The organism is Vibrio fujianensis, from assembly GCF_002749895.1.
Taxonomy (GTDB): domain Bacteria; phylum Pseudomonadota; class Gammaproteobacteria; order Enterobacterales; family Vibrionaceae; genus Vibrio; species Vibrio fujianensis.
Genome location: NZ_NBUS01000035.1, coordinates 1 through 46,885, shown reverse-complemented (window position 1 = coordinate 46,885; position 46,885 = coordinate 1). Strand labels below are relative to the sequence as shown.

Annotated in this window: 42 protein-coding genes and 1 pseudogene; 19 read left to right on the top strand and 24 right to left on the bottom strand. The window is 42.3% G+C overall.

Annotation, left to right across the window (positions count from 1 at the left end; genetic code table 11):
• Positions 1-383: alpha/beta fold hydrolase (locus B7C60_RS17565; RefSeq protein WP_245868425.1), on the bottom strand; the 383-nt coding region annotated here is incomplete at its 3' end.
• A gap of 85 nt (positions 384-468) precedes the next feature.
• Here B7C60_RS17565 and B7C60_RS02230 point away from each other — a divergent pair.
• From B7C60_RS02230 to cysQ, 4 genes are all read left to right on the top strand, one after another.
• On the top strand, positions 469-1,188 hold the full coding sequence (locus tag B7C60_RS02230; protein ID WP_099610238.1) for a ComF family protein: 720 nt from the start codon (positions 469-471) through the stop codon (positions 1,186-1,188).
• A 79-nt stretch (positions 1,189-1,267) separates the two neighbouring features.
• Positions 1,268-1,855 (top strand): Fe-S biogenesis protein NfuA, encoded by a 588-nt coding sequence (gene nfuA, locus B7C60_RS02225; protein WP_099610237.1) that lies wholly within the window; start codon positions 1,268-1,270, stop codon positions 1,853-1,855.
• A 217-nt stretch (positions 1,856-2,072) separates the two neighbouring features.
• Positions 2,073-2,636: an ADP compounds hydrolase NudE gene (gene nudE, locus B7C60_RS02220; RefSeq protein WP_099610236.1), complete on the top strand. Its 564-nt coding sequence runs from the start codon at positions 2,073-2,075 to the stop codon at positions 2,634-2,636.
• 8 nt (positions 2,637-2,644) lie between these two features.
• On the top strand, positions 2,645-3,478 hold the full coding sequence (cysQ, locus tag B7C60_RS02215) for a 3'(2'),5'-bisphosphate nucleotidase CysQ (protein WP_099610235.1): 834 nt from the start codon (positions 2,645-2,647) through the stop codon (positions 3,476-3,478).
• A gap of 24 nt (positions 3,479-3,502) precedes the next feature.
• Here the strand turns inward: cysQ and B7C60_RS02210 are convergent, their stop codons facing one another.
• From B7C60_RS02210 to gspC, 12 genes are all read right to left on the bottom strand, one after another.
• Complete coding sequence (locus tag B7C60_RS02210) at positions 3,503-4,261, bottom strand: type II secretion system protein N (RefSeq protein WP_099610234.1); 759 nt, start codon at positions 4,259-4,261, stop codon at positions 3,503-3,505.
• 1 nt (position 4,262) lies between these two features.
• Complete coding sequence (locus B7C60_RS02205; RefSeq protein ID WP_099610233.1) at positions 4,263-4,757, bottom strand: type II secretion system protein M; 495 nt, start codon at positions 4,755-4,757, stop codon at positions 4,263-4,265.
• Positions 4,754-5,983, bottom strand: a complete 1,230-nt coding sequence (gene gspL, locus B7C60_RS02200) for a type II secretion system protein GspL (RefSeq protein ID WP_172953220.1) — start codon at positions 5,981-5,983, stop codon at positions 4,754-4,756. The genes B7C60_RS02205 and gspL overlap by 4 nt, the downstream gene beginning before the upstream one ends.
• Entirely contained in the window at positions 5,952-6,965 is a 1,014-nt protein-coding gene (gene gspK / locus B7C60_RS02195; protein WP_099610231.1) for a type II secretion system minor pseudopilin GspK, read from the bottom strand. Before gspK ends, gspL begins: the two co-directional genes overlap by 32 nt.
• Positions 6,949-7,611, bottom strand: a complete 663-nt coding sequence (gene gspJ, locus B7C60_RS02190; RefSeq protein WP_099610230.1) for a type II secretion system minor pseudopilin GspJ — start codon at positions 7,609-7,611, stop codon at positions 6,949-6,951. The genes gspK and gspJ overlap by 17 nt, the downstream gene beginning before the upstream one ends.
• Positions 7,598-7,951, bottom strand: coding sequence for a type II secretion system minor pseudopilin GspI (gspI, locus tag B7C60_RS02185; protein WP_170887785.1), 354 nt, complete (start codon positions 7,949-7,951; stop codon positions 7,598-7,600). Before gspI ends, gspJ begins: the two co-directional genes overlap by 14 nt.
• On the bottom strand, positions 7,941-8,522 hold the full coding sequence (gspH, locus tag B7C60_RS02180; RefSeq protein WP_099610228.1) for a type II secretion system minor pseudopilin GspH: 582 nt from the start codon (positions 8,520-8,522) through the stop codon (positions 7,941-7,943). The genes gspI and gspH overlap by 11 nt, the downstream gene beginning before the upstream one ends.
• 84 nt (positions 8,523-8,606) lie before the next feature.
• Positions 8,607-9,050: a type II secretion system major pseudopilin GspG gene (gspG, locus tag B7C60_RS02175; protein ID WP_099610227.1), complete on the bottom strand. Its 444-nt coding sequence runs from the start codon at positions 9,048-9,050 to the stop codon at positions 8,607-8,609.
• Positions 9,051-9,082: 32 nt separating this feature from the next.
• Entirely contained in the window at positions 9,083-10,303 is a 1,221-nt protein-coding gene (gene gspF, locus B7C60_RS02170; RefSeq protein ID WP_099610226.1) for a type II secretion system inner membrane protein GspF, read from the bottom strand.
• Positions 10,303-11,805, bottom strand: coding sequence for a type II secretion system ATPase GspE (gene gspE / locus B7C60_RS02165; RefSeq protein WP_099610225.1), 1,503 nt, complete (start codon positions 11,803-11,805; stop codon positions 10,303-10,305). The genes gspF and gspE overlap by 1 nt, the downstream gene beginning before the upstream one ends.
• Entirely contained in the window at positions 11,805-13,832 is a 2,028-nt protein-coding gene (gspD, locus tag B7C60_RS02160) for a type II secretion system secretin GspD (RefSeq protein WP_099610224.1), read from the bottom strand. The genes gspE and gspD overlap by 1 nt, the downstream gene beginning before the upstream one ends.
• 35 nt (positions 13,833-13,867) lie before the next feature.
• Positions 13,868-14,755, bottom strand: a complete 888-nt coding sequence (gene gspC / locus B7C60_RS02155) for a type II secretion system protein GspC (RefSeq protein WP_099610223.1) — start codon at positions 14,753-14,755, stop codon at positions 13,868-13,870.
• 301 nt (positions 14,756-15,056) lie between these two features.
• On the opposite strand from gspC, the gene hslR reads away from it, so the two are divergent.
• From hslR to B7C60_RS02135, 4 genes are all read left to right on the top strand, one after another.
• Complete coding sequence (gene hslR / locus B7C60_RS02150; protein ID WP_099610222.1) at positions 15,057-15,443, top strand: ribosome-associated heat shock protein Hsp15; 387 nt, start codon at positions 15,057-15,059, stop codon at positions 15,441-15,443.
• 35 nt (positions 15,444-15,478) lie between these two features.
• A complete protein-coding gene (gene hslO, locus B7C60_RS02145; RefSeq protein WP_161427903.1) occupies positions 15,479-16,354 on the top strand; it encodes an Hsp33 family molecular chaperone HslO in 876 nt (291 codons plus the stop codon).
• Positions 16,355-16,691: 337 nt separating this feature from the next.
• Complete coding sequence (gene pckA, locus B7C60_RS02140) at positions 16,692-18,320, top strand: phosphoenolpyruvate carboxykinase (ATP) (protein ID WP_099610220.1); 1,629 nt, start codon at positions 16,692-16,694, stop codon at positions 18,318-18,320.
• 111 nt (positions 18,321-18,431) lie between these two features.
• Positions 18,432-20,339 carry an AsmA family protein gene (locus B7C60_RS02135; protein WP_099610219.1) on the top strand — a complete coding sequence of 636 codons (1,908 nt, stop codon included), beginning with the start codon at positions 18,432-18,434 and terminating at the stop codon, positions 20,337-20,339.
• Here B7C60_RS02135 and B7C60_RS02130 read toward each other — a convergent pair.
• From B7C60_RS02130 to typA, 4 genes are all read right to left on the bottom strand, one after another.
• A complete protein-coding gene (locus B7C60_RS02130) occupies positions 20,311-21,243 on the bottom strand; it encodes a bifunctional GNAT family N-acetyltransferase/hotdog fold thioesterase (protein WP_099610218.1) in 933 nt (310 codons plus the stop codon). The two genes, B7C60_RS02135 and B7C60_RS02130, sit on opposite strands and share 29 nt — an antisense overlap.
• Positions 21,244-21,279: 36 nt before the next feature.
• Positions 21,280-21,714, bottom strand: a complete 435-nt coding sequence (gene dtd / locus B7C60_RS02125) for a D-aminoacyl-tRNA deacylase (RefSeq protein ID WP_099610217.1) — start codon at positions 21,712-21,714, stop codon at positions 21,280-21,282.
• Entirely contained in the window at positions 21,686-22,600 is a 915-nt protein-coding gene (locus tag B7C60_RS02120; RefSeq protein ID WP_099610281.1) for a virulence factor BrkB family protein, read from the bottom strand. Before B7C60_RS02120 ends, dtd begins: the two co-directional genes overlap by 29 nt.
• Before the next feature lie 269 nt (positions 22,601-22,869).
• Complete coding sequence (typA, locus tag B7C60_RS02115) at positions 22,870-24,699, bottom strand: translational GTPase TypA (protein WP_099610216.1); 1,830 nt, start codon at positions 24,697-24,699, stop codon at positions 22,870-22,872.
• 502 nt (positions 24,700-25,201) lie between these two features.
• Between typA and glnA the strand changes: the two genes are divergently transcribed.
• From glnA to B7C60_RS02065, 9 genes and pseudogenes are all read left to right on the top strand, one after another.
• On the top strand, positions 25,202-26,611 hold the full coding sequence (gene glnA, locus B7C60_RS02110; RefSeq protein ID WP_099610215.1) for a glutamate--ammonia ligase: 1,410 nt from the start codon (positions 25,202-25,204) through the stop codon (positions 26,609-26,611).
• A gap of 173 nt (positions 26,612-26,784) precedes the next feature.
• The gene (locus B7C60_RS02105; RefSeq protein WP_099610214.1) at positions 26,785-27,327 is read left to right on the top strand and encodes a DUF4124 domain-containing protein; all 543 of its coding nucleotides are present in this window, start codon (positions 26,785-26,787) and stop codon (positions 27,325-27,327) included.
• 122 nt (positions 27,328-27,449) lie between these two features.
• The gene (glnL, locus tag B7C60_RS02100) at positions 27,450-28,496 is read left to right on the top strand and encodes a nitrogen regulation protein NR(II) (RefSeq protein WP_099610213.1); all 1,047 of its coding nucleotides are present in this window, start codon (positions 27,450-27,452) and stop codon (positions 28,494-28,496) included.
• A gap of 39 nt (positions 28,497-28,535) precedes the next feature.
• The gene (gene glnG, locus B7C60_RS02095) at positions 28,536-29,939 is read left to right on the top strand and encodes a nitrogen regulation protein NR(I) (protein WP_099610212.1); all 1,404 of its coding nucleotides are present in this window, start codon (positions 28,536-28,538) and stop codon (positions 29,937-29,939) included.
• A gap of 133 nt (positions 29,940-30,072) precedes the next feature.
• Complete coding sequence (gene add / locus B7C60_RS02090; protein ID WP_099610211.1) at positions 30,073-31,077, top strand: adenosine deaminase; 1,005 nt, start codon at positions 30,073-30,075, stop codon at positions 31,075-31,077.
• Positions 31,078-31,354: 277 nt separating this feature from the next.
• Positions 31,355-31,759: pseudogene (locus tag B7C60_RS02080) on the top strand (IS630 family transposase); the annotation flags it as partial.
• Between the two features lie 376 nt (positions 31,760-32,135).
• Positions 32,136-32,390 (top strand): helix-turn-helix domain-containing protein, encoded by a 255-nt coding sequence (locus tag B7C60_RS02075; protein WP_031847495.1) that lies wholly within the window; start codon positions 32,136-32,138, stop codon positions 32,388-32,390.
• Between the two features lie 226 nt (positions 32,391-32,616).
• Positions 32,617-33,654 carry a hypothetical protein gene (locus B7C60_RS02070; protein WP_099610209.1) on the top strand — a complete coding sequence of 346 codons (1,038 nt, stop codon included), beginning with the start codon at positions 32,617-32,619 and terminating at the stop codon, positions 33,652-33,654.
• The gene (locus tag B7C60_RS02065) at positions 33,644-35,254 is read left to right on the top strand and encodes a hypothetical protein (protein ID WP_047731990.1); all 1,611 of its coding nucleotides are present in this window, start codon (positions 33,644-33,646) and stop codon (positions 35,252-35,254) included. The genes B7C60_RS02070 and B7C60_RS02065 overlap by 11 nt, the downstream gene beginning before the upstream one ends.
• 16 nt (positions 35,255-35,270) lie before the next feature.
• Here B7C60_RS02065 and abiEi read toward each other — a convergent pair whose 3' ends face one another.
• The 4 genes from abiEi to B7C60_RS02045 all read right to left on the bottom strand — a co-directional run bounded on the left by abiEi (position 35,271) and on the right by B7C60_RS02045 (position 39,716).
• Positions 35,271-35,792: a type IV toxin-antitoxin system AbiEi family antitoxin gene (gene abiEi / locus B7C60_RS02060; protein WP_172953221.1), complete on the bottom strand. Its 522-nt coding sequence runs from the start codon at positions 35,790-35,792 to the stop codon at positions 35,271-35,273.
• Between the two features lie 46 nt (positions 35,793-35,838).
• Positions 35,839-36,846 carry a DNA-binding protein gene (locus tag B7C60_RS02055; RefSeq protein ID WP_069489843.1) on the bottom strand — a complete coding sequence of 336 codons (1,008 nt, stop codon included), beginning with the start codon at positions 36,844-36,846 and terminating at the stop codon, positions 35,839-35,841.
• A 76-nt stretch (positions 36,847-36,922) separates the two neighbouring features.
• Positions 36,923-38,437, bottom strand: coding sequence for a hypothetical protein (locus B7C60_RS02050; protein ID WP_099610206.1), 1,515 nt, complete (start codon positions 38,435-38,437; stop codon positions 36,923-36,925).
• Positions 38,438-38,603: 166 nt separating this feature from the next.
• Positions 38,604-39,716 carry a tyrosine-type recombinase/integrase gene (locus B7C60_RS02045; RefSeq protein ID WP_099610205.1) on the bottom strand — a complete coding sequence of 371 codons (1,113 nt, stop codon included), beginning with the start codon at positions 39,714-39,716 and terminating at the stop codon, positions 38,604-38,606.
• 622 nt (positions 39,717-40,338) lie between these two features.
• On the opposite strand from B7C60_RS02045, the gene B7C60_RS17025 reads away from it, so the two are divergent.
• Positions 40,339-42,492 (top strand): AAA family ATPase, encoded by a 2,154-nt coding sequence (locus tag B7C60_RS17025; protein ID WP_157928672.1) that lies wholly within the window; start codon positions 40,339-40,341, stop codon positions 42,490-42,492.
• 175 nt (positions 42,493-42,667) lie between these two features.
• The gene (locus tag B7C60_RS02035; RefSeq protein ID WP_099610204.1) at positions 42,668-44,959 is read left to right on the top strand and encodes an nSTAND3 domain-containing NTPase; all 2,292 of its coding nucleotides are present in this window, start codon (positions 42,668-42,670) and stop codon (positions 44,957-44,959) included.
• A gap of 163 nt (positions 44,960-45,122) precedes the next feature.
• Here B7C60_RS02035 and B7C60_RS02030 read toward each other — a convergent pair whose 3' ends face one another.
• Genes B7C60_RS02030 through B7C60_RS02020 form a run of 3 tightly spaced genes read right to left on the bottom strand, consistent with a single transcriptional unit; the run spans position 45,123 to position 46,703 of the window.
• Positions 45,123-45,320, bottom strand: a complete 198-nt coding sequence (locus B7C60_RS02030) for a hypothetical protein (protein WP_080539361.1) — start codon at positions 45,318-45,320, stop codon at positions 45,123-45,125.
• Positions 45,321-45,334: 14 nt separating this feature from the next.
• Positions 45,335-45,718, bottom strand: a complete 384-nt coding sequence (locus tag B7C60_RS02025; RefSeq protein WP_099610203.1) for a hypothetical protein — start codon at positions 45,716-45,718, stop codon at positions 45,335-45,337.
• Positions 45,711-46,703 carry a tyrosine-type recombinase/integrase gene (locus tag B7C60_RS02020; protein ID WP_245868422.1) on the bottom strand — a complete coding sequence of 331 codons (993 nt, stop codon included), beginning with the start codon at positions 46,701-46,703 and terminating at the stop codon, positions 45,711-45,713. The genes B7C60_RS02025 and B7C60_RS02020 overlap by 8 nt, the downstream gene beginning before the upstream one ends.
• Positions 46,704-46,885 lie beyond the last annotated feature (182 nt).

Genomic DNA, 46,885 nt, shown 5'->3' with positions numbered 1-46,885 from the left:
ACATCAGGTTTAATCCCCCGCCATGCCGGCTCGTTCGGTTTTGCCGCGGCAAATTTGGGCGAAGAGGCAACGGTAATCAACTGTACAACATAATCTGGATAATTAATTGCCATATAGGTGGCGACTAATCCCCCTAATGACCACCCTAACCAAATCGCTTGACGTGGTGCTTGCCTCACTAATGCTTGCGCTATCTGGGCTAAATCTTCTGCATGACACCCAGCACTATGGCCATAACCAGGAAGATCGACAACATGGACGCGAAAGTTGGCCTGTAACTGTTCACACGCTTGCTGCCACACGGCCCCATTCATCCCCCAACCATGCACCAGTACCAGATCAGGGCCTTTCCCTTGAACTTGCCAATACAAATCTGTTGCCATCTTCACTTTTCCTCCTACCAAAATCAGCCTTATTTTCCCGCTCAAGCTGCACAATATAAACGGATACCTTATTCAAGGCTAAAATATGTCACTCGGAGTGATCGACGCTTTCAAAAAAATACCCACTTGGTTAGCACCAGCCTGCGCATTATGCCGTCTGCCACTGGATAATCAGGCACAATATGGTCTCTGTTCTGCTTGTCAGGCTTGGTTTGCTGCCACTGTTCGCTGTCCTCTCTGTGGTTTGCCCTGCTTAACCGTAACCGACGCATGTGGTCAATGTTTACACTCGCCCCCGCCTTGGCAACGGCTATTTTGTATCGGCGATTATCAATTTCCGCTTAGTCACATGATTCACCAGTTCAAATACCAGCGCCAATTCTGGCAAGCCCGTGACTTAGCCGCCCGTCTTGCTGACACGATCAAACAGCCCGCGCCACTGCTCACCGCTGTGCCTCTTCACTGGCGACGCCAATGGTACAGAGGGTTTAATCAAAGTGAGTTACTGGCGCAAGCATTGGCTCAACAGCTCGGCAGTCAGTTTTCACCAACGCTATTTACTCGTCGGCGAGCAACACCAGCACAACAGTCGTTGACCAAACAACAACGAGAACGTAATTTAACTGGCGCATTTGAGCTTAATCAGCGCCCGACTCACTCACATATTGCGATTGTTGATGATGTGGTCACCACGGGCAGTACAATGCGACAATTATGCCATTTACTACTTGAAGTCGGCATCGAAAGGATTGATATTTACTGTCTATGCCGTACTCCTGAGCCGAGTGATCTCTTAACCCCTTGAGTATAAAAAGGGCTGGATCCTCTCTGTCACAGGAGTAGAATGGTCAACAGTAACCTACAAAACTACTCAGGTATTCGTCGTGTCAAATCCTATTATTATTACAGAATCTGCTCAGTCCCACTTCGCTAAACTCTTGGCTCAGCAACCTGAAGGTACCAATATTCGGGTGTTTGTGGTTAATCCCGGAACACAGAATGCTGAATGTGGTGTCTCTTATTGCCCGCCAGAGGCCGTTGAAGCCACGGATACTGAAATCTCATTTACTGGTTTTTCCGCCTACATTGATGAGTTAAGTCTTCCTTTTCTTGATGATGCAGAGATTGACTTTGTGACCGATAAAATGGGCTCACAACTCACACTCAAAGCGCCTAATGCCAAAATGCGTAAAGTAGCGGATGATGCGCCACTCATGGCTCGGGTTGAATACGCCATCCAAACTCAAGTTAACCCACAACTGGCTGGACATGGCGGCCATGTTAGCTTAATCGATATTACTGATGAGGGAGTGGCGTTAGTTCAATTTGGAGGCGGTTGCAACGGTTGTTCAATGGTCGATGTCACATTAAAAGATGGCATTGAGAAAGAACTGCTCGCTCAATTTGAAGGGGAATTGACCGCCGTGCGCGACTCCACCGAACATGATCGTGGTGAACACTCGTACTACTAAGGTCTGCTGACCTTGCGCGGTTAAATTTTGCTCGAGATAAAAGCGTTTTCATCGTAGCGAGAGGTTTGTGGCCTAGTCATACTAAGCAAAAGGCCTCTCAACCAAGAGTAAAATACCGGTTTTGCCGATCAGCTGATGCCAAACATCAGCTTTTTTATTCTCACAGACCCTTTTTTCTCATATATTAAGAAAGCGTTGTCTATGAAGGAGTTCGCCAATGCCCTCTAAAACCTTACCCGAGATTTTGACGCAACATACGGTTGCGCAATCTAAGCTTTTTGCAATCGAGGCACTTGATCTGCGCTTCTCGAACGGGGCAGAACGAACTTATGAACGGATGAGACCCAGTGGGCGTCATGCGGTAATGATGGTTCCGATTACTCAACAGGGCGATATTTTATTAGTTCGCGAATATGCTGTAGGCACAGAGCGGTATGAACTTGGTTTTCCGAAAGGGTTAATCGACCCCGGAGAGTCACCAGAGCAGGCGGCTATTCGTGAGTTAAAAGAAGAAATTGGCATGGGAGCAACGCAACTAACCCCATTAAAGGAGGTGGTGTTGGCCCCCTCCTATTTTTCTAGTCGCATGACCCTTTTCATTGCTCAAGGGCTATACTCAGAACAGCTAGAGGGCGACGAGCCCGAACCCCTTGAAGTGGTACGCTGGCCTTTAGCTCAAGCAGAAGAGTTGATCACGCATCTCGATTTTAGTGAAGCGCGCAGCATTAGTGCTCTGCTGCTTACTCTTCGTTGTTTATCAGCCTCTCCCATTCAGCGATAGGAGCGAGTATGCCAACGGTTAACGATCTTGCCCATTTATTGCCGGAAGTGATCAGCATTGCGCGTTCTGCCGGGCAGCTTATTCTCGATATTTATGAAAATAAATCGTACCAAGCGTTCACTAAGCAGGATGACACACCTGTCACGAGTGCTGATCTTGCCGCACATAAGCTAATTACAGAACGGTTAAGTGCACTGACTCCCGACATTCCAGTGTTATCGGAAGAAGCAGCGGATATCAGTTTAACGACACGAGAAACTTGGCGACGCTACTGGCTGGTTGACCCATTAGATGGTACTCAGGAGTTTATTGCCCGTAGCGGTGATTTTGCGACAGTGATTGCTTTGGTTGAAGATCATCAGCCAGTTATGGGCGTGGTGTATGGGCCGGTTTCTGGGGTCACTTATTACGCCTATAAAGGTAAAGGAGCATGGAAAATCCCCGATATGGCAGAAAGCCTGCGAATTCAGAGCCATAAACATCAGTTACCTGGTCAACCGATTGCTATCGCCATTAGTCGTCGACAAGATATTAATCGCATTACACGGCATTTGAGTGCGCAATGGAATTATGATTTAGTTCCCCTAGGCTCAGCAGCTCTGAAAGCCTGTCTGGTAGCAGAAGGGGCGGTTGACTGTTATCTAAGATTAGGCCCTACCGGAGAGTGGGATACTGCGGCAACACAATGTATTGTTGAAGAAGCAGGTGGACGAATCCTTGATACTGAACTCGACCCTCTATCTTATAATGAGCGGGATACATTAGAAAACCCTAACTTCATTGTATTAGGGGATGCCGACTTACCTTGGCAGGATATATTAATCATCCAACACCAATGCTAAAGCAGGGCGTAATGCCCTGCCCGACTAGAAACGCCCTTGCTGATTAAACGAATAACGGCCTAACCCATCCGGAGTCGGCAAATAGTTTAACTGCTCAGCTAAACGAGTAGGAAAATCTGCCCCAGGTTTGAACCATGCTTGCGCACTAAAACGGCGATCGGCCTGCACTTCCGCTGAAAATTCACTGCTCATTTGCTTGTTTTGCTGGCTACCATGCACCGTCAATACACTTTGCTGGCAAGAAAGATCAGCCATTATTGGGCCAAGCTCCAATTTACCGAGAGGGGTTCCAATTTCACTTTGCGTCCAAGCCAGTACGCCCTCCGCCTGAGCACACCACGGCGCTTGGTAACGATAATGCCGCAGCGTCAATTCAATTTGCCCTTGTAAGCTCACCGGAACTGGCAACCTTAAGTAAGGCTGCACCTGCTCGGCAGGCAAAGAAAGCACCATATGCTCAGCAAATGGGCCAGAAAAATCATAGCCCACGACGCCTTTACCTTGCACCTGCTTATCGCTTCCTCGACCAAAACGAACGTTAAGCTGGGCTTTCGCGGTAAATAAGGCAGACCAGTCCCATTGCCACTGTACCTGTCCCCAGTTTTGCTGCTGCCAACGCACTTGCTTAGCACTGCCATGCCATACGGTGCCATCAACACCTTGGATCACCAAACCGGTAGGTAGTGGAAGATGAGTGAAAACAACCTGAGCGGGTAAATGTGCAATTGCACTCACCACCATGACCAACACAAATAAACAGCTATAACGCACTATCGGTTTCATCTCACCCTACCCGTTTGAACTGCAAACGTTTTACCTCAACCACACCCGAGGTTTTTCCTCGCTCCAAATCCATATACTCAACATCAATGCCTTGCCGTTCTTTTAAATAAGCCAGCCAATCAACTAATTGAGAAAAAGGGACGGGTTGAATCCAAACCTGCATTCTGTCACCACGCGGCTGGACTCTCACCAGCTCAACTTTAAATTGTCCAGTTGAAGAAGCGATCACCTGATTCAATGGCTGAGTTGAGCGAACCACACCGCTCTGCTGACGCAAGCTAACAATTTGATCAGCGCGCTTTTCTACCCACTGAAGTAATTGCTTTTCCGTGTTCAGACGCACATTTACGGCGGCACTCTGCTGCTGCAGAGGGACTAGGATTCCCCAATAAAGTAGCCCGAGTAATGCTGCAGCACCACCAATCAGCAATAATCGCTGCTCACGCTGGCTAATGCTCTGCCACCACAGTCCAAGTGCGGTTAATTTCTGTTTCATTCGTCACGCCCTGCCATTGCTTTCAGTACAAAGGAACCGAATACCCGCTCAGCATTCTTATTTAATTGCCCCTGCTCTACCACAAAATATTGGGCTAATTTTACTCTCGCCTGCTCAAAGCTCTGAAAATCAGGCCCGCTTACGTCAAGACGGAGCTCGGCTCGATTGGCATCAAAACGTAAGCTTTGAATTTCCATCCCTTCCATCTGTCCAATGCTTTCGGGGAGTAAATTCAGCCAGTTGAGTAGCACTTCAGCTTGCGAACCACCAGACAGAGCCGTTAACTCGTCACTCATTTGTCGTTTTAAATAACTCACCGTGGGAATACGTTGCTTATCAGGAAAAATCGTTCTGAAAATGCGTTCACTTTCAGCCCGATAGGCTTGTGCCGTTAAGCGAGCTTGATGAAGGTGTAACCCTTGGCTGACCAAGAGCACCACCAATAAGAACACCGCAGAGATGGCCGTCTTTCGCCAGATAAGCCAATGTTTAAGCCAAGATGATTTGGGTTTGAAGCTTCCGGTCAATAGGTTGATTTTATGGCTAAAAAGCTGCTCAGCGATCAATGGCATCCAAGGCCGTTCAAGAGCGTTCTCCCACACCTGATCTGCCGCTAACGGTAAGTCAGGCAAGGGCGTATAAGCAATAAGAGGCAGCGGTTGATCCGCCCCATTCACCCATTCTGTCGCACAAAACCAAGATAGCCAATCTTGCTCTATGCTAATACCGTGATAGTTTCCTTTACGGATCAACCAGTCAGATCCCAGCTGCAATGCACTCAGCCCGTCGTGGTTGACCGGCAGCGTCAACACATCTGGTACCACACGCTTAACGACAATCCCGAATGATGCCAGCTGATCTAGGATCGACTGCAACCAAGCTCGCTCGATCACGGCGACAAAAGCCTGTTCACCTTGCCTATCCACCACGGAGAAATGCAACTCATCAACATCCTGAGCGAGTTCATCTTCCAATAAATACGGTAAAATAGAGGAGAACTGGCGGCTGGCTCCGGACGGGATCGTCACTTGCGTTAATAACAGATCACTGCTGGCTAACAAGACAATGGTTGAGCGCTGAAGCGCATGTGGGGCTAACTGATCCAGCTGTTGCCACCCCTTCAGCGTTCCATGGTCAAGCACTTCCTGTTGAGTGGAAGACCAGACAAACCAAAGAATGGGCGCATTTTGTTGACTACTCAGCCGAACGATTAAGCTCTCGCTCACCGACTCCTCCATAGCGACGGCGTATCACCGTTGCATCCTTTTTATTACGACTATAAAACAGGCTGCGAATCCGCACTTGAGACGTATCCACTTTCACCTGTGCATCTACTTCAAAATAGTGGCTATCAACGCTTAAATAAGCACGAGCTTCTTCACGACGAGCTTGTTCTATCGCTGCAATCTGTGGTTCAGCTAAAAAACTTGCCACACTGTCCCAACCATCAAAAGGGCGAGACTCTAACACGCTTTTGGCGTTCGATTCACTTAAATATGGGCTGAACATGGCCACCAATAATTTCGCTTGTTCTGGCGCAAGAGTATTGATGTTTAAACGCCAATCTTGATCTGGAAGGGCACACACATAGGGGGTGAGTAAATGCATCACCTTCCCTCCCATTTGATAAACCGCTCGAAGCTCACTGCTATCGGCTAATCGCCCATTAGGGGGTAAATAAGCTGGCGTCATTGATTCATACAGTGCATCTTCCGCACCATTGGCTCGATTTACACGGTCATCATTGTCAATAAAATCCCACGTTGCATCGGCGATCGTTTCTGCTTGATAATTCTCGACCTCTAATTCATCCAGTAACGCTCGCCACACTCGGTAAACATAAGGTGGTGTATTATTACTATTGGCTGCCAACCCTGAGAACACATTGACATTAAAGCAGGCCTGTTTATCGATAATACTTCCAGTGACCTGCCCATAATCAAGTGGGTAGGTACGGTTTCTTTGCGCCCAAGGTTGATTGAGGTTGATGGTGTCGTTGTCTTTATAGCTTTGTTCAATCGCGACTTTCGCTAATGATTCCACGCCAATCGAATACCAATACGCCTGCTGATAACCAACCTGATGATTAGCTCGCTGAAATTGGCTAAACATCCGTTGAGACATGGTCGCAGCAATCGAGACCATGATTGCTAAGAGCAACAATACAATGATCAGTGCCACGCCTCGCTGGTTATGATGACGAGTCATTCGTCTCTCCCACCGAGCCACCGGTTAATAAATAAATACGTTCAATCTCACCATAATCTTTTAATGTCAAACCGATCGCGATAGCTTGTGGTAGCACTTGTTGGGTTTCCCATTGATTAGACCATTGCCCATTAAGATAGAAGCGAACCGACCAAGCTTCGACATCATTCAATAAAGGGGCAATGATCGGCTCTTGCCCGGTCGGTGTATCGGGATAACGCCACCAGACTCTTTCGAGCACTTGCTCTTTGATTCGATAGCCGACTTTCAACACTTCCCCGCGTGGAAATTGTTGTTGAGGATTGTGCCAACCAAGACGAGTGAACAGCAAGCCTTTCGTGTCAGAGTCGAGTAAGTAATCCTGCCATTGTACAAGTTGTGCTGACGCCGATTCACCCTCGTGACGAAAGGGACGCAACGCCATCTGGCGGAAATCTGCATCCATAATGACCATCGCTCGCTGTAACTCACTCAACCTTGCTTCGCGCTGAGCCGAAACTTGATTACTTTGCTGAACTTGATACAACACTTGATAAGCTGCCACACTCAAGCTGGCAAAAATCGCCATCGCAACCAGCACTTCAATGAGTGTAAACCCGTGCGCTGTGCTTCTATTTCCCCGCGCTGTGCTTTTATTTGGCCACATAGCTTCTTACCGTAATAACCGGAGAGGCTTTGGCCTCCGTGGCCACACTCACATCAAAAGCGGCTAAAATAGCGTTCGAAGTTTTCACTGGAGTGATGCGCCAATACCAGGTTCTGCCAGCGAGTTCTTCTCGTCCTTCACGTTCAGCTAATGACTTTGCATTCAAGTGCACTTTTGCCATCTGGTTATCAGCGACCATGGCAGCAAATGCCTTCTCTTCCAAATAACTGATGGTATTGACGTGTTGAGTCACTGTGCGCATCACACTCATGGCGGCGGTGGCAAAAATGGCTAACGCCACCAAGACTTCTAATAAAGTAAACCCTCGTCTATGGTGTATCATCTGACTCTCCGGGAGCAAGTAGACGAATCTGTCCATTCTCTTTCACCACGATCTGCCAACCAGTGTCGATACTTTGCTGAGTGGCATAAATAGTAAGATGAAACGGAGTGATCTCTCCACTGGATAAAATAAACACTTGAGGGGCGGGCTGTACTGGCTGTGTTTCGGATTCGGCAAACATTTGTTCGTCGAATAAGGTGCTGGGAATAAATAATCTATCTTTGTCTTGCCAAGCCCCCCCACCGACCAAAAATTGCACACTGAGTTTATCATCTAACAATAGCTGTGCCGCAAAGCCGGTTTTATCAATCCGCTGCCAACCTTTCTCACTCAATTGCAAAAATGTCATGCGTTGTTTTTGTTCATCAACTCGCAGTCCAAAATCTAAACCACTTAACAAGGCTTCTTCATTCAACAATTGCAAACGCTGAAACAGACTTTGAGCACTTTTTTCAATTTCATCATTGTGTTTGGCAGGTAAGGTCGCAATCACAGCAACAGCGCTGAGTGAAAGTAACACTAACACCAACATTATTTCGAGAAGCGTAAAACCGCGCTGCCATCTCATCCAACATCACCCAATACCATAACCACCAAGATCAACGTGCTCATTCGCCGTGTTTATCGAAACCTTTATTGTTTATCGAAACCTTTATTGGAAATCTTGTAGATTCCAGTTACCAATATCGGCATTGGCCCCTTCGCCCCCTTCCTGACCGTCCGCACCTAAGGTAAAGACATCAACACGACCATGTTCACCGGGGCTTAAGTATTGATAGTCATTGCCCCAAGGGTCTTTCGGTAAGCGACGAATGTAACCATCGTTGCGATAATTTCTTGGTTCTGGATTGGATGGTTTGCTCACCAAAGCGTCTAACCCTTGATCGGTAGTTGGGTAAACACTGTTATCTAATCGATACATGTCTAATGCGTTTTCGAGTGCAACAATATCGGTGATCGCTTTTTGTTGATCGGCCTTATCTTTATTGCCCAACAAATTCGGTACCACCACGCTGGCAAGAATGCCTAGGATCACCACAACCACCATGACTTCCAATAGAGTAAAGCCTGACTGTTTCGTTAGTTTTTTATTCATAATCACTCCATCTTGCGCTTATCATTCGCCCATTAGCGGCTCATTAAATTATTCATCTCTAAAATTGGCATTAAGGTGGCCATTACAATAAACAGGACTAATCCCGCCATCAATGCAATCAGCACTGGGGTAAAGATACCTAATGCAATATTAACCGTAGATTCAAAACTGGTGTCTTGGTTATCTGCCGCTCGTGTCAGCATACTTTCCAGTTCACCACTTTGTTCACCACTCGCTATCATATGTAGCATCATTGGGGGAAATAGCTTGGTTTGAGTCAACGCTTGGCGCAAGCTAGAGCCTTCACGAACGTTATCCACCGCCAATAATACTTGCTGTTTAACGTACTGATTTGTCATCACATCAACGGCAACGCGCATGCCATCAAGAATGGGGATCGCACTTGAGGTACAAATCGATAAAGTTCGCGCAAAACGCGATGTATTTAGCCCCCGGGCAATTTTACCTATCATGGGTAAATACAACAGTTTTTGATGCCAATAGAGCCGAATACTCGGCTTTTTCAGCAACCACTTGGCGAAATAGCTTAGTGTCAACATCAATAACAACAACGGGATACCCCATTGCTGAATAAAATCACTGGCCGACAACAAAAACTGCGTCGAAGTAGGTAAAGCCTGCCCCATTTGTACAAATTGGCCTATGATTTTAGGCACGACCGCCGCAAGCAAAAAGGCGACAATACCAACGGCAAAGATCACCAAAACAATCGGATACAATAAGGCTTGCAGTAATTTTGAGCGCATTTTTTGCCGATTCTCAGCATAATCGGCCAGTCGTTGTAAAATCGCATCGAGATGCCCTGACTTTTCTCCCGCAGCAACCATGGAGCGAAAGAGATCATCAAAAATATGGGGATAATCTGCCAAACTGTCAGCCAAGGTGTACCCTTCCGTCACTTTTGCTCTAACCGCCGCCAGCATGTTACGTATTCTTGGTTTTTCGGATTGCTCAGAGACCGCTTTTAAACACTCTTCAAGTGGCATCCCAGACTGAACTAAGGTCGAAAGCTGACGGGTGAGCAAAGCTAAATCGGGTGTACTGATCCCTCTCGGTTTAGTCCAACTGGTTTGGCGCGCTTTGGCAGCTTTAGCCTGCGTCTCGACCACTTCGATAGGGATCATCCCTTGCTCTTTTAACCGCTGACGCACCTGACGCGCATGATCACCTTCGATGATACCTTTCTTGCGTCGTCCTGCTGCATCCAGTGCTTTGTATTCAAATGCCGCCATTACGACTCCTTGGTCACTCGCATCACCTCTTCTAACGAAGTGATGCCTTGGCGAACTTTATCTAGTCCATCATCCCGTATACTAGGGGTTTTACTGCGGATCGCTTGTTCAATCGCTTGCTCGCCAGCTTCGCGGTGAATTAATGTCTGAACGTCATCATCCACCAACATCAGCTCGTGGATACCGGTTCGCCCGCGATATCCTTTAAAATTACATTTTTCACACCCATGGGCTCGATACAGGGTCAATGACTCTTTTTTGCCCAAGCCAAACCATTTTTTTTGCTCTTTGTTGGCCTCATAAGGCTCTTTGCAATCAGGACATAACGTCCGCACGAGACGTTGAGCCAGAACCCCAAGTAAAGAGGAAGAGATAAGAAAAGGTTCGATTCCCATATCACGTAAACGGGTAATCGCACCAATTGCAGTGTTAGTATGCAAGGTTGACATGACCAAGTGGCCGGTTAATGACGCTTGCACCGCGATTTGAGCCGTTTCTAGATCGCGAATTTCACCGACCATCACAACGTCTGGATCTTGCCGTAGAATGGCTCTCAAGCCGCGGGCAAAAGTCATATCGACTTTCGGATTAACCTGAGTCTGGCCGATACCATCAATATCAAATTCGATAGGGTCTTCTACCGTAAGAATATTACGCTCACTACTATTGAGCTCTTGCAGACCGGCATATAGCGTGGTTGATTTCCCTGATCCTGTTGGACCGGTGACCAATAAAATACCGTGCGGACGTGCAATTAAATGGCAGAAATTATGTTGGTTTTGCTCGGTCATGCCTAAGCTGTGCAGATCAAGCCGAGTGGCATTCTTATCGAGTAAACGCATCACCACTCGTTCACCGTGAGACGCTGGCATGGTAGAGACTCGGACATCTACCGAACGGCCACCAATGCGCAAGGAGATGCGGCCATCTTGTGGCACCCGCTTTTCGGCAATGTCTAACTTAGCCATCACTTTCACCCGAGACACCAATAGGGGAGAGAGCTTACGACTGGGCGATAACACTTCTCGCAGCACGCCATCCACTCGAAAACGAATCGAGAGCGTCTTTTCAAAGGTTTCGATATGAATATCAGAAGCGCCTTCTTTAATCGCTTCACCAAGCATGGCATTGATCAACTTAATGATGGGGGCATCATCTTCCGATTCCAGTAGATCTTCGCTGTGTGGCAACTCTTCAGCGAGTGAAAAGAAATCATCGCTATCTGCCCCAATATCTTCCATAAGCTGACGCGCTTCTGACGAGTCTCGTTGATACACTTCAGTTAATTTGGCTTCAAACACGTCTGCGCTCAATGCGATTAAGGCAAACGGATGCCGTAACACTCGTTTTACCTCAACCAAAGCCAATAAGGCGATAGGCGCAACATAATAAAGAGTGGCATTTTCTTGTTGCTCATCCCATTCCAGCACGAGCTTATGCCGATTCGCAAAACTAAACGGCAAGCGACGAATCCGCGGTTTATCTTGTACTTCAAGCCTCATTACTGAGCATCCATTTGATCAAGAAATGCTTGAATTTCTGCCGCATGACGACGTTCTTCACCAAACTTTGGCAGCACGGGAATATGGTTATTATCCATCAACTTCAGCCCCTGATCGGCTTTAAACAACTGCTCGGCACGGATGTAGTTGTACTTGCGCTGAGTGATACCGTCCGCAGTCATACCATCACGAATGATGGTTGGCTTAATAAACACCATCAGATTTTTCTTTTCTACCGTGGTATTGGTTGAGCGGAACAATTGCCCTAAAAAGGGAATATCGCCCAGTAGCGGTACTTTAGACTCACTTTCTGCTGTACGTTCATCAATTAAGCCACCCAATACTAACATTTGCCCATCTTGTACCATGACAGAGGTATTCAACTGACGCTTGGCAAAACGAACATCAACTGCACCATTGGCACCCAAAACATTCGACACTTCTTGCTCGATGGATAACTGAACTGAATCGCCCTCATTGACTTGGGGAACCACTTTAAGCTTAATCCCCACTTCTTTTCGCTCAACCGTTTGGAAAGGATTGTCATTGTTGGAACCAGCGGTAGACCCTGTTAGCACAGGCACCTCTTCACCGACAATAAATGACGCTTCGCCATTATCCATCACCGTAATACTTGGAGAGGAGAGAATATTGGTGCTGGAGGTACTCGATACCGCGCTGATCAATGCGGTCCAATCGCCCATCATGACCCCAAGTGCAGCACCATTCACCCCTGATAAGGCCGAGGCAAGCGTGGAGTAATCACCCGCTTGGGTACGGCTATATGGTTCATATTTTTGTGTATCTGAGTTCCAACGGCTATCTGTAATAGTTTTATCTTTCGCTTCTTCTAAACCGACCATAACCTGGCCCACTTGAGCGCCAGTATTGCCGTATTGAATCACCGCGCCCTCTTTTAAAGAGCCCCATTGCACACCGAGATTAATCCCATCACCTTCAGCCATTTCAACAATTAAGGCTTCAATTAAGACTTGAGCTCGGCGAATATCCAATTGTGCAATCACATCCAGTAACGCATTCATAATGTCTTGCGGTGCGGTAATCACAATCGAGTTCGTATCCGCATGAGCGGCGATCATCACTTTTCCGCCCTGCAATGCACCTGATTTTTGCCCTATGTGTTTTTCAGCCTGTAGGTTTTCTGATACCCCTTGCAACACGCTGACTAAATTTTCAGCTTTCGCGTACTTTAAATAGACCACTCGGTTGTTACCACGCGTGGCCATTTCAACATCAAGCTGACGAATTAGACGCCTCATTCGATCTCTAACTTTTGGATCGCCAGAGATCAAAATGGCGTTGGTTCTATCATCAGCGACAAATTTAGGTTGTAAAAATTCGGGCGTATTTTTGGTGTCATTCGCTTTGCTAAGTGCTTCAACAATTCTGACCATTTCTGATGCAGAGGCATTTTTTAGCTCAACCAGCTCGATATCTTTATCACCTGCCTGATCGACACGATGAATGATGTCAGCCAAACGGTTAACCACCGCGGCCCGTCCTGTAATTAAAATAATATTGGCTGGATCATAGTGCACCACATTGCCGGCACCAGCATTGTCGATCAATTGACGCAAGAGCGGCGATAATTCTCGCACCGAGACATTTTTAACCGCAACAACTTGGGTGATGACATTATCACCATCGGCTCGGTCATCATCACCGAGAACAGGAATGGCCGACGTTTTTGCATCTTTCGCGCGAATAACTTTTAGTACCCCGTTATCCATTTCAACGACCGCAAACCCGTAAACTTCCAACACATTTAAAAAGAAACTGTAATACTGTTCACTATTCAAGGTATCGTAACTGCGAACATCTATTTTGCCTCGTACCGAGGGATCAACAATGATGGTTTTTTCCAGGTTTCGCCCCACAATATTGATAAACTCTTGAATATCGGTGCCTTTAAAACTGGCACTGAATGCTTCGTTCGCCAATGCTAGGGGTGAAGCAAGTAAACTTCCAGCTAGCAGCCATACACTTTTCTTAAGCCAATGCTTCACACAACGCTCCCTGATTAATTACTGCCACTTGGCTATTAAAATTGAATATAAATATCATGTGGTTGCCCATCACGCTCGACCGTAAGGTTAAGCTCGGTTAAATCCGACATAGATTGAAATACTTGAGTCATCACACTCGGATCGGTTAAATCTAACCCATTTAGTTGTATTGCGATATCGCCCGCTTGTAGCCCCACCGCTTGAAATAATGCAGAATCTTTCCCCGGACTGACTCGATAACCGATGATGTTGTCATCCTGCTTAATTTGAGACAAAGCCACGTATTTAAAGATTTCTTGAGGGTTACGCCTGATCTCATCACGAATTGCAGCCAACTTATCTTCCACGGATGCGTCGATAGAGGCATGAGAGGATGAATGAACGGCTTGTTGAATGACGGCAGTCTGATACTCTCGCCCTTCTAACATTAACGTTTCATCCCGACCGGAATTATCAATGATGACTCGATCAGCAAACACCGCTTTTAATACTGCTTGCGTGCCTTCTATTTCCTCATGTAATCCATAAGTATTCTGTTGGCCTCGATTAGCAATCACCGCAAGACTACGCTGCTGCTCTGTACTTGCCACCACACCCACTAATGTTAAGTTAAGACGAGTCGGTGGGGCATCTACTTTTACTGTGCTTGTGACCGGAGATGCAATTTGCACCAAATAAGGGCCAAATAAATCACTCTTTCTTAACGACTGGATATTGAGACGAGCCGGTGCAGATGCGGCAACAGGAGCGGCTGCCACCCATTGGGCAACAGTCGGCTTAGGCTGAAAAATGAACCAGAAGCTCTGCCCGACCACCCAAGCGGATAACGCAACCGCTAAGATCGTGAATATCTGACTCAATGGTGACTGGCAACGTAAAAATAAGGGCCAACTTCCATTTAAGCGCCATTGGGTTAAGTCCATTCGTTTCACACGGTATCCCTAATGAGGTTTTAATATCGATAAATGACGTCGGAGTATCACGGTTAAGGTAATGGTTCAGTATACATGAGCCAAATAATAGGTGCGACAAGTGCCTTACTTTTCTTGTGATAAGCGTTGGCTTTCACTTGAAAAATGATAATTTGATCACCATTATTTTGAATAAATATCGTGATTCTAACGCTTCACTCATCAACAGCGAATTTGCTAGGCTCATTCTCATTCAAGATAATCAACGTATCCAAAAGAGTCTAAACCATTTACATAGAGGTAATTATTCAATATGAGTTCCCCTGCACCAGCAATTAGGCTGGATAAATGGCTATGGGCCGCAAGATTTTATAAAACTCGCTCGATAGCACGAAATATGGTTGACGGTGGAAAAGTCCACTATAATGGGCAACGAAGTAAGCCCAGCAAACTCGTTGAAATTGGAGCAACCATTACCTTACGTCAAGGTAGTGAAGAAAAAACCATCGTCGTTGAGCAACTGTCTGAGCAAAGACGAGGGGCCCCTGAAGCACAGGCCCTTTATACAGAAACCAGTGAAAGTATCGTGAAACGTGAACGCCAAGCACTGATGCATAAACTGAATGCTCATAATCCGAGTCCTGATCGTCGGCCAGATAAAAAACAACGCCGCGATCTTCTCAAATTCAAACATCAATAAACATTAGCCGGATCACTCTTATGACTACACAAACAATGGCCAATAATCAATTACACCGTTATCTATTTGAAGACTTGTCGGTACGAGGCGAATTGGTCCAACTGGATGACGTATTTCAACACATCATCGCCAGCCAAGAGTATCCACAACCCGTGCAGACACTGCTTGGAGAGCTACTGGTTGCCACCACCTTATTGACCGCAACGTTAAAGTTTGAAGGCTCGATTACCCTACAACTGCATGGCGATGGCCCGGTGTCTCTCGCGGTGATTAATGGTGATAACCAGCAAAACGTACGTGGGGTTGCACGCTGGCAAGGAGATATTCCACCCGAGGCGAACTTACATCAATTGATGGGAAAAGGACATTTAGTGATCACTATAGAACCAAAACAAGGTGAACGTTATCAAGGTGTCGTCGGTTTAGAAGGTGATAATCTATCCGAAGTTCTAGAAGGGTATTTCTTGCGATCGGAACAGTTAAAAACTCGCTTATGGATTCGTACCGGTGAATATGATGGCAAGCCACATGCTGCAGGGATGTTATTGCAAGTGATGCCTGACGGAACAGGAACCGCAGATGATTTTGAGCACCTAGAGCAGCTCACCAATACCATCAAAGCTGAAGAACTCTTTGCTTTACCAGCCAATGAGCTGTTATATCGTCTTTATAATCAAGAAAAGGTTCAGTTATTCACCGCTCAAGCGGTTACCTTCAAATGTGGCTGTTCACGGGAACGTAGTGCAGCCGCGATTATGACGATCGAAAAAGAGCAAATTAACACCATTTTAGCGGAAGAAGGCGCGATTGCTCTGCACTGTGATTACTGTGGAACAACTTACTCCTTTGATCACGCCCAAGTCAGCAAATTATGGCTAGAGCAAACATCAGAAAAGCCCACCCTCCATTAATTTCCTGCGCTTAACAAGCACGTAAAAAACCACCTACAGCCAGCTTATTGCTGGCTGTTTTATGTTTGAAAAACGAGAAAAATCAATAATTACCGCCACCGTACACCATACTTACTTTCTAATGAATATTAATTTTTTGCTCTAGCACAACGCTTTGTGCACAAGATAGAATAACGAAAGCCTATATCTGTGACGGGTTACATAAAACCTCGAGTAAAGCATGGACAATCTTTGAGCTAGCTCCCTGTTTTTTACCTACCCCGTTGCTAGCATGGTGGACAGATAACAATTACATTTTTTTACAAAATCCCTACAAAATCCTAATTAAGGAGCACCTATGACTGTGATGGAACAAAACAAGGCTGCACAATTAGATCTTACCCAGTATGGCATAATCGATGCGGTTGAAGTTATTCGCAACCCGAGCTATGACCAGTTATACAACGAGGAAACTCGCGCAGATTTGGAAGGCTACGAAAAAGGCGTGGTCACCGAACTGGGAGCCGTGGCTGTTGATACGGGCGTCTTTACTGGCCGCTCACCGAAAGACAAGTTCATTGTCAAAGACGACACGACTCGTGACACGCTTTGGTGGACCTCTGAACAAGCCAAAAACGATAACAAACCCATTAATCAAACTGTTTGGAACGAACTAAAATCTTTAGTTTCCAAACAATTATCAAATAAACGCTTATTTGTCCTAGATGGCTATTGTGGTGCTAATGCCGACACTCGTTTGTGTGTGCGCTTCATTACCGAAGTGGCTTGGCAAGCTCACTTTGTCAAAAACATGTTCATCCGTCCATCGGACGATGAATTAGCCAACTTTACCCCAGACTTTGTGGTGATGAACGGTGCCAAGTGCACGAATGATAAATGGCAAGAGCATGGATTAAACTCTGAAAACTTCACAGTTTTTAACCTGACTGAGAAAATGCAGCTGATTGGAGGCACTTGGTACGGTGGCGAAATGAAAAAAGGTATATTCGCCATGATGAACTACTTCCTGCCACTACAAGGGGTTGCTTCAATGCACTGCTCTGCCAATATGGGCAAAGACGGTGATGTGGCGATTTTCTTCGGCCTCTCTGGTACAGGTAAAACAACGCTTTCAACTGACCCTAAACGCGCCTTAATTGGTGATGATGAACATGGTTGGGATGATGATGGGGTCTTTAACTTCGAGGGGGGATGTTACGCAAAAACCATCAAACTCTCTAAAGAAGCCGAGCCTGATATTTATAATGCGATTCGCCGTGATGCACTCTTAGAAAACGTGACGGTACGTGGCGATGGTTCGATTGACTTTGATGACGGTTCGAAAACAGAAAACACCCGTGTTTCTTACCCCATTTACCATATCGAAAACATCGTTAAACCCGTATCAAAAGGTGGCCATGCCAATAAAGTTATCTTCCTTTCAGCAGATGCCTTTGGTGTGTTACCACCGGTCTCTAAATTAACGCCCGAACAAACCAAGTACCATTTCTTATCTGGTTTTACAGCAAAACTAGCGGGTACTGAACGCGGAATTACTGAGCCAACACCAACATTCTCAGCCTGCTTTGGAGCTGCATTTTTAACCTTGCATCCAACCAAATATGCTGAAGTGCTGGTGAAACGAATGGAAGCGGCTGGCGCAGAAGCTTACTTGGTCAATACCGGCTGGAATGGTTCTGGTAAACGCATCTCGATTAAAGATACACGCGGCATTATTGATGCGATCCTTGATGGTTCTATCGAAAAATCAGAAACCAAGCAAATTCCAATCTTTAATTTGGAAGTTCCAACCTCATTACCGGGGGTTGATCCTGCGATTCTGGATCCTCGTGATACTTATGTTGACCCACTACAATGGGAAAGCAAAGCGAAAGATCTTGCCTCTCGTTTCATCAATAACTTTGAGAAATATACCGACAACGCCGAAGGTAAAGCTCTGGTTTCTGCAGGGCCACAATTAGATTAATTGTGATAACTCACTAGCAAAGCCCCTTAATGAGGGGCTTTTTTAGTTGAAGCAAAACAAGATTTGCTCCAAGCTTATCTCGGTTGAAGGTGAAATATAAATTAGGGACAAATGAAAAAAATAGTCGCATTAGGAATCGGATGTTTCACACTAGTGTTGATAGTTATTTCACTTATCTTTGCCCTGTTGTATACCCGCTATTTGACTCCCAGCGTTCAGTGGTTAACCTCCCAGTTATGGCCGGGACGCCTGACCTTTAGCCGTGTTGAATACCACTATCCACTGCACTTTCGTTTATCTCATCCGACAATTACTCTTGAGGAACACAGCCTCTCCCTTGAGCAACTTGATATTTGGCTCAATCCTCAAATTATGGAAAATGGTAAATGGCAGGTGGACAGTCTGCTAATTCAAGGAGGAAACTTTACCTCTGAACGCCCCGTTAACTTCCCTCTCACTCATTGGACAATCGCCCATTTAGCGCTACAAAATATTGAGGTGGCTGGGCATGGGTTCATCGCACAAGGTGTCAACTTACAAATCAAACACCCCCAGTGGCTAGCAAGAGATCAATGGTTTCCCTATGGAGCACTGCAACTCACCGCCGAGCAACTTGATTGGCAAGGCGAAACCATAAAAACACTACTGGTTGATGCTAACTATCGACCGCAGGATAGCACCATTTATGGGGCTTCATTTGAATGGAATGGATCCCAAGTATCTGGCCAAGCAGAACAGTACCCAACGGGGTGGTCACTGATAAACACCACGATCAACCAACTCAACCTAACGGGTAATACGATTAATGCTTTACAATCTTACTGGCCAGCGATCACGCGCTATCTGCACCATATTAATAGCCTAGATATCTTACAGAGCCATCTTGCTTTCCAAGATATCGAGATAGAAAATTTCAACTTATCCCTTGAGAATATCGTTTTACCACATTCAGTTTGGCAGCAAGAAGCGGCTTATCTGTCACTAAATGCCGATAAGATTGAATGGCAACAACTCGAATGGATTGAGCCAGCCTTTCAGCTTACACTTAGCCCGCAACGTATCGATATTAAAGAATTCAGCTCACAGCTATTGCAAGGCTATGTACAATTTACTGGGCAACTCTCTCCGACCCATTTGAACATGGAGCGCTTAACACTCAATGGCATCAAGTGGCTTGATGAAGCGATTGCTATCCCAAAATGGCCGACAGCCTTGGCTCAGATCGAACACATCACCCTAGAGCAACTAAGTGGGAGTAATCTACAGATTATTCAACTAGCAACCCAGCCCATTTGGCAGTTATCAGGGCTTAATATTGAAGGCAACAACCTAGAAGTGATGAAACAACATCAGTGGGGACTATGGAATGGCCAACTGACTCTCAGCGCCAACAGCGCCAGCGTCGCCGACCTTATTGCGACACAAGCAATCATAGAAATGCAAAGCCAGCAGGGCGATTGGCAAATCAAGCGTGCTTTTTTCCCCTTAACACAAGGATACATTGATTTGGTTGGCAGTTGGCATTTTACGCAACCTAGCGCACCGTGGTCTATCGAACTGCATACTGACAGTATTCCCTTAACGCTGCTCAATACTTGGAACATGTTGCCTTTTAAACTGGATGCTTTCGCGGATATTGATTTGCAACTTCATGGATTATCTGGTGATTATGCCATGTTAAGTCACTCTTTAGATGGCGAGATACAAGCCAGCTTACGCTCAGGGCTCCTCTCATTTCAGCAACAGAACACGCTCACGATTCAGCCATTTCAACTCGATAACCTTCACTTACAAGCAGATCGAGGTAGAATTGTCTTAGCTGAATCAACATTGCTTGGCCCAGCCTTATCGGCCAAACTCTCTGGAGAACTGGATTTGCTAGCCCCACAACAAGGGAAATTTGAGCTAACTTTAGAGCAAAAATGTCAGCTTATCCGTTTTGATCTATTACGTCGTCAACAACACAGTCAGTCAGTTCCAAACTGCTCGGCTATCCATTCTGACGAGCCTGTTCAATGATACTAAGGTAATCGGGAATCAACATATAAGTCCCGGTAAATTCAACCGCTTCAGTATTGCCGCTACGAATATACACTTTCACCACAATACGCGCTTTACGGCCAGAAGCTAGACGATCCAAATCACCGCTTATTTCATCAAGAGAGGTTGAAGCCACTGGATTATGCACGATTGGATAATGATAACGAATTCGGCTATCGACAAGCACAATATCACCATGTAAATCCCGCTCTCGCATCAACAACCAAGCCATTCCCCACCCGGTCAACGTGGCTAATGTAAACGCAGACCCTGCAAATAAGGTATTATGCGGATTTAAATTAGGGTTAAGCTGAGCACTACACTGAAATTGATATCCGGTATATTGCTGTACTTTAATCCCCATTTTTTCACTGATCGGGATATGTTCCGCCCAACGTTCTTGTAACTCACTGCACCATTCTGGTGTGCGAATGACATTGGCCATGGGATCGAGCGTTTTTACCATTTGCTGATGACGTACCGGGCCACGTTCATCGGTCAATGCACCTCGCCGCTCAAAACCATTTTTGGTATAAAAGGCAATGGCATCTTCGCGAGCATTACAGACTAGCCGTTTGGCTCCCTCTTGTTGAGCAAGCGACTCAAGCGCAATCAATAGTAATGAGCCCATGCCTTTATTACGACGACTCGACTTAACCGCCATATACCGAATTTGCCCTTCACAATCTGGAGTAATATATAAACGGCCAATCGCCATCGGTCGGCCTCGCCCATCAACAATCATTCGATGGTGGCTCATCACGTCATATTCATCGCGTTCCGATCCTATCGGCATTCGCCAAGGCTCACGCAGCATCTGCCAACGAAAATAGTAATACTTGTTGAGCTGATTCTCTGTTTTTGGCGTAATAAGTTTAAACATAGATTCCCTTCCAAAGCGCGTAAAAATACGCGTCGGCTAAACCTGTAACCAAAAGGTTACGGGGCCATCATTAATCAGTGATACTTTCATATCTTGTGCAAAGCGTCCACGTTGTGTCGGTAGCATCGTGACACATAAATCCGAAAAATAATTATACAGATGCTCCGCTTGCTCGGGGGCAGCACCACGAGAAAAACCAGCGCGTGTCCCTTTTTTGGTATCGGCTGGTAGAGTAAATTGAGAAACGACTAAGAGACTTCCCGCCACATCCTGAACGCTTAAGTTCATTTTCCCGGCCTCATCTTCAAAGACTCGATAGCGAGTTACCCGCTCAACAAGACGTTTAGCTTTCGCCTCACAATCATCCCGTTCAACCCCTAATAGTACCAATAAGCCTTGTCCAATCTGACCAACAATTTCTCCATCGACCTTCACGGACGCCTCACTCACTCGTTGAATCAATGCGATCACTATCCACTTCTCCTGGTTTCTTTTCTAATCGGGCTGAAGAGTCTACCATGTTCGTCGTTTGTCTCCATCGCTCGCTTTCACCAAGAGCAGCCGTGACTTCCGCCCCCACGAGTACGATCAACCAACATAAATACACCCAAACAAATAAAATGGGGATAGCCGCCAATGCGCCATAGATCAACTGATAAGAGGGAAATTGCGTGATATAAACCGCAAAGGCTTTTTTACTTAACTCAAATAAAATGGCCGCAACAAACGCCCCTGATAAAGCATGAGCAAAACGAACCTTTTTATTGGGTACTAATACATAAAGCCCAATAAAAGCAAATAGGGAAAGCAAAAAAGGCAACCGTCGTAAGAAAAAATTAAACGCACCACTAAGCGCTTCACTGTCGAGTAGCTTTAATGACGTAATATAAGAGGTGACAGCAATACTCGTACCAACCAATATTGGGCCTAAGGTTAAAATCATCCAATAGATAGAAAAAGAAAAGATCGGCCGCCGTTTATTACGGACTCGCCAAATATAATTCAAATTTTTATCAATATTGGAGATAAGCATTAGCGCTGCGATAAATAAAAAAGCACCACCCACCGCCGTCATTTTCCCGGTATTACTGACAAATTCGAGCAATGCTTGACTGACGGCATCACCAGCAGCAGGAACAAAGTGAGTGATCACAAAGTCCTGAATGATATCACCCACATTATCAAAAATCGTAAATGAGGAAAGTACGGAGAGAAGAACGGTCAACATCGGCACAATAGATAGCAAAGTAATATAAGCTAAATATCCGGCACTGACGTTGATTCGATCGTGATCCATTCGGTTAAGTACGTAGCGACCAAAGTGCAGGCCATGCTTAACAACGGGCTTTAATTGCATATTTATCCCTTTATCCATCCCTCATTCGTCCGAAGATTCTACTAAAAAACCGTGAAAACACCTCATCTAGATAAGCTAGCTTACCTTAAAAAATAAAAAAGCCCTTAACCATTACAGCCAAGGGCTAAATAATCCCATTTATACCTTTCCTACTTGAAGCTACAGGGGGTGGCTATGTTCGTTCACCCCAATCACATCGCCTGTCTATGCTCACGGGAGTTCACTCACTTACCGCCTACCTGCCACTTCAAGTTGTTTGGGTATAGTGATTATTTATTGTCACGCGCCGCACGTTTACGATCGTTTTCAGTCAGGTGTTTCTTACGAATACGGATACTTTTCGGTGTAACTTCAACCAACTCGTCGTCATCAATAAACTCTAAAGCTTGTTCAAGCGTGTATTTAATCGCTGGAGTCAACACTTGAGCTTCATCAGTTCCTGATGCACGAACGTTAGTCAGTTGCTTACCTTTCAGACAGTTAACGGTTAAATCGTTTGAACGGTTATGAATTCCCACGATCTGACCTTCATACACTTCATCCGCATGCTCAGTAAATAGACGGCCACGCTCTTGTAGATTAAACAAAGCGTAGGTTAACGCTTTACCTGTCGCATTTGAGATCAAAACACCATTCATACGCTGACCAATATCACCACCTTTATGTGGGCCATAGTGATCAAAAGTATGATAAAGCAAACCAGAACCTGAAGTGAGGGTCATAAACTCGGTTTGGAAACCAATCAAACCACGTGAAGGCATGATAAAATCTAGACGAACTCGGCCTTTACCATCTGGAGACATATCTTTTAGCTCACCTTTACGTAAGCCAATTTTCTCCATGATACCGCCTTGATGCTCTTCCATGACATCAATCGTCACCGTTTCAAACGGTTCCATCAGTTGACCATTCTCTTCTTTCAAAATAACTTCCGGACGAGAAACAGCCAATTCAAAGCCTTCACGACGCATATTCTCGATTAAAATCGAAAGATGCAATTCACCACGGCCAGAAACACGGAATTTATCTGGATCATCGGTTTGCTCTACACGCAGTGCTACGTTGTGCACCAATTCTTTTTCCAAACGTTCTAGAATATTACGTGAAGTCACAAATTTGCCTTCTTTACCGGCAAATGGTGAGGTGTTGACTTGGAAGGTCATAGTCACAGTCGGCTCATCAACACTCAATGGTTTTAGCGCTTCCACTGCATTCACATCACAGATCGTATCAGAAATTTTTAGTTCACCCAGCCCCGTAATCGCAACGATATCACCCGCTGTCGCTTGTTCGGTTTCTGAACGTTGCAAACCAAGATAACCCAATACCGTACCAACTTTACCATTCCGTTTTTTACCATCAGCAGAAACAATGGTGACTTGTTGATTGGCTTTAACTGTACCACGCGTAACACGCCCCACACCGATAACGCCAACATATGAGCTGTAATCGAGCTGAGAGATCTGCATTTGTAATGGGCCATCAAGATCAACTTGTGGAGGCTCAACATTATCCACAATCGCTTGGAACAAGGGCTCCATATTTTCGCCAGTTTCGCCTTCTTCCAAGGTCGCCCAGCCATTTAATGCTGAAGCATAAACCACTTGGAAATCCAGTTGCTCATCACTTGCTCCTAGGTTATCAAAGAGATCAAACACTTGATCCATAACCCAATCAGGACGCGCGCCAGGACGGTCAATTTTATTGATAACGACAATCGGCTTTAAGCCATGAGCAAAGGCTTTTTGTGTCACAAAACGAGTTTGTGGCATTGGGCCATCAACGGCATCAACGATTAAGCAAACGCAATCTACCATAGACATAATACGCTCAACTTCACCACCGAAGTCAGCGTGTCCAGGAGTATCAACGATGTTAATCCTATAACCGTTCCAGTTAATTGCGGTATTTTTTGCCAAGATGGTGATACCACGTTCTTTTTCGATATCGTTCGAGTCCATGACTCGCTCTTCGATGTCACCACGAGACTCTAACGTACCCGACTGCTGGAGTAGTTTATCTACCAAGGTCGTTTTGCCGTGGTCAACGTGCGCGATAATCGCGATATTTCTTAGTTTTTCAATCTGTGGAGTAGCCATGGAGTTTTGCTTCACTTATTACACAAAGAGCTCATTTTTACGGGAGTGCAAAAACGTAGCCTAAATTTCGGTTAAAAAAATGGTCAATAATGTACCAGATTCTGGCAAAAAACCTAGAAAAATGTGATCTATCTCAGCCAATTTTATCTTGTTAAAGATTAGTCGCCAATTTCATTTAATACAAACCTTCATCAAACACGACAAATCCAGATTGACAAGACCACAAATAGTCGGCTGAATGAAGTGTCTTTGCGAGAAACTGGTGCATACCAACGACATAAAAGCACCAAATTGGTGCATTGGTGGATCATAGCGGTGCATTGGTATGCACCAAGATAAGACAAAATCACACAATCAATTGATTTTATGGACATTAATAAGTTGGCACGATTATCGCTGTAATTAAATCGCATCGATTAAGTCATAATAAAAGCATTAATCTATGCAGATTTCATTTTGATTCGAGCCCAAACCGCTTTATTAACACTGGAGGTTATCCAAGATGTCAGTAGAAAACGTTCTATCGCTGATCCAAGAAAACGAAGTTAAGTTTGTTGACCTACGCTTCACCGACACGAAAGGTAAAGAGCAACACATCTCAATTCCTGCTCACCAAATCGACGCAGACTTCTTCGAAGAAGGAAAAATGTTCGATGGTTCATCCGTTGCTGGCTGGAAAGGTATCAATGAATCAGACATGGTCATGATGCCAGACGCCTCATCTGCCGTACTTGATCCATTTACAGACGATGCCACCGTCAATATTCGTTGTGACATTCTAGAGCCAGCAACAATGCAAGGCTATGATCGCGATCCTCGCTCAATTGCTAAACGTGCGGAAGATTATATGCGTTCAACAGGAATTGCCGATACGGTTCTTGTTGGGCCTGAACCAGAATTCTTCCTGTTTGATGATGTCAAATTTGCAACCAATATGTCAGGTTCTTTCTTTAAAATTGATGACGTCGAAGCCGCATGGAATACCGGATCTGACTACGAAGACGGTAACAAGGGCCACCGTCCAGGCGTGAAAGGCGGTTATTTTCCAGTCGCTCCAGTTGACTCATCGCAAGACATTCGTAGTGCAATGTGTTTGATCATGGAAGAGATGGGGCTAGTGGTTGAAGCACACCACCACGAAGTCGCCACGGCAGGCCAAAATGAAATCGCTACTCGTTTCAATACATTAACCACAAAAGCAGATGAAATCCAAATCTATAAGTACGTGGTTCATAACGTTGCTCATGCATTCGGTAAAACAGCAACCTTCATGCCTAAACCCTTAGTCGGTGATAACGGCAGCGGTATGCATGTTCACCAATCACTGGCAAAAGACGGTGTCAACCTCTTTGCTGGTGATAAATATGGCGGTCTGTCTGAAACGGCACTGTACTACATTGGTGGTATCATCAAACATGCTCGTGCACTGAATGCGTTCACCAACCCATCCACCAACTCTTATAAGCGTTTAGTTCCTGGCTTTGAAGCTCCAGTCATGCTGGCCTACTCTGCGCGTAACCGTAGTGCTTCTATCCGTATTCCTATTGTACCAAGCGCAAAAGCTCGTCGCGTAGAAGTCCGTTTCCCCGATCCTGCAGCAAACCCATACCTTGCTTTTGCTGCATTACTTATGGCGGGTCTTGATGGCATCAAAAATAAGATCCACCCAGGCGATGCCATGGATAAAGACTTATACGACCTTCCTGCAGAAGAAGCAGCAGAAATTCCAACGGTTGCAGAATCATTACAGCAGGCATTACAGAATCTAGATGAAGATCGAGAATTTCTTACTGCTGGGGGTGTTTTCTCCGATGATTTCATCAACTCTTATATCCATCTGAAATCAAAAGATGTTGAACGTATTAACATGGCCGTTCATCCACTCGAGTTTGAACTTTACTATTCGGTATAAATCTCATTTTGTGGAAAACCATTCTTTTTGCACAATAAATTTAGGCTCGCCTCGCAGGCGGGCCTTTTCTCTATTGGGGTTTAACTCGCTTCGATTTAACATGATGGTTACATACTAGGACACTCTTACGTCTTACGCTTCCCTTACTTAACGCGCTCATATTGAGGTGAGTTATGAAATGGTCTTCCAGAGTTTATTTACTGTTTATCCTTTTATTTACTCTAAATGTTTATGCCGGAAACGCATATGTTTGGGAGGATGAACATGGCGTAGTGCACTTCAGCGATTTTCCACAAGATTCAACGGCTCAAACGATCTCTCTTCCAGATTATGACGCTGCAGCTCCCGATCCAAAATTTGAAGAGCCGGTTCCCATCAATCCGCCAACAGAAGAATCTGTCATAGAAAAAAAACCAATCCCGCTACCTGAATTAACGATCGACATCATCCATCCAACTCAAGAACAAACCATTCGCAGCAATAAGGGAGAAATAAATATCGAGATAAAATTAAATAGAATGTTAAAAGTAAGCGAGCACTTACAATTACTGATGAACAATAAGCCTTACGGTGCACCAACCACGCAACCTCGATGGGAACTAAAAAACATCGATCGAGGAACTCATCTTTTTATGATCCAAGCACTAACAAACGGCAAGATTATTGCATCATCAAAAGTTGTAACGGTACATTTACATCGCGCCTCAGTTAATTAGTGAGTTAAAGAAGAAATTTCTTCCAGCGTTGAGCATCACACTTTGTTTTTATGTTTCGTTGCGCCATACTGGTTAAGCTAATGCACCAAATCGGTGCAAAGACAGATAAAACAGGGTGACTTGTGAGTGCAGAATTAAGTGCAACAATATTAAATCACATTGTAACCGCCACATTGATGCTGGATGAAACCTTGTGCGTCCGTTGCGCCAACCCTGCCGCAGAACAACTGTTTGCCCAAAGTGCGAAGCGCATCATCAACCAACCCTTATCCAAGCTTGTTCAACATGCCTCGATGGACTTGGCATTATTATCGCAACCACTGCAAAGTGGGCAGAGCATTACCGACAGTGATGTCACTTTTGTGGTGGATGGAAAACCGTTGATGCTAGAAGTAACGGTGAGTCCATTAACTTGGAAAAAAGAGCTAATGTTATTGGTTGAAATGAGGAAAATCGGCCAGCAACGACGACTGACCCAAGAACTTAACCAACACGCCCAGCAACAGGCCGCCAAGCTGTTGGTTCGAAGCCTCGCCCATGAAATAAAAAACCCACTAGGAGGATTACGCGGAGCGGCTCAACTACTGGAGCGAATGCTACCAGACCCAAGTTTAGTAGAATACACACACATTATTATTGAGCAAGCTGACCGTTTAAGAACATTAGTCGATCGCTTACTTGGCCCACAAAAACCGGGGAAGAAAAAACTCGAAAATTTACACCTCATCCTAGAAAAAGTTCGCCAGCTGGTAACGCTCGATACTAAAAACACATTAACGATTGAACGTGACTACGATCCAAGTCTACCTGAATTATTAATGGATACCGACCAAATTGAACAAGCACTACTCAATATCGTCAGTAATGCCGCACAAATTTTATCCCAACAACCCAATGGTCATATTACGCTACGTACCCGAACGGTTCACCAAGCGAATATTCATGGCCAACGACATAAACTGGTTGCCAGAATTGAGATTATTGATAATGGGCCAGGTATTCCATTAGAACTACAAGATACGCTTTTTTATCCCATGGTGAGTGGCCGAGAAGGAGGAACCGGGCTTGGGTTATCCATTTCACAAAACCTTATCGATCAACACAATGGGAAAATTGAAGTCGAAAGTTGGCCTGGAAGAACCACATTCACTATTTATTTGCCTATTTAAATTATCACTAATAATAAGCGGCTGTTCGGGGAGAAAGTCATGAGTAAAGGATATGTCTGGGTTGTCGATGATGACAGCGCTATACGCTGGGTGATGGAAAAAACCCTATCATCGGCCAATATAAAATGTGAGACGTTTACTGATGCAGAAAGTGTTCTCATGGCATTAGAACGGGAAACTCCCGATGTATTGATTTCAGATATTCGCATGCCTGGTATTGATGGTATTGAACTGCTCAATCAAATTCACTCTCGTACACCTGAACTTCCTGTCATCATCATGACCGCTCATTCAGACCTTGATGCAGCCGTAAATGCCTATCAAAAAGGTGCTTTTGAATACTTGGCGAAGCCCTTTGATGTTGACGAAGCTGTTACTTTAGCTGAGCGTGCAATTGCTCATAGTTATGAACAACGTAAAGAACACTCAAAACAGCAAAACATCCCCTACCATGCCCCTGAAATCATCGGTGAAGCTCCTGCAATGCAAGAAGTTTTTCGTGCTATCGGACGTCTTTCCCGCTCTTCAATATCAGTATTAATTAATGGAGAATCAGGAACAGGCAAAGAGTTAGTCGCCCATGCGTTACACCGACATAGTCCTAGAGCCCAAAAACCATTCATCGCTTTAAATATGGCCGCCATTCCAAAAGATTTAATTGAATCTGAATTATTTGGGCATGAAAAGGGGGCTTTTACAGGTGCTAACCATGTACGACAAGGTCGATTTGAACAAGCTAATGGCGGTACACTTTTCTTAGATGAAATCGGTGATATGCCTCTTGATATACAAACTCGTCTCTTGCGTGTTTTAGCCGATGGTCAGTTTTATCGCGTTGGCGGCCATTCAGCGATCAAAGTCGATGTACGAATTGTTGCCGCTACACACCAACATCTTGAAAAACTCGTACACCAAGGCAAGTTTCGTGAAGATCTCTTTCATCGACTGAATGTCATACGTATTCAGATTCCAGCACTGAGAGAACGTCGTCAAGATATTGAAAAGTTAACAAAACACTTCCTTGCACTTGCGGCAACAGAACTAGGTGTAGAGATGAAAACGCTACATCCTAAAAGTATTGAGATACTTAACCGTCTAGAATGGCCTGGAAATGTAAGACAATTAGAAAATATGTGTCGCTGGTTGACAGTGATGGCCAGCGGAACAGAAGTACTACCGAATGATTTTCCTCCTGAATTACTAGCGGAAAAGCCCTCCTTCGAACAAGAAGGTACGGATAGCTGGCAAAAGCAATTAGAAAATTGGGCCAAAGCAGCACTCTCAGCGGGACAAACTGAACTTCTTACACTCGCACAACCGGAATTTGAGCGAATTCTATTAGAAGTCGCCTTACATCATACCAATGGCCACAAACAAGAAGCTGCAAAAGTTTTAGGTTGGGGCCGTAATACGCTGACTCGTAAGCTGAAAGAACTATGTTGAGGTTATATTCATCAACATAATCCGTAATGAATAGAAAGAGATCCGTCAAATTAGCCTATTTATCGATAACTCATACTGACAGGGTCAATTTTGATTTTTATACTTAATACAGATTTCGACTTGGAAGAAGATAATGATAACGAAAAATATCCCATTGACTGATCTGCATCGCCATCTAGACGGTAATATTCGTACTCAAACCATTCTAGACTTAGGCAAACAATTCAATATCGCCCTCCCTGCTGATAACATCGAAGCGCTAACGCCGCACGTACAAATAGTAGAAGCCGAACCATCATTGGTCGCTTTTCTTGCTAAACTCGATTGGGGAGTAGCTGTGTTAGGTGATCTTAACGCTTGCCGACGCATCGCTTATGAAAATGTGGAAGACTTAGTGAATGCACAAATAGACTATGCGGAACTACGCTTTTCCCCTTACTATATGGCGATGAAACATAACCTTCCCCCCCAAGGGGTTGTAGAAGCCGTTATCGACGGAGTAAAAGCTGGAATTCGGGATTTTGACGTTTCAGTTAATCTTATCGGCATCATGAGCCGAACTTTTGGTACAGAAGCTTGTCAACAAGAACTTAATGCGATTCTCAGCCATAAAGAACACTTCGTTGCAGTCGATCTAGCTGGAGATGAATTAGGGCAACCTGGCGAACTCTTTGTTACACACTTTAAACAAGTCCGAGATGCCAATTTACATGTCACAGTACATGCTGGAGAAGCTGCGGGGCCAGAAAGTATGTGGCAAGCTATACGAGAACTAGGTGCAACACGTATTGGACATGGCGTAAAAGCGATTCATGACCCTAGCTTAATGGATTATCTCGCTAAACAGAAAATAGGTATTGAGTCATGTCTAACATCCAATATACAAACGAGTACTGTTGACAGTTTAATTCAACATCCCATTAAATCATTTTTAGAGCACGATATTTTAGCGTGTCTAAACACCGATGATCCTGCTGTTGAAGGCATCGAGCTCCCCTATGAATATAATATTGCAGCTTATAAGGCAGGGTTAACTCCGTCCCAAATTCATCAGGCACAAATGAATGGATTAGAAATGGCTTTTCTTTCTGACAAAGAAAAGCATCATCTTAAAATGAAAGCCTCTCAACGAGCTTAATGCTCCCTTGAGCATAACCATACTAATGTCAGTCACCACTTCAATAAGGGCTGACATTAACTCAATGTATCGATAGAGTAATATCAATCTAAATAAAAATATGATCTAATTAAGGCTATTTAACTACTACCGTCATTCATCATGAATAGTCTTAATAGTATCAACTTTAAAAAGCTCGCCAGTCAGCAAAAATCCATTCAGATGAAAATGAGATTACTGGCTCTTGCTCATTTCAAAGATGGACAATCTCGAACACAAATTGCCAAATTTGTCATACGCTTATTTGTTTGGCTCAGTCTGCCCCGCAAGAGGGGTAGGTGAAGCTATCATAGTGCCTTGGGTCAACAAAGAGATCATGATAAATCACCTCGCTCAAATCTCTAAAGCGACAATAAAAGGACGCCATGCCGTTGTGATCATGGATGGTGCAAGCTGGCATACCGATGATATTGCTGAGCAGTTTGACAATGTCAGTATCATCAAATTGCCGCCCTATTCACCAGAGCTCAATCCAATAGAACAGGTATGGAGTTGGTTACGACAACATTTCTTGGCGAACCAAAGTTTCACCAACTACAACGATATTGTCGAAAAGGTATGTCACGCATGGCATCGATTTTTGGAATGCACCGATAGGGTACAAAGAATGTGTAAAAGAGATTGGATTGAGCTGACCAGTTAATTTTCCAGATTGGTATAAAAAAGCCGCTAATAAATTAGCGGCTTTTTTAATAGTGGCGGAGAGATAGGGATTTGAACCCCATCTCTTTGAAAACCTATATATATCAAGCTCTTGAATTTTCTAGCTTTCTACGTTCATCAATCAAATGTCACGTTGACGAATGTTAATCACGATCAGTATACGAAAACAATCGAACTTAGCAAGGGCATCAAGCATATAAGCCAAAATATTTTCTAACATCCTTACCTTGCCAACTAAACCTCTTAATCCTAGCTATGACTGATTACCCCTGTACGCGGGTAAAATTTACATTAACCCCTTTAGGGGTTAAAGTGCTATTATCCTCTGTAGGGGTTAATTTACATTGGAGGAAGATATGCTCATAACAAGTCCTAAGCAACTGGGAATATACTTGCGTGATGTACGTAGGAATCAAAGGCGAAACCAAACCAAAGTCGGAGATATTGTTGGTTTAAAACAGACAACTGTATCAAAGCTCGAACGAGATCCAGCTTCGTCCAGTATCGAAAGTCTGATGCGCCTGCTGTCATCACTAGATCTTGAGCTACATATTCAAGACAAAGCTGTAAGCCGTGAACAAGAAAAGCTTCGTGATCCTGATGATTGGTAGAACTTATTATATATTAGTCACACTGCCTCGTCCAAGAAGGCCCAAAAGGTATGAGGAAAACTAGTTTTGCTTCTATGCGAACCTAATGTCGTTGTATTTAGTTGATATTATTAAATTACGTCACGTTTAGAGCTTTCAATACTTCCCCTCCTTATGAGATGAATGATACATTTGGTTGCATAAGAAAGTGACAGAATAGTTGTCTGTATTGGAAGGCACCAAGATCGTGTACATATTCAAAAATACTGAACTAAACAACAAGAAATCAGCAGACTATGAAACTAAGTCTTTGCTTTATCTATTTGGTATGAGAAAAGATAGTGAAAAAGTTGATATAGTTGTTATTGATTGCTTCAATGATGTAACGGGAGTGAATGAGTCATTTGATTTAATGCTGGATGTTCAAAGTAAAAACTATACTAAATTTACCCCATCACTTATCGGTTCAAGCCTATATACGCTCTACGACAACCATATTTCAGATTTTACATTTAATGACTATGTATTGTTCAGTAAACCACTAGATGCTTCGTACCTTATAGATAGCAAAGCTGATTGCTTTGGGTATGACAATATAGTTCCTAAAACAAAAACTAGAATAGAAAAGAAGCTACGGGAAGTTATTGTAAAAAACCATGGCAGCATTGATGAAAGCATGCTTGATTCTTTTTTAAGATCTATCACCTTTTTTGGTGACAAAAAAAGCTGCTCAGACTATATAAAAAAAGTAACGAAGTTTAGAGCTAAAAAAATTATCAGTGATACAACATATGAGAATATTTTTAACGAAATAAGAGATGTTCAATCATCGCTTAAAAATAGTGAAATTGAAAATATATCGATATCATCTCCAAGTGAAGTTCTTAATCTTAATCGATATTTAACAAAAGATAAACTTCACTCATTGATAATAAGCAGGTTGATTGGGGTTTCAAATATTTTTAAAGAAGATAGCTTACCAACAAGATTTTTTGAAGTGATACATAAAGAAGGGTTAAGCACCAGCTTTGATGATATGAATGACGTAATTATTGATTGCAACTCTAGATTAAGCCGAACTTTCTTTGATAAAGGCACGTCAAAATATTTTTGGAATCTAGTAGAAAAAATAATAAAGGGCATAAAGAAATTTGAAACATTAGATGTTTATCATTTATATTCTTACATTGAAGAAGAAGTAAAGAAAACTCCCCCACACTTAGATAAATTATCAATTTTGTTTTTAATTTCATTGATCGTTCAGGGTATAAATAATGATATTTAAAGAGTTTGCGATTGGAAATGGCAACGAATCATATTGCGAGAAAAGATTCAATAATAATGTAAATGTAATATTTAGTGATGACAATAATCGAGGGAAAACTCTGGTATTACAAGGAATGTTTTACGCTATTGGGAATAGCCCTATTTGGCCAGAAGGTTTTGATTATAAGTCATATTACTTTTATACTAAGCTAGAAATTGATTTTGTTGATTATCATTTCATTAGAAAAGGTTCCTCTTTTATAGTGAAATTCAATAGTAATATTAAAATATTTGACTCGGAAAGTGATTTAAGGACATTTTTATCAAAGATAATTGGATCGTTTCCTAAAGTTCACAAAAATGGTATTGATGTTACCGTTGATTTGTCTACCTTTTACGAGATGTTTTTTATAGGCCAAGATAAAAGAAACCCTTCTAGTTTAATTTCAAGTAATTACTTTAAAAAAGATGACTTCAAATCTATGCTCTGTCAGTTGAAAGGTATTGATAGACCGATATTTGATAGTGGCGATGAAGTAGAAAGAAGAGAAAAGATAAAGAATTTAAAAGCTTCTCGGCAATCCATATTGAAAAAAATGATGTTGGTATCTAAAAACCCAGCACTATCTGTAATAACATCTAAAACACAAGATGCAGAGAGAGCAGAAAGAATAAGGAATCGAGTTAAAGAAATAACCAGAGACATAAATGAACGACAGAAAAAAAGGAACCGAGAAACTATTAGAGTTGAAAAGCTACAGTTGTTAAAGAATGAGTTAAACTCACTCAATAGAAGTTTAGAACTTGGTGAGGTTATTTGTTCTGATTGTAAGTCGAATCGAATTGTTTTTAAAAACAAAGAAATAGAGTTTGATGTAAGCAATATTGAGGTTAGAAATGAGATACTAAAATCTATTGACGAAAGTATTGAAGTTCGAATTGAGAGTAGTGCATCTTTAACTCACGAAATAAATGTTCTTCAAGATAAATTGAAAACTATCCAGAAAGAAACTCCTGTTGATTTATTTCAAATTGCATTATTTTCCGATGACATACGTTCTGAAGAAGAATATGACAAGCAAGCAAGTGATCTACTTAAAGAGATAAAAGAATTAGAAAGCTCAGCTAATGCTATCAAAAAGGGATTTAAAGATACTCAAACTGAGTGTAAGGATTTTATTAATCACTTGGTTTTATTAATGAATAAGTATTGTAAAAAAGTGGATCCAAGTGGAAGATTAAATTTCGAAGATTTATTTTCAAAGAAAAATACTGTCTATTCTGGAAGTGATAATCAAGAATATTATTTCTGTAGAACCTTGGCGATTAACGAAGAGCTAGGCCACCGTTTCCCAATAGTTGTTGATTCGTTTCGAGATGGTGAGCTTTCTACATACAAAGAAGAGAAAATGCTTGATATATATACTTCATTAGGTAAACAAGTTATTTTAACATCTACTCTAAAAAAGCAAGAGTATCAGCAAGATAAATATAATTATCAAGGTATTACTTCTATTGATTACAGTAATCATGAGGATGGAAAGCTACTTTCTTCATTACATAATGATAGTTTTTCAAAAATTATTAATCAGTTTGGCGGTTTGATACAGATTAACTGAGTTCTATAGGAAGAAATTAGTACGTTTCTATCAGATGAGTATTCCTACCAACCCGCTTCAAATCTCGAATCGCCGCAGACTCCGTGGCGATTCTTAGTGGTCTGTCATACAGTATTGTATTGTTCAGAATATCGATATCGCAGCGATCAGTGTGTGTAAATTCGATCACCCCGTATGGAGTCTTGAATACACCTTTTCGACCAGTAGTCATTACTGTCAGACGATCAATCGGAATCTGAGAAATTACGCCATATTCTGAAAGAGCAGATTCAAGCGAGATGTAATTGTATTCACCACGACGTAGACTTTTAGCCACATATTCAATGGTATAACAACCTCTGTAGCGACTTAAAGCAAACACATAAACGCCTCGGCAAGCTCGTTCTAGTACCCCAAACTTGATTAAACGCGGTAAACTTTGCTTAAAAGCTTCTTCACTGTCATCAAAAAATACTCTTCGCAAGTTGCGCTTGGTATATACATAAATGCGTTGCCTATCAAATTTATGCAGACGTTCTAACGCCGTTTGAATATCCATATTGTTTAGTGTGATAAGTAGACGATAGGAGTAACCATAGCATACTTTAGTGTCCACTTGATGAGTCATTGACAGCATCACAAATGGAGTCAGTTTCTTCTAAAAAGTACGTCAGCTGCTTCTCAAGTTCATGATTTACACGGTTAAGTTCTGCGATATTAGATTGATACTCATGTAGCTTACTCTCTAAGATTCGATAATTTACTGAAAGATCGGTATTTTCATCCTGGACAGTGCTTAACTTACGTTCAGAATTTTCCAGTGCTTCTGTCATTGACTGTAGCTTAATCGAACTTTCAGTTAATTTGAGACAAGTGCTCTCATAGCGTTCAGATAGTTCAGTCAGCTGAGATTCAAGCCTTTCCACATCGTTAAGTGCATATTCTCGTTGTACTGTTAGTGCTGAATGCGCTTTCTCGACTTTTGATAGACTGGCTTGGAGACCACAAATGGTATCTTGCTGGTTTTCTAACCTGTCATTTGCTTGATTGAGTGAACTCGTAAGTTGACTGATATTTTTTAGTAACTCAGATTTCTCGTGTTGTGATTCGACTAGCTCAGATTGCAGAGCTTCAATTTTCTCCTCTAGTTCATCATTTGCATCTGTAGCCCTTTGGAGAGTCTGTTCAATATCCAAAGCTTCTCCCTCAGACTGCTCTTTTTGTTTGATCGCGTGTTGGCTGATTGCCTCTGCTTCTCTAATGCGTGTGTAAGTAATTGACTCAAAATGGGTATGAATACAGTCATTCATAGCGATAACAATATCTCGAAGTGATGTGGAGATATCATGTTCCTTTCTTTCGAGAAGCTCTTGAATTTCCGCTGGTAGCTCATATGAGGTTCTTACTTGAGTAGTTGTTGATGGGGGATCATTTTGTGCTTCTGGAATCCTACCGTCAGCAATGAGCTTTTCCAGATCAGCCTGAATCGAAGAGCTTTTTCCTCGTTGTAAATACTCTCTAATTCGCCACCCGCTGGGCTTCTTTCCTCTGCTAATCAGCTCATTAGCGGCTTGGATGAGGTCTTCATCAGTGTAAGTTTTCGGTCTTGCCATGCGGTTCACCATTATTATTGTTTTTTTAATGAAAGTTAGTAAGTTAGTAAGTTAGTAAGTTAAGAACTTAACTAACTTACCTTTCAAACGTATCGCTTTCTGACTTTTGGTCGGTCTTATTGCGCTCAAGATTACTTTTGCGTAGTTCTACTGATTCCAACAGCAGCTTTGCTTTTACCTGCATGCTGGGTGGCAGGTTCAACATATCTTTCATGGCGTTATCCAAGAATGATTCAACCATCCGTGATTGACCTGATTCTTTAGCTTTCAAACCCAAGAAAACTGACTGACAGAACTTGCTTAAAGGACGGATGATGTCATCTTTTAAGCTTTGAACTAACTTTTCTAAAGCGTGCTTTTCAGCACGCAATTGAACGATTTCTTTTTTCTCAGCAGAAATATCTCGGCTATTTTGCCTTTTTAGTTCATTGATCATTTCGTTTTCGCCTGTAGAAATAGCAACTTGCGTTTTAATGTCGTCTAGTTCACTTCTTCCAGCTTCAATATCACTCGCGAGTTCCTTGCGTTGTATTGCTTGTCTTTTGAGCAAGTAGTTATTTAAGTTGTTTTTCCTCTGGCTTTTCGGAAGTTTTGCTTGCTGATCCATTTCTTTACGCTGCTTTGTTCTCCTTTCTGTTTCAGTAGAAAACTCAACTAACAACCCCTTTGAACGACACAAATGCTTATTCGCAAAATCCTGAACCATTCGTTGAAAGTAATGCCCAAAGTCTTGTGTCTCCTCACGTGTCAACTTTGAATCATTCGGAAAGAAATCCTTTACCCCTGTAACTTTTTCTATGTATTCGCTCACAACTTGTATTTGGCGTTTGTGAAGATCAAATTTGTTGGTTTTCTGATTCAACGCAGATAAAAAATAATGTGTGTGGCACCCTGTGTTTTGGTTTTTATCCCTTTCATCGTCATGGCAAATAATTGTTTTAATTTCATAGTCTGGGAAATAATGAACAAGGAATAGCCGAGTGAACTCGATATAGTCCGATGCATTCACCAGATCACTACCAACCTCCCATCTGTGAGGGATCTTAAAAATCCCTTCTTGGATGAATATGTTATTAGTCGGCGCTCTGTGTTGTAGCTGATTGTGAGCGTTCAGATAAGTCTCTAGCATCTTGAGACGCTGTTTCTTGCGCTGCATTGTCAAAAGAGAAAACTTCTGAATAGAGGAGTACGAAACATGACCATCAGTTTCTAAAATACTCTGCAAAAACTTAGCAGCATCCGTGTTACCACTTTTGATTTCACTATCTATTGCGTTTTTCATTTTTCGGCGATACTGGCGCTGCTGTGTTTGAAGCTTTAATTGGTTGTGAATACGTGGCTGTGGAACAATCTTATACAAGAGTTCAAGCCGCTCAGCTTCAGTCCAAGATTCTATTGGAGAAATATGGTTGTTTATCCACATGAAATTGTGTTGACTTAGCTCCTCGTTCCACTCAAGTTTCTTGGATATTTTGGCATTAGTTGGAGGAGCAATCCGCAGTGAATGCGCAAGAGAGTGTTCGCATTTCACACGACTTTCTGTAGTTGAAGAGTAATTCATTCGTCGGTGGAATAGTCTGATTGTTCTCATTCTCGACCTCCCTGAGGTCGAGTTAGAGAGTCAAGAGAGCCTTCTCTTGCCCGCAGCTTCCGTGCATCTTTTGCGGAGCAAAAGTGTGACGGAAGCGTAGCGGGTTGCCATGTCGTCACATTTTCAAAATGTACGACTTTATGTTTGGTCTCAATGGTCACCGTGCTCATCTGTCGCTCTCCAGCATGCCTTCAAGAAGTTGAATGAGCTGTGGTTTGGACTGAAGTTTTTTCAACAACACTAACGAAGAGTGAGGAACTGCAGGTAAAGTCACTGTTGGCTTTATTTGCGGTAGGCCGAATATCTCCTGAAGGTGTTGCGCAGCCTCTCTTGCGTAGTTTGGTGAATCTTCACGAATCCATCGACCGTAGTGTTTGTCGATCATTGTTGTGCTTTTATGCCCCATTTGAACAGCGAGCCAGTCTTTGCTGATCCCCGCGGTTAAGCACTGGGAAGCGAATGTATGACGTAGCTGACCAACACCTCTGTGAGCCACACCCGCTTGTTCTAGAAATTTAATGAAGAATCGTTCAGTGAATTCTTTAGCATCAGTAAAAGGTTGATTCGTTTTCGTATTTAAGAAAATGAAACTGACAGAGTCTTTCGTGAATGTTTTATTGTCGCATTCAAGAATGTTGATTGTTTGTGGGCGGCGCTTTCCTGTCAGTTTCAGCTGCTTTTTCAATAGCTTTAAAGCAAGTGGATTTAAATCAACTTCACGTACCGAGCCTCTAGTTTTTGGGCATTTATAAATGTTCAATACACAAGCGCGACGGACATAGAGCACTTCGCGTTCCCAGTTTATATCTTGCCAAGACAATGCTATTAGTTCACTGATACGAAGACCTGTCAGCAGATTCAGCATTACGGCATTCTGTCCTTGGGTACAGACATTCTTGCACTCATACATCCGTGCTAATTCCTTTTTTGTGAAAGGGTTTGGCTCCAGTTCTACCGTTTTGTAGTTCTGTACGCCTTTCATTGGATTTCGGGCAATTACGCCATCACGTACCGCTTTCAAAAAAATACGACGCAAGATTGTCAGATGTTCGTTGATGGTTTTGTTGCTAAAGCGCTCGTGCCAACTTACTAGAAGCGTATTAATCTGAGAGTGGCTAACTGCATTGATGGCGAACTCTCCCAATGCCTCGTTTATATTCTTTGTTCTGCTGAGATCGGAGGCTAATGTCGAGGGAGCTGAACAATATTTTCTCTCTATGAGATATGCGTCGATGTAGTCTTTTACAGTTAGTAACTTTGTAGTTGTAATAGTTTTCATAATATTTTCCGTTTTTTATCGAATGCAAGTCATTCGTCAAAACGGAAAGTACGGCCAAAAATCACAGTCGTCAATGGTGTAAGGTATTGAAAATTAACAATAAAACATTTACTTTTGACATTGTTTGTCTATACGTAGAAAGAATCGACGTCGAATTTGAGATTATTTATCAAACCTATACACATTGAGTTTATCGAGATTTTTGAGCTAGAAAATTTTTTGAAAAAAATGCTCTGTTCGGTCAAAAAATAACCACTGGATTGGTTGGTAGGGGAAGATTGTGGAAAGTAGCAATCTCTAAAATGCTAAGACGATTGGGTTTGGCTTAATGGACTGAAAGACATGTTTGGTTAACTTTAGTCACTTCTCGCAGAAGGAGCCAAAGTTTAGATATCATAGTGTACGGACTAGTTTTCTTTTATCCCCATCACGTTGTCTCCCATGAAAAAGTAGTCCTCAGCCAACTATTTTGCCATACATGATCTCATGGATAGACAAAATACAGAACTGGGCTCCATTTTGTTTCACGAAGACGAGTAACTTTCAATTTCTTGATGAACAACTCTTATATGCAACTAAATCCGTGCTACATTGTTGAAAAATCTGTTGAGTAAGAAAATTCATGAAAATTAACGTATTGAAAATCAAGAAAGATAACATTTTTACTGACGCATATTTAGATTTGACGCAGAACAACGAACTAGATTTTGAAAGTAAGAAAGTATGTGTCCTGTATGGCCCTAACGGTACTGGAAAAACAAGTTTATCAAAGGTTTTAAATCAAGATAAAGGCGTAGAATATACACTGAATATTGATGGTACTGAATTTACCGAAAGTGGTGCTCTTATAGCCCATGTAATCTCAGACCAAAATGACAGAAACGTAATTCAGGGTGAAACTCAGGATTTCATCCTCGGTGAAAATATTAAAAAGGAATACGAACTTAAAGAAAAGTTAAACAACAGTTTTTCTTTTCTGTTTGAAAAAGAACTTGTTGACCTCCTCAAGAAAAACTATCAGATTTCGAAAATGAACACGAATTTTGATGAGCTAATTTTAGATGGAGATATACGAGGTTATATTTCAGATATAGCAAACAGCCGCTCTAGGGGGAAAAAAATTGATCGTGAAAAATTCATTGATACAGTGTATGGATATGAACTACCTGAAAAGCCAGACTATGAAGAGTTAAAATTAAGGTTTTTCATAGAGGATTTTGCTAGAGATGACTCTATCATTCGAGCTTTATCGAATTACAATTTTCAGCTCAATGGAAAAGAGCAAAGCATAGTCAAGCTAGAAGAACAAAGCGAAGCTGTAGCAATCCTCAATAAGTTTAATTACATAGACGAGTGCTTAGTCTGCGATCACCCTATTGATGCGGTAGCTAAATTAGCTCAGAAAAATAAACAATTTGATCAAACATCCAAGACGATGGATGAAAAAGAAAAGGAGATTGCAGAGAAAATTATCAAAAACTTATCTCAGCCTGACTCGTTTAATATCAAAGATCGAGTTAGAACTGCTATAAAGAAATCTGACAAGTCTTTCATTGAGGATTTAATTACTGAGTTCAACAAATATAAATCAGTCTATTGGCAACTACTCAAGCATGATTTTATCACAGCTTCAACAAATCACATGCTGCAAGAAGATAATGAAGCCTATCAAGCCTTACTCAAGAATAAACCCACATTTGGAAGTGAAGATATATTATTCATCGAACAATTTCTAAATGAGTCTCTTGAGCGTGAAATTTCACTAGAGCGCGATGTTAATAACAACATCAGACTTATGCTTGGTGGGAAAGATTTTCTAAACAAAAATCGACAAGACCTTGAGCTGAGCAATGGTGAACAGAACTTTCTTTCACTAGCATTTGAACTACTAAAAGCAAAAAACTCGACATGTGATTTAATTGTACTTGATGACCCGATATCGAGTTTTGATTCCATATACAAAAACAAACTAGCCTATGCGATCTTAAGCTTCTTATTTTCTAAAAAGACGCTAATCCTCACCCATAACACAGATTTAATCAAACTCTTAGAACATCAAGCGAAACAGTGCCTAAACTTGTATTACTTCAACAATATTGAGGGTGAGAGCAACGGGTTTACACCAATAAACCAACAAGAAATGTCGATTCTTTTGTATATCCATGAATTTCTAAACCTATTAAGAGGGGATATAAAAGACGAAATTGATGACGAAAAACAGTTTCTGATATCTCTAGTCCCATTTATGCGTGGTTTCTGTCAAATTCTAGGTTTAAACGAAGAAAAAAACAAATTAAATCAGTTAATGCACGGTTATTGTGATGAAATAATTAATGTTACAGAAATTTATGAGAAGCTATTTTCAGATAGAGTTCTAAGTGCAGTTTATAATGTATCGGCGAAGGATATTATTAGTTGGGACTATACAAAATTCAATCCATTAAAGAATGAGGCTTACCCTCTACTTTCAAAAACACTAAGGCATACACTCACGTACCTGTATTTAAGACTACATGTTGAAAAAGTTTTAGTTGATACATACAACATCAATACAAAGAAACACGATATGCTGTCTAATATTATATTCGCTTCATTTAAGGGAAGTGAACGAGAAAAAATACAACATCGTGTTTTCTTCATGTCTAAGAAAACTCTTCTAAATGAGTTTAATCACTTTGAAATGGATATGAATATCTTTCAGCCAGCCATAGACATCACAGATAAGGCTCTTAAAAAAGAGCGAGAGCAGATACTCAAAAGATTAAGAGAACTTTAACTTTGTTAGTAGGCACCTAAAAATGGTGCTTACTTTTCAATGAAGTATATTAGTCATTCAATGGGTTTTAGACATGAGTTAACCTTCACGATTGAAGAGGGATACTCTCAATTGGATTGGAAACTACGTCTGTAGGCTCGTGTTAACACCAAGGCGTGGGTCGCAACGATATGGAATGATGTTAAAAATGAGCAACTTAGATAACTTATCACCTATTGACTTCGAAGAATTGTGTAGAGATATTGCATCACAGAAAATGGGAGTCAGCTTCTCTGCATTCGGCCCAGGCCCAGACGGTGGAATTGATGGACGCCATTCGACAGCGGAAGGTGACATTATTATGCAGTGTAAGCACTACTCGAAGACCTCCTTTTCAGGCTTAAAAAAAAATGCAGAAAAAGAGAAAAGAAAGTTAGATATACTAGAACCCAAACAATATCTGTTCTTCACATCTCACTCACTTACTCCAAATAAAACTTCTCAATTAACGCAGGTACTGTCCCCACATATTCTGAATAGCAATGATCTTATAGGCAAGGAGGATATTGAAGCTGCACTTCGAGATTTTCCCAATATTGAAAAGAAACATATGAAGTTATGGCTATCAAGTTCTGCTGTATTAGAGCGAATTTTACAGTCTGGACTGGAGGCCTACACACAAGCGACTAAAGAAGAGATTCTCGAAGAACTGGCAGTCTATGTAGTGAACCCAAGCTTACATCAAGCAATTGAACAATTAGAAAAGGAAAAAGTCCTTGTTATATCGGGACAACCAGGTGTTGGCAAAACAACGTTAGCAAAAATGGTTTCTTATCACTATCTAGAAGAAGGCTGGGAGTTTGTTTCAATAAACTCTTTAGAGGATGGTTTTTCCAAGCTTAACAATGAGCAGAAAACTGTGTTTTTCTTTGATGATTTTTTAGGGAGAATTGAGTTAGATCGGCAGACTCTCCTTCAGAAGGACAATGCTTTATCACTCTTTGTAAAGAGAGTGGTCAAAGCTCCCAACGCAAGATTTATACTAACTACTCGTGCACATATATTTGAAGAGGCTAAGTTGATATCTGATCGAGTGGACAGTACGAAGTTTCAACTAGCTAAATATCTTTTAGATGTTGGTAAATATACGCGTAAAGTTCGAGCAGAAATTTTGTTCAACCATTTGTTTATTTCGTGTTTGAAACCGAAATACGTAGAGTCTCTTATTAAAGGTGATTTACTTTGTCATATCATAGATCATCGAAACTATAATCCTCGCGTGATAGCTTTTGTGTCCAGTGAGTTTAATGAACACATTTCTCCAACTGATTACCCTAGCTTCATATTGAATGCGTTAGACAACCCTGAAATGATTTGGAGTAAACCTTTCCGTTCTCTAAGTTCTAGCTCCAAACACTTACTGATAACACTATTTTTTCAACAAGCTTTTTTTGGGGTCAGAATAGAAGAACTCAGGAGTCAGTTTTCAAAATTGCATAGACATGTTTGTGCGTTCTATGGCCAATCCACATCACAGGGAGACTTTAACTTGTCACTAAAGAGTCTTGAATCTGGTTTTATCTCCATTTCAGGCGGCAAAGTTGATTTCGTAAACCCTTCTGTTCAAGACTTTCTAAAGTCGTACCTTAACGACAAAGAGTTTCTAGGACTTCTACCATCCGTTGCCATAAAAGCAAAGTGGGCAAAAAATCTATGGGCGCATATGAAGAAAGTTTTTACGGAGCCAGAAGATTTGCAGTATTGCGCTCAAACATTTTCAGGCTTTGCAACTAAAATCCAATGCTCACCAACTCAGTCAAAAACGCCATATGCGGGTTTATTTAACGGGTATGCCATAACTTTTACAGATTTATCTTTGTCGGAAAGGGTCGAATTTTTATTCGATTTATGGTTTTTTAGTAATTGTTCGAACTTTCTTGATCAGGCACTAGAATTACTGGAGTCTTCTAATCTAGATATTGATGGGGGAAGAGATGGGCGAGACTTACCAGAGCTTCATTGCTGGGTGAGAGACTATATTGAAGAAAACTCTTCAGTATCACAGGACCTATTGAGAGCAATAGAAGAAAAAATAAGAGGTATATTAAAACAAGGCGTTCATATCGAAGATTTGAATATGATAATTGAGAATGTTAATTATTATATACCTAATAGTAAAGAACTTGGTATTCAAAACCTTATAGAACACTGGGTAGACTTCGAACTTTCTTGCACTTCCGAGTCTATTGCTCAGCTTGATTTAGAAAGCGATTTGTCAGACCACATTGGATTTTTGGATGAATTATCTAAACTTACGAATCGTGATGCAGAAGAGGCAAAGAATACGGTATATGCTCGAATAAGTGAATTAGATGAACACGAAGATGTTTCCTTTGAATCAATATCCAAACCGTCCAAAGAAAGCGAAAAAGACGTTCTGTTCAGTGATGCAGATATCAAAAGCCTATTTGCAAACCTTCTGGTATAAGATGTACAGTCGCATAGTGAATTTGAACACTTGATTGAAGGTTTGCAAAACATAAAATTATCCTTGAGATGCTAACTTAAAAAATTTACTGACGCGTTTATATCCAACTTATTCTTAAAGCGGCTCGCTAGAAGCCGCCTTTATCTCGGGTTTGAAAACCTTGTCAGTTATGATTAGTTGACTCTGTAGCTATTAGCTTTAGAACTTCCGCTGCAATCCGCATAGCCTTTATGCCAGCAGGTATATCGAGCTTATCGGAATACTGAACCCATACTTCGCCGTCTTTCGCAACACGTATCATGACAAATGTATCATTGAGAAATGATTTGCTGACGCCTAACTGTTCATGAATGTCTTCCATACTAAAACTCCTTCCTAGCCTAGATTTATTGCAATAGAGTACGGTGTATTACGGCGGTCTATACAGAGTTGCATTTTGTTTTCAGCTAGAAATTGCATAAGAAATATAAGCTTATCTTCCCGCTCTATTTCTTGGGTATCAACCTCGTATCCCAGAGCTTCCTTCACTGAGTAGAAGGACTCAACACTTGAGTAAATTTGATCAAGGAACAAGGGATAATCGAAGATCGTTTTAGAAGAGTCACGCTGCAAAGCTGATCTAAGTCTATATACCGCTCTAATCTGTTCAATTGATATCCCGCAAGTTAACAGATTAAAGAAGTCATAATCATTAGTAAAATCAGCATGTTCAATAGCTTCTAGAATCGCTTTAAGCTCAAAGTTTGCTAGTTTACGCATACTTCACCTCCACTGGCAGAAATTTATTAACTGCTTCATTCAATTGCTGAATTTTCGCTTGTTTCCCGTATCGTCCAAAGGTGATGTTGGGATGAGCATGACCAACAATCTCAGCCACTATGTGCTCAGGTGTATCAGCAATCTTTAACTCATCGACAAAGGTATGCCTGAAGGAGTATGCCGTTGGTCGTGCATTCGGCTTCATTCCAATTGTTGTTTGTAGTTTTCCTAGATTGGTACGGTATCGAAATGACCAGTCTTTGTTCTCACCGTGGGGTTTGTAATCAAAAAGCTGTTTTTGCTTTTGCTCTCGGCGCTCTTGCACATACTCAAGAAACCCTTCTTTTATCAATTGATTGTGCAAGGGAACAATACGCGAAGCATTGGACGTTTTTAGCCGCTGATCAGCTTCGGAATCAGAAACTGTTATGCATGGGATGCCTTCAATTGTTTGAATGTCATTAGTCGTTAACTGGCAAACTTCAGAAGGCCTGCATCCTTGATAGACTTGTACTTTAGTTGTCCACTGAAACTGGACATCTTTTTTACGAAATTCGGAGCTAGAAAATAGCCTTTTAAGATCTTTCAACTGCCACCGATCGCGTTGCTGGGATGCTTTTGTTCCACGGCTTTTTGGTGCTTTTATCGCTTTGAAGACATTTTTCTCAATGAGTTCAATTCGTTCACAGTAATCAAAGAACTGCTTATTGGCTGCAATGTATTCTTTTACTGTCTTTGCACTTAATCCTTTTTCAATTAAGTGATCTCTGTAAGTGTTGGCAGCTTTCGCAGATAAGCAGATCTCCTGTTTGACTAGATAGTTCAAGAAGTTAGTACACCGTTGATTTAATTGAGTTAGAGTCAAAGGCGTTACTTGTTCCAGACGTTTACTACGAATAAAGTTATTTAACTCGGTAGTAAGTTCTTGTGCTCCAACCAAACGACTGTTTAGGCTTTCTTCAGGAGCAGGAGCAGGAGCAGGCATTGCTCGGGTCTCCATACTCATTGACGTACATTTTGACTGTGGGTTGTCTAAATGCGGAAGATTAGAGCAGAACTGTTGGCGAATCTCCGCCACCTTTGTAGATAATACCAATCTAAATAAAAATATGATCTAATTAAGGCTATTTAACTACTACCATCATTCATCATGAATAGCCTTAATAA

Excerpts from the sequence above, each read along its gene's own strand:
- B7C60_RS02230 (WP_099610238.1), top strand. The coding sequence starts at position 469 with ATGTCACTCGGAGTGATCGACGCTTTCAAAAAAATACCCACTTGGTTA.
- nudE (WP_099610236.1), top strand. The coding sequence starts at position 2,073 with ATGCCCTCTAAAACCTTACCCGAGATTTTGACGCAACATACGGTTGCG.
- cysQ (WP_099610235.1), top strand. The coding sequence starts at position 2,645 with ATGCCAACGGTTAACGATCTTGCCCATTTATTGCCGGAAGTGATCAGC.
- B7C60_RS02210 (WP_099610234.1), bottom strand. The coding sequence starts at position 4,261 with ATGAAACCGATAGTGCGTTATAGCTGTTTATTTGTGTTGGTCATGGTG.
- B7C60_RS02205 (WP_099610233.1), bottom strand. The coding sequence starts at position 4,757 with ATGAAACAGAAATTAACCGCACTTGGACTGTGGTGGCAGAGCATTAGC.
- gspK (WP_099610231.1), bottom strand. The coding sequence starts at position 6,965 with ATGACTCGTCATCATAACCAGCGAGGCGTGGCACTGATCATTGTATTG.
- gspJ (WP_099610230.1), bottom strand. The coding sequence starts at position 7,611 with ATGTGGCCAAATAAAAGCACAGCGCGGGGAAATAGAAGCACAGCGCAC.
- gspH (WP_099610228.1), bottom strand. The coding sequence starts at position 8,522 with ATGAGATGGCAGCGCGGTTTTACGCTTCTCGAAATAATGTTGGTGTTA.
- gspG (WP_099610227.1), bottom strand. The coding sequence starts at position 9,050 with ATGAATAAAAAACTAACGAAACAGTCAGGCTTTACTCTATTGGAAGTC.
- gspF (WP_099610226.1), bottom strand. The coding sequence starts at position 10,303 with ATGGCGGCATTTGAATACAAAGCACTGGATGCAGCAGGACGACGCAAG.
- gspE (WP_099610225.1), bottom strand. The coding sequence starts at position 11,805 with ATGAGGCTTGAAGTACAAGATAAACCGCGGATTCGTCGCTTGCCGTTT.
- gspC (WP_099610223.1), bottom strand. The coding sequence starts at position 14,755 with ATGGACTTAACCCAATGGCGCTTAAATGGAAGTTGGCCCTTATTTTTA.
- hslR (WP_099610222.1), top strand. The coding sequence starts at position 15,057 with ATGAGTTCCCCTGCACCAGCAATTAGGCTGGATAAATGGCTATGGGCC.
- hslO (WP_161427903.1), top strand. The coding sequence starts at position 15,479 with ATGGCCAATAATCAATTACACCGTTATCTATTTGAAGACTTGTCGGTA.
- pckA (WP_099610220.1), top strand. The coding sequence starts at position 16,692 with ATGACTGTGATGGAACAAAACAAGGCTGCACAATTAGATCTTACCCAG.
- B7C60_RS02135 (WP_099610219.1), top strand. The coding sequence starts at position 18,432 with ATGAAAAAAATAGTCGCATTAGGAATCGGATGTTTCACACTAGTGTTG.
- B7C60_RS02130 (WP_099610218.1), bottom strand. The coding sequence starts at position 21,243 with ATGTTTAAACTTATTACGCCAAAAACAGAGAATCAGCTCAACAAGTAT.
- B7C60_RS02120 (WP_099610281.1), bottom strand. The coding sequence starts at position 22,600 with ATGCAATTAAAGCCCGTTGTTAAGCATGGCCTGCACTTTGGTCGCTAC.
- typA (WP_099610216.1), bottom strand. The coding sequence starts at position 24,699 with ATGGCTACTCCACAGATTGAAAAACTAAGAAATATCGCGATTATCGCG.
- glnA (WP_099610215.1), top strand. The coding sequence starts at position 25,202 with ATGTCAGTAGAAAACGTTCTATCGCTGATCCAAGAAAACGAAGTTAAG.
- B7C60_RS02105 (WP_099610214.1), top strand. The coding sequence starts at position 26,785 with ATGAAATGGTCTTCCAGAGTTTATTTACTGTTTATCCTTTTATTTACT.
- glnG (WP_099610212.1), top strand. The coding sequence starts at position 28,536 with ATGAGTAAAGGATATGTCTGGGTTGTCGATGATGACAGCGCTATACGC.
- add (WP_099610211.1), top strand. The coding sequence starts at position 30,073 with ATGATAACGAAAAATATCCCATTGACTGATCTGCATCGCCATCTAGAC.
- B7C60_RS02075 (WP_031847495.1), top strand. The coding sequence starts at position 32,136 with ATGCTCATAACAAGTCCTAAGCAACTGGGAATATACTTGCGTGATGTA.
- B7C60_RS02065 (WP_047731990.1), top strand. The coding sequence starts at position 33,644 with ATGATATTTAAAGAGTTTGCGATTGGAAATGGCAACGAATCATATTGC.
- abiEi (WP_172953221.1), bottom strand. The coding sequence starts at position 35,792 with ATGGATATTCAAACGGCGTTAGAACGTCTGCATAAATTTGATAGGCAA.
- B7C60_RS02055 (WP_069489843.1), bottom strand. The coding sequence starts at position 36,846 with ATGGCAAGACCGAAAACTTACACTGATGAAGACCTCATCCAAGCCGCT.
- B7C60_RS02050 (WP_099610206.1), bottom strand. The coding sequence starts at position 38,437 with ATGAGAACAATCAGACTATTCCACCGACGAATGAATTACTCTTCAACT.
- B7C60_RS02045 (WP_099610205.1), bottom strand. The coding sequence starts at position 39,716 with ATGAAAACTATTACAACTACAAAGTTACTAACTGTAAAAGACTACATC.
- B7C60_RS17025 (WP_157928672.1), top strand. The coding sequence starts at position 40,339 with ATGAAAATTAACGTATTGAAAATCAAGAAAGATAACATTTTTACTGAC.
- B7C60_RS02035 (WP_099610204.1), top strand. The coding sequence starts at position 42,668 with ATGATGTTAAAAATGAGCAACTTAGATAACTTATCACCTATTGACTTC.
- B7C60_RS02030 (WP_080539361.1), bottom strand. The coding sequence starts at position 45,320 with ATGGAAGACATTCATGAACAGTTAGGCGTCAGCAAATCATTTCTCAAT.
- B7C60_RS02025 (WP_099610203.1), bottom strand. The coding sequence starts at position 45,718 with ATGCGTAAACTAGCAAACTTTGAGCTTAAAGCGATTCTAGAAGCTATT.
- B7C60_RS02020 (WP_245868422.1), bottom strand. The coding sequence starts at position 46,703 with ATGCCTGCTCCTGCTCCTGCTCCTGAAGAAAGCCTAAACAGTCGTTTG.